We start from the raw sequence: 54,583 nt of genomic DNA, 5'->3' as shown, positions 1-54,583 counted from the left end.
CCGCCGGCCGCCACCTCGGTGACCGCCGCCGTGAACTCCTCGATCTGGCCGATCCGGTCCTTCAGCAGGTAGCCGACCCCGGAGCCGTCGCCCGAGTCCAGCAGTTCCGCCGCGTACGAGCGCTGCACGTACTGGCTGAGCACCAGGACCGGCAGGCCCGGGCGCCGCTCGCGCAGCTCGACGGCCGCGCGCAGCCCCTCGTCGGTCTGGCCGGGCGGCATCCGGACGTCGGTGACGACGAGGTCCGGCGCGTGCTCCCCGGCCGCCGTGCGCAGCGCTCCGGCGTCGCCGACCGCGGCCACCACCCGGTGCCCGAACCGGGCCAGCAGGCCGGCCAGCCCCTCGCGGAGCAGCACGCCGTCCTCCGCGAGCACGATCCTCAGGCTCATCGTTCCGCTCCTGCGCCGGACGGGGCGCAGGGGATCTCCACCCGCACCAGGGTCGGTCCGCCGGGCGGACTGCTCACCGTCAGGGTGCCGTCCACGACGGCGACCCGGTCGGCCAGCCCGGTCAGGCCGGTGCCGCGCCCCGGGTCGGCGCCGCCGCGGCCGTCGTCGGCCACCTCGATCGTCAACCGCCCGTCCGCGTACCGCCCTTCGACGCTCGCCGTGCGCGCGCCGCTGTGCTTGGCGATGTTCGCGAGGGCCTCGGTGACGGCGAAGTAGCCGGCCGACTCGACCGCTGCCGGGAGCCGGGCGGGCAGCGCGAAGCGGGTGGCGACCGGGACGGGCGAGCGGTCGGCGGCGTCCACGCAGGCCTCCGGCAGGCCGCGGTCGGTGAGCACCTGGGGGTGGATGCCGTTGATCAGCTCCCGCAGCCCGGCCAGGACGTCACCCGCCTCGCGGTGCGCCGCGGCGAGCCGGGCGGCCAGCGGGCCGTCCGGCGGCGCGTCCAGCCGGGCCAGGCCGAGCGTCATCCGCAGGGCCACCAGCCGCTGCTGGGCGCCGTCGTGCAGATCGCGCTCGATCCGGCGCCGCTCCGCCTCGAAGGCGTCCACCAGCCGGGCCCGGGAGCGGACCAGCTCACCGATCCGCCGCTCCTGCCGGCCGGGCCCGAGCAGCAGCCGGACGAGGGCCGCCCGGGCCGCCACCGCCAGCACCAGCGGGTGGCCGAGCAGCGGCAGCAGGACGAGGCCGGCCAGCCCGCACAGAGCGGCCGTCCCCAGCGAGTGGACCTGCCAGACCTTGAGGACGTTGACCTGCTCGCCGTCCAGCAGGAGCAGCGGGACGGCGGCCAGCAGGCAGCCGGGGAGGGCCAGGGCGCAGCCGGCCACGGCCAGGTCGACCGGCCAGAGCACGAACGCGGCGAGCGCGGTGAAGCCCAGTTCGCGCCAGGTCGCCCGCTCGCGGTAGCGCAGCCGCAGCCAGGCCGCGAGGCCGGGGCGGTCGGGGACGCGGTGCGGGTCCGGCACCCGGCCGCCGTCCAGGAACCGGGCCAGCCGGCGCTCCCAGGCCGCGACCGGCAGCCCGGCCAGGGCGAGCGCGGCCAGCAGCGGCAGCCCGACCAGCAGGACCGCCAGCACCCCGGCGGCCGTCACGGACAGCAGCAGGCCGGCGCAGAGCAGCAGCCCGGTCAGGCCGGTCGCCAGCAGGTACCCGGCCGCCCGCCACGGGGCCGCCGAACGCAGCAGGCCCGGCCGCAGCAGCTTGTCCATCGTGTCCCTCCCCGGTCGTGCCCACCCTAGGGCGCTGCCGGCGGCGCGTCGGTAGGGCCTGCCCTACCGTCCGGAGTGGCCCCCGGCCTGCTGCGGTGCCCCCTGCCGCGGCGGTTCGCTGGGTGCCATGAGAATGCTGCGGATCGCACTCCGGTCCCTGAAGGCCCGCCGGGTCTCCCTGCTCGGCGCCTTCCTCGCGCTCGCCCTCGGCGTCGCGATGACCGCCGTCATGCTGCTCGGCCTCGCCTCCGCCGCCGGCGCACCCGGCGGGGAGGACCTGGTGTCGTTGGTCGCCGCACTCGGCACCGCGGGCGGGGTGAGCGCGTTCGTCTCGGCGTTCGTCGTCGCCTCCACCTACTCCTACGCCGTCGCCCAGCGCCGCCGTGAGCTCGGCCTGCTCCGCCTCGCCGGCGCCACGCGTGCGCAGGTCCGCCGCACGGTGCTCGCCGAGGCGCTGCTGCTCGGCACGGCCGCCTCCGCCACGGGCTGCCTGCTCGGCCGGCTCGGCGCCCCGGCGTTCGTCGGGCGGCTGGCCGACCTCGGCATGGCGCCGCCCGGCTTCGCCCTCGCCCCGGCCGGCTGGCCGCTGCCCACCGCCTTCGCCACCGGACTGCTGGTCGCGCTCGCCGGTGTCGCCGTGGCCGCGCGCCGGGCCGGGCGGGCCGGGCCGCTGGACGCCCTGCGTGCGGCCGACCTCGACACGGGGGTGCTGACGGCCGGGCGGCTGCTCACCGGTCTCGGCCTGCTGCTCACGGCCGCCGTCCTGGCCGGCTCCGCGCTCGCCACCGACCCCGCCGACCTGCTGCACCGCAAGACGTACACCACCCAGCCGATGTGGCTGATCTGCGCGGCCGGTCTGCTCTCCCCGCTACTCGCCCCGCCGCTCGTCCGCCTCCTCGGCCGCGCCCTCCCGGTGCGGTTCACCGGGTACGCGGGCCGCCTGGTGCCCGCGGGCGCCGCCGCCGCGCTGCGCCGGACGGGCGCGGTCGCCGCACCGGTGCTGGTCGCGGTCGCGCTGACCGGCTCGCTGGCGGGCGCGCCGGCCACGGCGAGCGCCGCCCGGACCGCCGAGGCGCGCGCCCGCACCACCGCCGACCTGGTCGTCCTCCCGGCTCCCGGCAGCGACGGCCCGCTGGTCTCCGTGCTGCGCGCCGTCCCGGGCGTGGCGGCCCTCCTCCCCACCGCGCCGACCGCCCTCGGCCTCGTCGAACCGGACGGCGTGACGGTCCGCTCCGAGGCCCGGGCGACCGCCGATCCGGCCGCACTGGCCACGCTCACCCGGCTGCCGCTGCTGGCCGGATCGACGGCCGGCCTGGACGACCACTCGCTCGTCCTGCCCGCCGGGTGGGGGCACCGGACGGTCGGCGAGCCGGTCCCGGTGGTGCGCGCCGACGGCAGCCGGACGACCCTGCGGGTGGCGGCCGTGCTGCGGGACGGACTCGGCGACAACGGCCTGTACGTCACCGCCGCCCATGCCCCGGGCGCCCGGGTCGACCGGATCGAGGTCCGCCTCGGGCCCGCAGCCCGGGTGGCCGAGGTCCGCGCCGCCGCCCTGCCGTACGGCGCCACCGTGCTGACCCGGGAGGAGTGGCTCGCCGCCGGGGCGCCCGCCCGGATCACCTGGCTGCGGATGGCCCTCGTCCTCGGCCTGGCCCTCGTCTACACCGGCATCGCGCTCGCCAACACCCTGCTCATGGCCACCGCCGACCGCCGCCGTGAGCTCGCCCTGCTCCGCCTCGCCGGGGCGACCCGCGGTCAGGTGGTACGGCTGGTGACCGCCGAATCGGTGCTGGTGACGGCGGTCGGCGCGGTGCTCGGCTGCGCGGTCGCGGCCGTCCAGCTCGGTTCCCTGTACGCCGCGCTGGCCGTGCTCCGGGTGCCCGCGCCGCTCGTCCTCCCTTGGCGCCCGGTCGCCGCGGTGAGCGCCGGCGCGCTGCTGCTCGCCGCGCTCTGCGCCGCCCCGGCCGCCGCCTGGGCACTGCGCTCCCGTCCGGTCACCGCCGTCGCGCGCTGAGTCCCGGCTCCATGTCCTTCCCTTACCGCCGGCCGCCCCACGGCTCGTCGGTCGAGACGATCTCCCGCCCCAGCGGCATCAGCGACACCGGGATCAGCTTGAGGTTCGCCCACCCGAACGGAATTCCGATGACCGACAGGAACAGCGGAATGCTGGTGATCAGATGCATCAGCGCCAGCCACCACCCGGCGAAGACCAGCCAGATCACATTTCCGATGCACGACGGCGCCCCGGCGTCCGGCCGCTCGACCGCCGTCCGCCCGAACGGCCAGATCACGAACCCGGCCAGGCGGAACGACGCGATACCGAAGGGGATCGTGATGATCAGAACGCAGCAGATGATGCCGGCGATCACATAGCCGACCGCCATCCAGAATCCGCAGAAAACCAGCCAGAGCACATTCAGTACGAACCCGATCACCTTCATGCCCGGCACCCTCTCACGTGCGAACCTTGCCCTACGACCACCGATGCCCGCCGACCTGCGGATCCACGCCCCCGGACGGCAACCTCAGGGATCCCTCCGGGTAGCAGCACTCCTCAGGGAGGAGAACGCCCCGGGCCGGACGTCCGGTCGACCCGCTCCGGCGCCCGCTCCGGGGCCCGCTCCCTGGCCCGGAGCAGCCGAGGATCAGCGGTCCGGTGCGCGAGCCGCACGGTCAGGGCCCAGAGGCCGTAGAGAAGCGCGGTGCCGGTCCCGATGAGCAGCAGAACGATGACGATCGTGCCGAGAACGTCCCCCTGCGCCAGTACGGCGAATCCCAGGGCGTAGCCCATGAAGAGGAGGACGAAAAAGAAGAGCAGCCGGACCAGCGACCCCGCCGGGGAACGCAGCGGCAGCCACAGCAGGACGACCCTGAAGCGGTCCAGGAACGAAAGAGCGTCCAGGTGGTCGTCGCCCTGCGGAGCCCGCAGGACCCGGAGCTGACTCTGCAGGTGGTCGACCGCCCACGCCCGCACCGGAGCGATGTCCGTCCCCGGGGCGACCGCCTCGTAGGTGCTGAACCACTCGGTGAGGAAGCCCAGGTGCGCCCGCGCCTCGTCCAGCTCCCGCCGGCGCCTCGCCTCGGCACTGCGGCGCGCGTTCCATTCGCGGAACCACAGCCCGGCCGCACCGACCAGCGAGGCCACCAGGGCCGTGACCGCCGCCACCAGCGCACTGTTCCCGATGCTCGTCGAACCCGCTGCGGCCATGCCCTCACCTCTTGCGGCCTGCCCCGGTCCCGGGCCCGGCGCCCTGCTCACCGAGCATGCGGCAGTCCGGCCGGCAGCGCTCGGGATGCTGCGCCGTCCGGTGCGCGGGTCACAGCGGCGTGACGGCCTTGAGGACGAGCAGGAGCGCGACGGCGGCGTTGAGGGCGGACAGGGCGGAGGCGGCGGTGCCGAGGGCGGCGACCAGGGCCGCGAGGCCGGCGGGGGTGTGGGCGGGGGGCCAGTTGCGGGTGCTGGGGACGGGGCCGAGGAGGGCGGCGACGCGCCGGGGGACGGGCCCCGGGGCGGCGAAGGCGGGGAAGGCGGCGTACGCGTCGGGCGGGCGGTGGGAGGCGAGAGCGGCACGGGCGACGGCGCGGGCGGTGACCCGGCGGTCGCCGACGGCCTGCGCGGACTCCTCGTCGGCCCAGCGTTCCGCGCTGTAGGCGACGGCGCGCTCCAGCGGGCGCAGGAACGGGTTGACGCAGCCGGCCAGTTGGGTGGCCAGCAGGTGGCGGTGGTGCCGGTGGGCCAGGTGGGCGCGTTCGTGGGCGAGCAGCGCGGCGCGCTCGTCCTCGGCGAGGCCCGCCAGCATGCCGGTGGAGACGACGACCCGGCCGGGCGAGCGCGGCGAGCCGGGGAGCGCGTAGGCGTACGGGGCCGGGTCGGGGAGCAGGGCGACGTCGGAGGAGGCGGGCAGGGCCCGGCCGAGGGCCCGCCGGGCGCGGGCCCGGATCCGCAGGTGGCGGACGAGCGTGCGGCCGACGGCCGCGAGGACGACGGCGAGGACGAGCAGCGCCGCGGTGCCCACCGTCTCGTGGTACGGCAGGGCGGCCCGCACCTCGGGGTCGGACCAGCTGTCGGGCAGCGGGTTGCCGGGGATCTGCGCGGTGCCGACGACGCCGATCAGGGCCAGGCAGAGCGCGCTGCAGAGGGCCATCACGATGCTGATCGCGGTGAGCAGCCGGGCGGCGCCGCGCGGGTGGAGGTGCTGCTCGGTGAGGCGGGCGATGGGCAGCGCCGTCAGCGGCAGGACGAGGGGGAGGAAGACGAAGACACCCACGGCGAGGACGTCAGCCTTCGCGGTCGGGGGCCGGGCCGGAGGCGCTGTCGAGCAGGGTGCGCAGCAGCTCCTCGTCGTGCGGGAGGAGCGCGGTGACGAAGCTGGCGAGCACGGCGTCCCGGTCGGGTTCGCCGTCGAGGACGCGGCGCATCCGCAGGGCGGCGAGGCCGGCCGCGTCCGAGGACGCCTGCCAGAGGTAGGAGCGGCCGGAGCGGGTGCGGGTGACGGCGCCCTTGGCGTGGAGCCGGGAGAGGATGGTCATCACGGTGGTGTAGGCGAGGCCGCCGTCGAGGCGTTCCTGCACCCAGCCGGCGGTGACGGGGACGGGTGCCCGCTGGAGCACGGCCAGCACCTGCGCCTCCAGCTCGCCCTGGCCGCGCCGCCGGGCCCGCGGGTCGCCGGCCACCGGGGTGGGGGTGTCCTCTGCCATGCCGGTCATCCTAACGAGAAGGTAAAGGACCGGGAATCAGGCTCGTGGGGCACGGGCGGGCTGCTGCCGGTCGGGCGCGGTGATCCCGGGGTGGTGGAGGTCGAAGGCGGGCGACTCGGAGCGGACCCGGGGCAGGGTGACGAAGTTGTGCCGGGGCGGCGGGCAGGAGGTGGCCCACTCCAGCGAGCGCCCGTAGCCCCACGGGTCGTCGACGGTGACCTTCTCCCCGTACCGGGCGGTGTGCCAGACGTTGTGGAGGAACGGCAGGGTGGAGATCCCGAGCAGGAAGGAGCCGATGCTGGAGACCGTGTTGAGCGCGGTGAAGCCGTCGGAGGCCAGGTAGTCGGCGTACCGGCGGGGCATGCCCTCGGCGCCGAGCCAGTGCTGCACCAGGAACGTGGTGTGGAACCCCACGAAGAGGGTCCAGAAGTGGATCCGGCCGAGCCGTTCGTCGAGCATCCGGCCGGTGAACTTGGGCCACCAGAAGTGGAAGCCGGCGAACATGGCGAAGACGACCGTCCCGAACACCACGTAGTGGAAGTGCGCGACGACGAAGTACGAGTCGGAGACGTGGAAGTCGATCGGCGGCGCGGCCAGCAGCACGCCGGTGAGGCCGCCGAACAGGAAGGTGACCAGGAAGCCGACGGACCACAGCATCGGTGTCTCGAAGCTGAGCGAGCCCCGCCACATGGTGCCGATCCAGTTGAAGAACTTCACCCCGGTGGGCACCGCGATCAGCATCGTCATGATCGAGAAGAACGGCAGCAGCACCTGCCCGGTGACGAACATGTGGTGCGCCCAGACGGTGATCGACAGGCCGGTGATGGCGATGGTCGCGCCGATCAGCCCGGTGTAGCCGAAGATCGGCTTGCGGCTGAACACCGGCAGGATCTCGGTGATGATGCCGAAGAACGGCAGCGCGATGATGTAGACCTCCGGGTGCCCGAAGAACCAGAACAGGTGCTGCCAGAGCAGCGCCCCGCCGTTGGCCGCGTCGAAGACGTGGGTGTGGAAGCGCCGGTCGGCCTCCAGGCAGAGCAGCGCGGCCGCCAGCACCGGGAAGGCGAACAGCACCAGGACGGCGGTCAGCAGGACGTTCCAGACGAAGATCGGCATCCGGAACAGCGTCATTCCCGGCGCCCGGAAGCAGACGATCGTGGTGATGAAGTTGACCGAGCCGAGGATCGTGCCGAAGCCGGAGAGGGCCAGGCCCATGATCCACAGGTCGGCGCCGAGGCCCGGGGAGTGCTTCAGGCCGTTCAGCGGCGCGTAGGCGAACCAGCCGAAGTCGGCCGCGCCGTCCGGGGTGAGGAAGCCGTAGACGACGATCAGCGAGCCGAACAGGTACAGCCAGTAGGCGATCGCGTTCAGCCGGGGGAAGGCGACGTCGGGGGCGCCGAGCTGCAGCGGCATGATCCAGTTGGCGAACCCGGCGAACAGCGGGGTCGCGAACATCAGCAGCATGATCGTGCCATGCATGGTGAAGAGCTGGTTGAACTGCTCGGGCGAGAGCAGTTGCAGCCCGGGGCGGGCCAGCTCGATCCGCATCAGCATCGCCATCAGCCCTCCGAACAGGAAGAACAGGAAGGAGGTGGTGATGTAGAGGGTGCCGATCCGCTTGTGGTCGGTGGTGGTGAGCCAGCCGACCAGGGCCCGGCCGCGCCGACGGCGGGCGGCGCGGCGGCGTTCCGGCCGGGACGGGCGCGACGGGTGCGGGGGCTGCTGCTCCGCGGTGTCCTGCGGCGAGAGGGTCACGCGCTGCGCCTTCCGGGTCCGGGGCAGGGGTCGGACCACCAGTACCGGGCGGCCGGCCGCACCGGGCGGGGACGCGCGGGGAGGGTCACCCGAACGGGCGCGGCTCGGTTGCCCGGCACCGGCCGGGGCCGGACGGTCGAAGTCCGCACGTCTCTCCGCCCACCTGTCCGGGAGGGCCTGCCCGGCCCCGGTGCCCGGTCCTGGAGGAACCCATGAGCAGCACGTCGTCGACTCCCCCGCCGGAGGAGCCCCCGCCCTGGCGCCACGGCACCGGTCAGCCTGCGCCGCCGCCCTCGCACCACCGGTTCCGTGAGTGGGCGCCCGGCTTCGTGGTGTTCGCCGGTGTCCTGATGCTCATCAACGGCATCATGGAGGTGCTGCGCGGGATCATGGCGGTGCACGAGGACGAGGTCTTCCTGACCACCAACCGCTACGTCTTCCGCTTCGACCTCACCGGCTGGGGCTGGATCCACATCGTCGTCGGTGCGCTGGTCGCGGTCGTCGGCGCCTTCCTCCTCAAGGGCGCTCCCTGGGCGCGGTACGCCGGTATCGTCCTCACCGCGGTGAGCGCCGTCGACGGCTTCCTGGCGATGCCGTACTACCCGGGCTGGTCCATCGTGGCGATCGCCCTGGACGTCTTCATCATCTGGGCGCTGTGCGTCTACCGGCCCGCGGAGGCCGGTCACTGATCCCCGGCCGCCGCCGTGCCCGGCCCCGCCCCCGGCGCGGGACCGGGCACGGCGGCGTCAGGCGCGGGCCCGCTGGGTGAGCGCGATGCAGAGCAGCACCACCACCGCCGTCACGGGCGCGGCGGCCGGCAGTTCCTCGCCGAGCAGCAGCACCGACCAGACGAGCGTGATCAGCGGCTGGGCCAGCTGGAGCTGGCTCGCCCTCGGGACGCCGATCAGCGCCATCCCCCGGTACCAGACCACGAATCCGCCGAACTGCGAGACCGCCGCCGTGTAGAGCAGCCCGGCCACGGCCTTCGCGCCGGGGCCGCCGGACGGCAGCGGCTCGGTGGGCAGCGCCAGGGCCGTGGTCAGCGCGGTGACCGGCAGCGCGGCGACCACCGCCCAGCCGATCACCTGCCAGCCGGGCAGCTCCCGGGAGATCCGCCCGCCCTCCGCGTACCCGGCCGCACAGACCAGCAGCGCCGCGAACAGGAGGAGGTCGGCGAGTCCGGGCCGCCCGTGGCTCTGCACCAGGGTGAACCCGAGCACCGCGACGGCCCCGGCCAGCGCCGCACCCCAGAACAGCCGGGACGGACGGCGGCCGTCCCGGCGGGCGCGCACGGCGGCGAACGCGGCGGTGGCGGGCGGCAGCAGGCCGATGACGACCGCGGAGTGGGCGGTCGAGGAGGTGCGCAGCGCCAGCGTGGTGAGCAGCGGGAAGCCGAGCACGCAGCCGGCCGCGACCACCAGCAGGCCGGGCCAGTGCCGGCGCGCGGGCAGCGGGACGCGGGCGGCCGCGAGGCAGAGCGCGGCGAGCAGGCCGGCCAGCAGACCGCGCAGCCCGGTGGCCGTCCAGGGGCCGAAGCCGGTCAGGGCCCAGGCGGTGGCGGGGAAGCTGAAGGAGAAGGAGAGGACGCCCAGGGCGGCCAGTGCCGTGCCGGTGGCCCCCGCCGCGGCGGGGGCCGCGGCCGTCGCCGCCGTAGCGGGCCGGGCCGCTACCGTCGGGGAGGTGGTAGCGCTATCGTGTGCTCTCATGAACGAGCGTAGCAGTGTGGCCGAGCTCGCCGACAGTCTGCGCCGGGAGGTCGAGCGCTACCCGGAGGGGCGGAAGCTGCCGTCGAGCCGGGTGCTGATGGAGCGCCACCAGGTCAGCCCGGGGACGGTCTCCCGCGCCATCGCCGTCCTGGCCGCCGAGGGGCTGGTGGTCTCGCGGCCGGGCGCTGGGGTGTTCCGGGCAGCCGCCTTCGCGGGCGGTCCGGGCGCGGGGGTGCCCACCGCCGCCCGCCCGGGCGACCTCTCCTGGCAGGAGATCGCGCTCAGCACCGACACCGGCCCGCGCGACCTGCTGGCCGCCCCGGTCTTCGCCACCCTGCGCGTTCCGCCGCCCGGCGTCGTGGACCTCAACAGCGGCTACCCGCACGCCTCGCTGCTGCCCGAACGGCTGCTCGCCGCCGCCCTCGGCCGGGCCGGACGGCGGCCGGGCGCCTGGGAGCGCCCGCCCACCGACGGTCTCACCGAGCTGCGCGGCTGGTTCGCCCGCGACATCGGCGGCCACGGCGGGCCGATCGCCACCGGGGACGTCCTGATCACCTCCGGCGGGCAGGGCGGGCTCACCGTGGCGATGCGCTCGCTCGCCGCCCCCGGCGCGCCGGTCCTGGTGGAGTCGCCGACGTACTCCGGGATCCTCGCGGTCGTCCGGGCCGCCGGACTGCGGCCGGTCCCGGTGCCGGTCGACGCCGACGGGGTGCGCACCGACCTGCTGGCCGACGCCTTCGCGGCCACCCGGGCGCGGGTCTTCGTCTGCCAGCCGCTGTTCCAGAACCCGACCGGCGCGGTGCTCTCCCCCGGGCGCCGGGCCGAGGTGCTGCGGATCGCCCGGGCGGCGGGCGCGTTCGTCGTCGAGGACGACTTCTCCCGGCTGCTGGTCCACGCGGACGCCCCCGCGCTGCCGCGTCCGCTCGCCGCCGAGGACCGCGACGGGGTGGTGGTGCACCTGCGCTCGCTGACCAAGGCCGCCTCGCCCAACCTGCGGGTCGGAGCGCTCACCGCGCGGGGGCCGGCGCTCGCCCGGCTGCGGGCCACCCAGGTGGTGGACAGCTTCTTCGTGCCCCGGCCCCTGCAGGAGGCGACGCTGGAGCTGGTCGCCGATCCCGGCTGGGCCCGCCATCTGCGCGCCCTCGGCACCGAGCTGCGCGACCGCCGCACCGCCGCCGTCGCCGCCCTGCACCGCGAGCTGCCGGGCCTGCTCGGCACGTACCGGCCCGGCGGCTACCACCTGTGGCTGCGGCTGCCGGACGGCGTCGACGACGGCGCCCTCACCGCCGCCGCACTGCGGGCCGGCGTCCAGGTGACCCCCGGGCGCCCGTACCACGCCGCCGAACCCCCGGCCCCGCACCTGCGGCTGAGCTACGCGGCCGCCGAGAGCTCCGGCCAGGTGGTGGAGGGCGTGCACCGGCTGCGGCGGGCCTTCGAGGAGCTCACGGGCTGACGGGCCCCGGCCGCGCGCGGGCTACCGCCCGTAGCCGGCCATCCGCTCCAGCCGGGCGATCCGCTCGGCCATCGGCGGGTGGGTGGAGAACAGCTTCGCCCCGGCCTCGCCCGGCCGGAACGGGCTGGCGATCATCATGTGGCTGGCGGTCTGGATCTGCGGCTCAGGCGGCAGCGGCAGCTGCCGGGTGCCGGCGTCCAGCTTGCGCAGCGCGCTCGCCAGGGCGAGCGGGTCACCGGTGATCCGGGCGCCGTCGGCGTCGGCCTGGTACTCGCGGGAGCGGCTGACGGCCAGCTGGATCAGCGAGGCCGCGACCGGGCCGAGGATCATGATCGCGAGCATGCCGAACAGGCCCGGGCCGTCGTCGTCCTCGCTGCGGCCGAACGGGACCAGCCAGGCGAAGTTCACCAGGAACATCACCACCGAGGCGAGCGCCCCGGCCACCGAGGAGATCAGGATGTCGCGGTTGTAGACGTGGCTCAGCTCGTGGCCGAGGACGCCGCGCAGCTCCCGCTCGTCGAGCAGCTGCAGGATGCCGTCGGTGCAGCAGACCGCCGCGTTGCGCGGGTTGCGGCCGGTGGCGAAGGCGTTCGGGGCCGGGGTCGGCGAGATGTAGAGGCGGGGCATCGGCTGGCGGGCCGCGGTGGAGAGCTCGCGGACGATCCGGTACAGCTGCGGGGCCTCGATCTCGCTCACCGGGCGGGCGCGCATGGCGCGCAGGGCGAGCTTGTCGCTGTTCCAGTAGGCGTAGGCATTGGTGCCGAGGGCGACCAGCAGGGCGATCAGGAAGCCCGTGCGGCCGAAGAAGCTGCCGATCACCAGGATCAGCGCCGAGAGGCCGCCCAGCAGGGCGGCGGTCCTCAGTCCGTTGTGCCGGCGGTGCACGGCTGGCCCTCCAATGGTGCGTGGGGAAGCCCTTTCTGCCTCGTCCCTCCTGCCCGCTCAACGGGCGGGGACGGGGGCCTTGTTCCCTTGTGACCGGCGTGACACCCGGCCGGGTGACCGGGCCCGCACCGCCCGTCACCTCGGCACACGCCCCGCGGAGGGTCAGAACAGCGAGCCGCTGACCACCTGGAGGACCAGCTGCGGGGCCACCGAGAGCACCACCGCCGCCGAGGCGGTGAGCCCCAGGGTGGCGGTCAGCGACACCGGCAGGCGCCGCTCGGCGGCGGGGGCCGCGGCGGCCCCCTCCTGCGCCGGGGCGAAGAGCCGGGCGGTCCAGAGCAGGTAGTAGTACAGGGCGACGACCACATTGACGGCCATCACCACGGCCAGCCAGCCCAGACCGGCGTCGACGGCGGCGCGGAAGACCACCACCTTGCCGAACAGGCCGATCACGCCCGGGGGCAGTCCGGCCAGGCAGAGCAGGAAGAAGGCCAGCGCCAGCGCCGTCCAGCGGCTGCGCCCGAACAGGCCGCGGAAGTCGTCCACGCTGGTCCCGGCCCGGCGGCCGACCGCCGCCACCACGCCGAAGGCGCCGAGGTTGACCACGCCGTAGATCAGCGCGTACGCGGCGGTCGCGCCCAGCGGGTCCGTCCCGGTGGGCGCGTAGCCGGCCGCGGCCAGCGGCACCAGCAGGTAGCCGGCCTGGCCCACCGAGGACCAGGCGAGCAGCCGGACGGCGCTGAAGCGGGTGTCGAAGCGCTGGCGCAGCGCGCCCGCGTTGCCCACCGTCATGGTGACGGCGGCCAGCACCGCGAGCGCCAGGCCCCAGGTGTGCGCGTACGGGCGGAAGGCGATCGTGGTGGCCAGCGCCAGGCCGGCCAGACCGGCCGCCTTGCCGACCACCGAGAGGTAGCCGGCCACCGGCAGCGGGGCACCGGTGTAGGTGTCCGGCACCCAGAAGTGGAAGGGGACGGCGGCCACCTTGAAGGCGAAGCCGGCCAGGGTGAGCACGGCGCCCGCCTCGGCCAGCGGCTTCAGCTGCCCGGGCGCGTGCTCCAGGCCGGTGGCGACGGCGCCCAGGTGCAGGCTGCCGCTCGCCGCGTAGACGAAGCCGACGCCGAGCAGCATCACGGCGGTCGCGGTGACGGAGGAGAGGAAGAACTTCAGCGCGGCCTCGGCGCCCCGGCCGTCCCGGCGCAGCGCGACCAGGGCGAAGGCGGGCAGCGAGGCCACCTCCAGGGCGATCACCAGGGTGGCGAGGTCGCGGGAGGCGGGCAGCAGGGCGGCGCCGGTGGCGCTGGCGAGCAGCAGGAACCAGTACTCGCCGCGGGGCAGCTCCTCCTCGTCCACCGTGTGCGCGGACAGCAGCGCGGCGATCAGCGCGCCGCCGAGCGCGAGCAGCTGGAAGACCAGCGCGAAGTGGTCGGCGACGTAGGAGCAGCCGGCCGCGGCAGGGCCGCCGATCGCCGGAGTGTCAGTGGCCCCTGTTACGGTCTGCGCACAGAAGGTGGCGCGGGGTGATCCACCGGTGAGCGGGAGGAGCGAGATGAGCGCGAGGGCGAGTCCGGCGGCGGTGAGCCGGCCCAGCCACTTCTTGTGCTGCGCGGGCAGGAAGAGGTCGGTGACCAGCACGGCCAGGGCGGCCACGGCGGCGATCAGCGGGGGCGCGATCGCCACCCAGTCCACGGACTGGATCAGGCTGCCCGGGTTGGCGACGGCGAGGGAGGTCACAGTGGTCTGCCCCGTGGAGTGAGGTCCGAGTGCGGTGCCGAGCATGATCAGCCACCCCCGAGGAGGTGTTTGACGGCGGGGTCGGAGAGGCCGAGCAGCAGCGCGGGCCAGAGACCGGCGAGCAGGGTGAGGGCGGCCAGCGGCGTCCAGCTGACGGCCTCGTAGGGGCGCAGGTCGGCGAGCTCGGCCACCGGGGCGGGCTGCTTCGGGTCGCCCATGCAGACGCGCTTGACCACGATCAGCAGGTACGCGGCGGTGAGGAGGGTACCGAGGCCGGCCAGGACCATGTAGGTGACGAACGCGGGGCGCGACAGGCCGTCGGCCGGGTCGAACGCGCCGAACATCGCGAGCAGCTCGCCCCAGAAGCCGGCCAGTCCGGGCAGGCCGAGGCTGGCGACGGCGGCGAAGGCGAGCAGCGCGCCGAGCCGGGGTGCCCGTCCGTAGAGGGCGGCACCGGTGGCGCCGGAGAGGGTGTCGAGGTCCGCCGTGCCGTAGCGGTCCTTGAGCGCCCCGACGACGAAGAACAGCAGGCCGGTGATCAGGCCGTGGGCGATGTTGGCGAACAGCGCCCCGTTGACGCCGACCGGAGTGAGGGAGGCGATGCCCAGCAGGACGAAGCCCATGTGGCCGACGGAGGAGTAGGCGATCAGGCGCTTGAGGTCGCCCTTGGCGCCGCGCCGCGCGAGCGCGAGGCAGGCCAGCGAGCCGTAGACGATGCCGACCGCGGCGAACGCACCCAGGTAGGGGGCGAGCGTGGTGGTGCCGTCGGGCACGACCGGGAGGAGGACGCGGACCAGGCCGTAGGTCCCCATCTTCAGCAGCACGCCGGCGAGCAGCACGGAGCCGACCGTCGGGGCCGCCGTGTGCGCGTCCGGGAGCCAGCTGTGCAGCGGCCAGGCGGGGGCCTTGACCGCGAGCCCGATCATGATCGCCAGGGCGGCGGTCACCTGGGTGGTGTGGCTCAGGCCGGAGCCGTGGGCGGCGGCGAGGGCCTGCATGTCGAAGGTGCCCGCCCGGACGCCGACCAGCAGGAAGCCGAGCAGCATCACGGCCGAGCCGAGCAGCGTGTAGAGGATGAACCGGTTGGCGGCCGGTACCTTCGCCCCGCTGCCCCAGCGGGCGATCAGGAAGTACATCGGGATCAGCACGATCTCGAAGGCCAGGAAGAAGAGCAGGAGGTCCAGCACCGCGAAGGTGGCGAGCATGCCGACGTCGAGGAGGAGGAACAGCCCGGCGAAGGCCCGGGCCGAGGGCACCCCCTCGCCGGACGGCAGCCGCCGCTCGGAGTACAGCGCGCAGAGGAAGGTGAGCAGCGAGGTCAGGACGATCAGCGGCAGCGAGACGCCGTCCACGCCGAGGTGGAGGCGCACGCCGATCGCCGGGATCCAGGACACATCGGTGGTGGCCTGCATCCGGGCGGGCTCGTCGTGGTCGAAGCCGGCGGCCAGGACGACGGTGAGCACCAGGACGGCGCCGGTCACCACGGTGCTGAAGCGCAGCGCGCGGCGGTCGGCGGCGGCCGGGTCCGCGCCGAACACCGGCGCCAGGGTGAGCGCGGCGCCGAGCAGCGGCAGCACCAGGAGGGCGATGAGGACCGCGTTCATCGGGGGCTCCTGACGACCAGGGCGGCGGACGGGGAAGGGAGGTACGGCATCGGCTACACCGCCACCAGGACGGCCAGCAGGACGACGCCGGCGAGCAGCGCGCTGAGGTAGGTCTGCGCGTTGCCGGTCTGGGCGAGCCGCACGGCGCGGCCGAGCAGGCCCGCCCCGGCTCCGGCGCCGCGCACGTACGTCTCCACGACCTCGCGGTCGAGGAAGCGGACGAGCCGGGCGGCGGCCTCGACCGGGCGGACGAACAGCGCGCCGTAGAGCCGGTCGACGCCGAAGCCGTGCCGGGCCGGGCCGAACAGCGGGCCGAGCAGGGCGCGGCCGGGGTCGGCGACGACGGTCCCGTCGGCCGGGGCTCCGACCTGCCCGGGCACCCGGGCGGTGGCCGAGCGCCAGGCGCCGTAGGCCAGCAGCGCGCCGACCACGGCGAGGCCGGTCCCGATGACGGCGGTGACCGCGGAGGGCCGCAGCGAGCCGCCGTCCAGCAGCGCGGGCAGCCAGTCCGAGCGCAGGCCGGCGACGCCGAACCCGATGGTCGGCACCGCCAGCACCCACAGCGGCCAGCGCATCGCGGGCGGCTCGGCGACGGCCGGGTCGGCCTCGTCCAGCTCGGGCGAGTACGGGGCGCCGGCCTCGTGGTCGCCGACGACCGTGCCCCGGTCCGCGGCGGGCAGCACCGCGGGCGCCGCCGCGGCCGCGCCCGCCGGGCTGTGGAAGGCCACCAGGAACAGCCGGGCCGCGTACGCCGCCGTGAGCAGCGCGGTGAGGCCGGCCGAGATCAGCACGATCCAGCCGGCCGCCTGCGGCACGGCCGAGGCGGGGCCGAGGCCGTTGGTCAGCGCCTCGCCGTTGGCGGCGTGCTCGGCGGCGGTCAGCACCGCCTCCTTGCTGAAGAAGCCGGAGAACGGCGGCAGGCCGACCAGGGCGACCAGCGCGATGCCCATCGTCCAGTAGGCGTCCGGGACGCGCTTGCGCAGCCCGGGGATCCGGGACATCGCGGAGATCGAGTTGGTGTGCGCGGCGTGGATCACCACACCGGCCGCGAGGAACAGCAGCGCCTTGAACGCGCCGTGGCTGACCAGGTGGAAGACCGAGGCCTGGCGGTCGCCGGCGGCCAGCGCGCCGGCCATGTAGCCGAGCTGGCCGACGGTCGAGTAGGCCAGCACCCGTTTGAGGTCGTCCTGGGCGAGTGCGCAGAGCGCCGAGCCGATCATCGTCACGGCGGCCATCACCGCCAGCACGACCAGCGCCGCCCCGGAGAGCAGGAAGACCGGCAGCAGCCGGGCCACCAGGTAGATGCCGGCCGCGACCATGGTGGCGGCGTGGATCAGCGCGGAGACCGGCGTCGGACCGGCCATCGCGTCGGGGAGCCAGGTGTGCAGCGGGAACTGCGCGCTCTTGCCGGCCACACCGGCCAGCAGCAGCAGCGCGACCAGCGTCGGGTGGCCGAGCCGCCCCTCGGCGGCGGCCCGCAGCACGTCCTCGATCCGGAAGCTCCCGGCGTCGGCGCCGAGCAGGAAGATCCCGAACAGGAACGGCACGTCGCCGAGCTTGGTGACCAGGAAGGCCTTCAGCGAGGCGGAGCGGGCGTCCTCGGTCTCCCAGTGGTGGCCGATCAGGAAGTACGAGCAGATGCCCATGACCTCCCAGCCGACCAGCAGCACGACCAGGTCGCCGGAGTAGACGACCAGGAACATCGCCGCCGTGAACAGCGAGACCAGCGCCGCGTACGAGGGGTAGCGCGGGTCGTCCTTGAGGTACGCGGTCGAGTAGACCTGCACACAGGTGGCGACCAGGCCGACCAGCACCGAGATCAGCGAGCTGAAGCCGTCCAGGTGGACGGCGAGCGCGATGTCCGGACCGCCGGTCGGGGTGAGCCGGGTGGCGGCGTCCAGGGCCTGGCCGCTGCCCAGCTGGATCGCGACGACCAGGGCGAGCACCGCCGAGACGGCGACCGGCACGATCGCCAGCGGCCGGGCGAGGCCGGGCGCGCGCTTGCCGGCGGCCAGGGTGGCCGCCGCGCCGAGCGCGGGCAGCGCGGGGACGAGGGCGGGCAGGGCGAGGTTCATGCGGTGGCCCGGCCCTTCAGCGCCTCGGCTCCGGCCGGCGCCGGCTCGGTGCCGGCGGTCGGCTCGGCCGGATCGCCGAGCGCGGTGACCCGGTCGATGTCCGCGGTGCCCCGGGCCCGGAACAGCAGCAGGACGATGGCGAGTCCGAGGCCGATCTCGGCGGCGGCGACGGTGATGGTGAACAGGGTCAGCGCCTGCCCGGCGTGCAGCGAGTCGCGCAGCCAGGCGTCGAAGGCGACGAGGTTGAGGTTGACGGCGTTGAGCATCAGCTCGACGGACATCAGCACCAGGATGACGTTGCGCCGGGCGAGCACGCCGTAGACGCCGACGCTGAACAGCAGCGCGGCGAGGACGACGGGGTAGGCGAGGTGCATCAGCCCTCCTGCTCGGTGGTGGTCGGAGCAGTCGCGGGCCCGGCCCCGGACGCGGTGACGGGCGCGGGCGGCGCGCTCTGCGCGACCGTCCCGTTGGAGCCCACCGGCCGTCCGGCCCGGATCCGTCCGGCCCGCGGCGCCGGGACCTTCCGCCGGTCGCCGCGCGAGAGCACGATCGCGCCGACCAGCGCGGCCAGCAGCAGCACCGAGAGCGCCTCGAAGGGCAGCACCCAGGTCCGGAACAGGCTCGCGCCGGTCACCGAGGCGGAGCCGCCGCCCGCGCCGAGGTCGATCCAGGACGTCCGGAAGGCGTCCACGACCAGCGTCACCAGCGTGCCGGCCGAGGCCAGCGCGACCACCAGGGCGACCCAGCGGTTCTTGGAGTCGGCGTCCGGCGAGCGCCCGATCGGCGCCTTGGTGAGCATCAGCCCGAACAGCACCAGGACGACCACCGAGCCGAGGTAGATCAGCACCTGCACCCAGGCGATGAACTCGGCGGTGAGCAGCAGGAACTCCACCGCCAGCCCGCCGAGCGCGACGACCAGCCAGAGCGCGGCGTGCACCAGCTGCTTGGTGGTGACGGCGACCAGGGCCGAGCCGAGCACGGCGATGCCGACCAGCAGGAAGACGATCTCCACCCCGGTCGGGGAGAGGAACGAGCGCGCGGCCGGGTCCAGCGACCCGGTCGCGGCGAGCAGGGTGGCTGCGCCCTTCACGCGTCACCACCGTCCTCGGCCGCGTCCGGTGCCTCCGGTGCCTGCGGTGCCCCGGCAGCTTCGGCGGCCTCGGCGGCCGCCTTGGCCGCGGCGGCCACCAGCTTGTCGGCGGCCTTGCGCGCGGTGGCGATCTCCTTGGGCTCCTCGGCCGCCGGATCCAGCGCCGGCGGCACCGGCACCGTCCACATCCACTCCCGCAGCCGGTCCCGCTCGTGGGTCAGCTCCAGGATGTCGGTCTCCGCGTACTCGAACTCGGGCGACCAGAACAGCGCGTCGAACGGGCACACCTCGATGCAGATCCCGCAGTACATGCAGAGCGAGAAGTCGATGGCGAACCGGTCCAGCACATTGCGGGTGCGGGCACGCGCGTTCGGGTCGGCGGCCGGCAACGTCTCCTTGTGGGAGTCGATGTAGATGCACCAGTCCGGGCACTCACGGGCGCAGAGCATGCAGACCGTGCAGTTCTCCTCCAGCAGCGCGATCACACCGCGCGACCGCGGCGGAAGGCTCGGCTGGACGTCGGGGTACTGCGCGGTGACGCTCTTCCTCGTCATCGTCCGCAGGGTGACGGCCAGGCCCTTGGCCAGGCCCGCTCCGGGGAAACTCATGAGATCGCCACCTTGATGATGCCGGTGAGGGCCAGCTGGACGAGGGCGAGCGGGATCAGCACCGTCCACGCGAAGCGCATCAGCTGGTCCTCGCGCAGCCGGGGGTAGGTCACCCGGAGCCAGATCACCACGAAGGCCAGCGCGAAGGTCTTCAGCAGGGTCCACAGCCAGCCGAGCTGGTCCGGCAGCGGGCCGTGCCAGCCGCCGAGGAACAGCACCGCGGTCAGCGCGGAGACCACCAGGATGCCCGCGTACTCGGAGAGCAGGAACAGCGCGAAGCGCAGACCGGTGTACTCGGTGTACGCGCCGAAGATGATCTCGGAGTCGGCGACCGGCATGTCGAACGGCGGGCGCTGCAGCTCGGCCAGGCCGGCCGTGAAGAACACGAAGCCGCCGATCAGCTGCCACGGGATCCAGTACCACTCCCAGGCGTCCATGATCCCGGGCAGCGAGAGCGTCCCGGCGGCCATCGCCACGGAGGCGGCGGCGAGCACCATCGGCAGCTCGTAGGACATCAGCTGCGCGGCCGTCCGCAGGCCGCCGAGCAGCGAGAACTTGTTGGCCGAGGCCCAGCCGGCCATCAGCTTGCCGATCACGCCGACGCCCATGACGGCCAGGACGAAGAACAGGCCGGCGTCCACCGCCTGCCCGACGAAACCGCCCGGTCCGACCGGGACGGCCAGCAGCACCAGCAGGTACGGCAGCAGCGAGACGGCGGGCGCCAGCTGGAAGATCCGCCGGTCGGCGCCGGCCGGGACGATGTCCTCCTTCTGCGCGAACTTCACGCCGTCCGCGATCAGCTGCGCCCAGCCGTGGAAGCCACCGGCGTACATCGGGCCCAGCCGGCCCTGCATGTGCGCCATCACCTTGTGCTCGGTCTGGCCGATGACCAGCGGGAGGACGAGGAAGACGACCAGTGTGGCGACGCAGCGCAGCACCGTGTCGAACAGGTTCACGCGCCGTCTCCGTCCTGGCCGGCCGACTCGGCCGGCGGCGTCTCGCTCGTCTTCTCCTCGGCGGCCGGCTTCTCCGCGGCCGGTTCCTCGGCGGCCGGCTTCCCGGGCTCGTCGTGCGCCGGCACCGGGTGGTGCCACGGCGCGTCGGAGGACTGCGTCCGGGCCGGGGCCGGAGCCGGGGCGGCCTCGCCGGACGCCTGGCTCACCGATCCCTCGGAGACCGAACGCGTCCGCCGCGGCCGGTCCGCCCGCACCGCGGGCCTCTCCTCCGCGGCGGGCGCCGCCGCGGGCACCTCACCGGCCGCCTGACCGGCCGCCTCGCCGGATGCCTGGCTCGCCGACCCCTCGGAGACCGAACGCGTCCGCCGCGGCCGGTCCGCCCGCACCGCGGCGGCACCCTCGGCCCCGGCGGCACCCGCCGCGCCCGCGGCGGCCGCCCGCGGCGTCCGGGCCGCACCGGCGGCCCGGGCCCCGCGGGCCGGCCGCTCGGCGACCGGCGGCAGGGTGCCCTTCAGCGGTCCCCACTCGTTCGGGTCCGGCACACCGGCCGGCTGCATCTTGCGCCGCGCCGGCCCGTCGCCGTGGTCGGACTCGCCCGGCTCCTTGGCTCCCGGCCAGGCCTTGGCGACCCGCGCCGCGAGCACGAACTCCTTGCGCAGCGGGTGCCCCTCGAAGCCGTCCGGCAGCAGCAGGGTGACCAGGTGGGGGTGCCCGGGGAAGTCGATGCCGAACATCTCGTGCGTCTCGCGCTCGTGCCAGGCGGCCCCGGCGTACACCGTGACGGCGCTCGGCAGCGCGGCCGCGTCGCGCGGCACCCGGGTGCGCAGCGCCAGGTGGCGCACGCCCGGGGCGTCGACGGCGGCGAGGTGGGCGACCACCGAGAAGCCGTCGGCGAGCTCGTCGACGGCGCTGAGCCAGTCGAAGAAGGCGAGGCCCAGGGTGTCCCGGGCGGCGGTGAGCGCCTCGGTCCAGTGCTCCGCCGGCACGTCGACGGTGATCAGCCCGTACGCCTCGGCGCCGGTCGCCCACTCCCCGACCGACGCCGCGTACTGCTCGGCGGTGGTCACGAGACCCCTCCCTCAACGGAACCGGAACCGGCGGCACCGGCGGCACCGGGCCCGGCCACCGGCGGGCGCCGCAGCGCCGCGGCGGGCGCGGTGTAGCGGCCCGGCAGCGACTCGGCGGCGATCTTCTCCTGGAGCTTGAGGATGCCCTGGAGCAGTGCCTCCGGGCGCGGCGGGCACCCGGGCACGTAGACGTCGACCGGGATGATCTGGTCGACGCCCTTGGTCACCGAGTAGGAGTCCCAGTAGGGCCCGCCCGAGTTCGAGCAGGCGCCGAAGGAGATGACGTACTTCGGCTCGGGCATCTGCTCGTAGAGCCGCTTGACGGCGGGCGCCATCTTGTCGGTCACCGTCCCCGAGACGATCATCAGATCGGCCTGCCGGGGACCCGGCGCGAACGGGATCACGCCCATCCGGATGAAGTCGTGTTTGGCCATCGAGGCCGCGATGAACTCGATCGCGCAGCAGGCCAGGCCGAAGTTGAAGCACCAGAGGCTGTAGCGCCGTCCCCAGTTGAGGACGACCTTCACCGGGTCCGGGGCCAGCCGGGCCAGCGGGCCGATGCTCCGCCGCTCGACGGCGGCACCGGGGCGCGACGGGTCCGGCACGCCCAGCGGAACCGGACCGCCGGAGGCGCCGTGCCCGTGCGAGTGGGTGTGCGTCACGTCCATTCCAGAACGCCCTTCTTCCAGGCGTAGAGCAGTCCGACCGCGAGGAAGCCGATGAAGACGAACATCTCGACCAGCGTCCCGGCGCCGTACCCGGCGGAGGCGAAGACGGTCGCCCACGGGAACAGGTAGATCGCGTCGACCGCGAAGATCACGTACAGGAAGGCGTAGACGTAGTAGCGGATCTGGGTGTGGGCCCAGTCCTCCCCCACCGGGTCCACGCCGCACTCGTAGGCGAGGAGCTTCTCCGGCGAGTACACCACCGGCCGCAGCAGGCGGTTCGCGGTGAACGCCACCGTCACGAAGAGCACGCCGACGACGGCGAGCAGGCCCATCGCGGCGTACGCGTCGAAGTAGCCGCTGCCGGCCGCCGGGTCGGCCGCGGCCGAAGCCGCCCGCTGCCCCACCATGCCCTCGCCTCCACATCGGCCGCGGAACCCGCCCTCGGGCCGGTTCTACGACGTTCCTTTACATGCTCAATACCATCGCCAGTGCGTGAGTCTAAGTGCACGGCATGGGTACCCCGCATCCTGCCCGGTCCGCAAGACACCCGGTGGACAGCCGGTGGACACCGCACGCCCCGCCGGAGGCACCGCAGCCGGGGTGGGGATAACCCCCGCCCGGGGAGACGTATCACCCCCATGGCCCCGCCCGCCCCCGACCGGCCAAGCTAGGGGCACAGCCCGACCGGAGAAGGACGGTAGACCGAGATGAAGCGAACGGACGGCACGGCCGAGGGCGCCGGCCAGGAGCCGGCGACGGCCGCCGGGGCCACCCCGCTGTACGGCGCCCGGATGTGGCGGCAGGTCGGGCGGCTGCTGCTGAACCTGCCGCTCGGGATCGCCGGCTTCCTCTTCACGATCACGACGCTGTCGGTCGGCCTCGCCCTGTCGGTCACCGTGATCGGCCTGCCGCTGCTCGCCGCCGGGCTGGCGGGCTGCCGGTCGATGGGCGGCTTCGCCCGCGGCCGGGCCCGGGCGCTGTACGGCTCCGAGGTGCACGAGCCGGAGCCGGTGCAGCGCCGCCGGCCGGGCATCACCGGCTACGCGATCGCCCACCTGACCGACGCGCTGTCCTGGCGCTCGGCCCTCTACCACGTGCTGATGCTGCCCTGGGGCGTGCTGAGCTTCGCGCTGTCCCTGGTCTTCGTGCTGGTCGGCTGGCCGCTCCTGCCGTGGGCGGTCCGCGCCCAGTCGGCGGTGGACCGGATGCTGGTGGAGACCCTGCTGTACCCGGGCGCCCTGTCCGAGCGGGTCCGCGAGCTGGAGGACGACCGCGGCACCGTGGTCGACACCGCCGCCGCCGACCTGCGCCGGATCGAGCGCGACCTGCACGACGGCGCCCAGGCCCGGCTGGTGGCGCTGGCGATGGACCTCGGCATGGCCAAGGAGCGGTTGCAGGAGACCGAGACCCCGGAGGACGTGGCGGTCGCCGCGAAGATGGTCGACAACGCCCACGGCGAGGTGAAGCTGGCCCTCCAGGAGCTGCGCGACCTGGCCCGGGGCATCCACCCGGCGGTGCTCACCGACCGCGGCCTGGACGCGGCGCTCTCCTCGGTGGCGGCGCGCTGCACGGTGCCGGAGGGGGTCAAGGTGCACGTCGACCTGAAGGCCCGGGACGGCAGCACCGAGCGGCCGGACTCGGCGGTGGAGGGCATCGCCTACTTCACGGTCAGCGAGCTGCTGACCAACATCTCCAAGCACTCCGGCGCCCGCTCCGCCACGGTGGACGTCTGGCGGGCCGACGAGCAGCTGATGCTGCTGGTCCAGGACAACGGCAAGGGCGGCGCGGCCCCCTACCCGGGCAGCGGCCTGGCCGGGCTGGCCGAGCGGATCCGCGCGGTGGACGGGGTGTTCCTGGTGGAGAGCCCGCACGGCGGACCGACCACGGTGACCATCGAGCTCCCCTGGCGCACCCGCGCCGCCCGCCGCTGAGGCCGGCGCCACCGCCGGGTCGGCGACCCCCCTGGCCCGGACGGCGGGCGGCCCCGCGGAACCCTTGCGCGGTTGTGCGGGCCGCCCGCCGTCCGGGGGCTGGTGGGGTCAGGGCGTCTCCAGGGTGCCGAGGGTGACGTCGGCGCTGCTGCTCCGGCCGTCCCGGGTGTAGGTGACGGTCACCTTGCTGCCCGGCGCGAGCGAGGCCAGCGCGGTGGTGAGCGAGTTCAGCGAGTCGACCGCGGTGTCACCGATCCTGGTGATCACGTCCCCGGCCTGGAGGCCCGCCGAGCCGGCCGGGCCGTCCGGCGCGACGGCCACCACCACGGCGCCGGCCGGGCGGAAGTTCTGGTCGAAGTAGGTCCGGGCGGTGATCCCGAGGGCGGCCCGGCCGGAGTTGGTGACCTTGCCCTCCTTGATCAGCTGGTCGGCGATGCTGGTCACGGTGGACGCCGGGATGGCGAAGCCGATGCCCGGGGCGGCGGCGCCGTTGGACTCCGGCTCGGTGGCGGCCAGCGTGTTGATGCCGATCACCTGGCTGTCCAGGTTGACCAGCGCGCCGCCGCTGTTGCCGGGGTTGATCGCGGCCGAGGTCTGCACCATGTTGCCGATCACGGCGCCCGGCGAGCCCTGGGTGCCCGGTTCCGAGACGGTCCGGCCGGTGGCCGACACGATGCCCTGGGTGACGCTGCTGGAGAGCCCGAGCGGGCTGCCCATGGCGAGGGTGATCTGGCCGAGCTCGACCTTGGTGGAGTCCCCGAAGGCGGCGGGCTTGAGGCCGTCCGGCGGGCTGCTCAGCTTGATCACCGCGAGGTCGGAGTCCGGGTAGCTGGCGACCAGGGTGGCGTCCAGCGGCTTGGTGCTGCCGGCCAGGGTGACGGTGAAGGCGGTGGCGGTGCCGACCACGTGGGCGTTGGTGACGATGTCGCCCTTGTCGTCGTAGACGATCCCGGAGCCGAGGCCGCTGCCGGTGGTGATCTGCACCACGGAGGGCAGCACGTCCCTGATCACCCGCTGGTAGTCGGACTGGAGCTGGTTGGCCCCGCCCGGCTGGGCGGAGCCGCCGGTGGCCGCGGCGGTGACGGCCGGGGAGCCGCTCTGCGGTGAGGAGGAGTCCGAGGACGATCCGCTGCTGCACCCGGCCAGCGCGAGTGCGGTCAGCACGGCGAGGGTCCCCGGCGCGACCAGCCGCGCGCCGGACGTCCCGGGCCCGGTCGGGCGCGGTCCGGCCGGGATCGGACGGGTGGGCTCCTTCGTGCGGTTCACCGTGACGGCCTCCGGGTTCCTCAGCGCGCGGCCGCGGAGGGCCGCCCGAACGCGACGCAGAGATATTTGTCAGCATTTCACCGAAATGTCCGGGTCTCCGGCTCCGACGCGCCCACGGCACCGGCGCGAAATCCCCACGCCCTAGGATTCGGCCATGACTTGGTTGATCACCGGCGGTGCCGGATACATCGGCGGGCACGTCGTGCAGCAGCTCCTCGACGCGGGCGAGCGCGTGGCCGTCCTGGACGACCTGAGCACCGGCGACCGGACCCGGCTGCCCGAGGGGGTCGCCCTGGTCGAGGGGTCGACCCTGGACCGCGCCGCGCTGGACGCGGCCATCCGCGAGCACCGGGTGGAGGGCGTCCTCCACTTCGCCGCCAAGAAGCAGGTGGGCGAGTCGGTCGAGCAGCCCTTCCTGTACTACCGCGAGAACATGATCGGCCTCCAGACCGTCCTGGAGGCCGCGGCCGAGGGCGGCGTGAAGCGCTTCCTCTTCTCCTCCTCCGCCGCCGTCTACGGCATGCCCGACGTCGACCTGGTCACCGAGTCGACCCCGTGCGCCCCGATGAGCCCGTACGGCGAGACCAAGCTGGCCGGCGAGTGGCTGGTGGCCGCGGCCGGCCGGGCCCACGGGATGTCCACCGTCGCACTGCGCTACTTCAACGTGGCCGGCGCCGCCTCGCCGGAGCTCTCCGACGCCGGGGTGTTCAACCTGATCCCGATGGTCTTCGAGCGGCTCACCGCCGGCCGGGCCCCGCGGGTCTTCGGCGACGACTACCCCACCCCGGACGGCACCTGCGTCCGTGACTTCATCCACGTCTCCGACATCGCCTCCGCCCACGTGGCCGCGGCGAAGCGGCTGGCGGCCGACCCGGCCGGGGAGACCTCGCTGGTCCTCAACATCGGCCGCGGCGAGGGCGTCAGCGTCCGCGAGATGCTGGACGTGATCGGCAAGGTCACCGGGTACGACACCACCCCCGAGATCACCCCGCGCCGGGCCGGCGACCCGGCCCGGGTGGTCGCCTCGGCCGAGCTGATCCACCGCGAGCTGGGCTGGACCGCCCGGCACGGCGTGGAGTCCATGGTCGCCTCGGCCTGGGAGGGCTGGTGCAGCCGCCACCCGGAGGCCCGGAAGTAGCGCGCCCGCGGCGGGAGCCCCGGGCTCCCGCCGCCCGCCCCCCGGGTCAGTGCGAGGGCACCGCCGTGCCGTAGAAGGCGTCCAGCGCGTAGACGCAGCGGTCCTTGCTGCCGACGAAGACCTTCCCGCCGACCGCCACCGGTGAGCCGGTCAGCTCACCCTTGGTGCCCAGCTCCCAGCGCAGCTGACCGCTGGCCAGGTCCACGGTGTGCAGCGAGTGGTCCCGGCTGCCGAGGTGGACCAGCCCGTCCGCGACCGCCGGGGAGCCGACGATCTCGCCGCGCGCGGTGTACCGCCAGCGCTCCCGGCCGCTGCCCGCCTCGAACGCGTACAGCACCTCGCCGCTGCCGACCAGCACCATGCCGTCCCCGACCACCACCGGCTCGGCGCCCTGCCGGGTGCCGGTGACCGCGCGCCAGCGGTCCCGGCCGGTGGCCGCGTCCAGCGCGTACACGGTGCCGAGGTAGTCGGCGACGTAGACCGCGTCGCCGTCCAGCGCCGGCGGGGTGAAGAGCACCACCGGGGCCTCGAAGCGCCAGCGCTCGGCCCCGCTCGCCGCGTCCAGCGCGTACACCCGGGTGCCGGCCGTCACGTACAGCACGCCGGAGCGCTCGACCGGGCGGGAGGGCACGTCCTCGCCCACCAGGACCGACCAGCGCAGGCCCGCGCCGCGCGGGTCCACGCAGCGCAGCCGCCGTCCGCCGTAGTAGTACGCCGAGCCGCCCACCAGGGCGGGGCCGGACTGCGGGTTCTCGAAGTCCTGCTGGGCGTCGTCGGCGCGCCACAGCTCGGCCCCGGTGGCCGCCGAGCGCAGCTGGACGCCGCCGCCCCGGACGCCGCAGCAGAGCACGCCCTCGGCCGCGTCCAGCGAGTACACCCAGCCGTCCAGCGAGTGCCGCCAGCGCTCGGTGCCGTCCGCGACGTCCACCGTGTACAGGTGCGGGCCGTCGGCCGCGTGCACCCGGCCGGCGTCCACCGCGAGGGCCCAGGCGACGTCCCGGGTCTTGTAGCGGCGCTGCCCGGAGGCGATGTCCAGGGCGTGCACCTCGAAGCTGGAGACGAACAGGGTGCCGTCGGCGACCACCGGGGTGCCCCAGACCTCGTTGGACATCCGGAACCGCCAGGGGCGCCAGCGGGCGGCCCGGGCCGGGGGCGGGGTGATCCGCCGGACCCAGTCGGTCTCGGCGGGCGGCGCGCCGGGGCCGGCCTGCTCCGCGCGCGGCCCCGGCCCTATCCGGACCGAGGCGCCGGGCAGCCGCACCTCGTCGCCCTCCCCGGCGGCCGGCCGGCGGTGCCGGCTGGGGGCGGCCAGCTTCTCGGTGGCGGCCTCGGTGTCCGGTCCGGGGGCCCGGGTGTGCACCGGGCCGGCGGGCGGGGCGTGCCCGGCGACCGCCCGGGTGCGCGGGTCGTCCTGGACCGGGTGCGGCTGCGGAGCGGGCTGCGGTGCCGGCTGCGGCGGGACGGCCGGCGGCGGCTGGCGGCGGCCCCGCTTGTGCTCGATGAGGGCGAGCGCGTCGGGCGGCAGCCAGTCCCCGGCCTCGCCCGAGGCGTCGTCCCGGGAGAACAGGTGCGGGGCCAGCTCGGCCTGGATCTGCTCCGGGGTCGGCCGGTGCTCGGGCGCCGGCCGCATGCAGGCGCGCACCAGGTCGACCAGCTCCACCGGCAGGCCGGACAGGTCGGGCTGGTCGCGCAGCAGCTGGAAGACCGTCTCCACCGGGTTGGCGCCCCGGTACGGCGGGTGGCCGGTGGCACAGAAGACCAGCAGCGAGCCGAGCGAGAAGACGTCGCTGGCGCCGGTCACGCCCCGGCTGTCCCGGGCCTGCTCCGGCGACATGTACGCCGGGGTGCCGACCGCGACGTTGGTCATGGTGAGCCGGGTGCTGGAGACCCCGGCGGCGATGCCGAAGTCGATCACCCGGGGGCCGTCCTCGACCACCAGCACGTTGGACGGCTTGAGGTCGCGGTGGACCAGCCCGGCGGCGTGGATGGACTGCAGGGCCTCGGCGATGCCGGCCACCAGCCAGCGCACCGCCCCGACCGGCAGCGGCCCGCACTCGGTGACCAGGTCCTCCAGGGACGGCGCCGGGACGTACGCGGTGGCCAGCCAGGGCACCCGGGCGTCCGGGTCGGCGTCGACCACGGCCGCCGTGTAGAAGCCGCCGACCGTCTTGGCGGCCGCGATCTCCCGCGCGAAGCGGACCCGGAACAGCTCGTCCTCGGCCAGTTCCCCCCGGACCGTCTTGATCGCCACCCGCCGGCCGGCGGGCGATCGCGCCAGGTAGACCAGGCCCATGCCGCCCGCCCCGAGCCGCCCCAGCACCTCGAAGGGCCCGATCCGCCTCGGATCGTGCGCCGTCAGCTGGTCCACCCGCTGCCACCTCCCCGTCTTGAGCACCGCCCGCGGGTGCCGGACACCCGCCGCGTGGTGCCGGACCCGATTCTCCAATGCCGCCCGGTGCATCTCCAACCTCCCCCGCCCAGAGCGGTGTCCGCCCGGCGGGAGGCTCCACCGCCCGGTCAGCGGCTCCGGAACGGCCGGATTCTGACGTCCGATCCGGCTCCGGCTTGCGCCCGACACGCCCGGGAGTCCTGGGAGGGGCAGGTCACACCGCCGATCGCGTCGTCACGCTCCGTTACTCGATAACCCCTCAGCGAAGGGTTCGTCACCCTGTGGGGTCGGCGGTGCACGGGGGGGCGTCAAGGGGGGCCGCGAGGGCCGAATGAATATCCCTCGGAAGCGTCCCGGACGGCTATACCAACCCCCGGGCGGAGTAATTGTCACATCACCGAATCGCGCCAAGATCGGGCCACGGTAAGCTGACGGCATGACAGGACAAGTTCGCACCGTCGACGGTCGCGTCGCCGGGCGACGCGGACAGGAGACGCGGCAGAAGCTGCTCGACTGCCTCCGCGAGATGCTCAGCACGTCGCCCTATCGGGACGTCAAGGTCATCGACGTCGCCCGTATGGCGGGTACCTCCCCCGCGACCTTCTACCAGTACTTCCCGGATGTCGAGGGCGCCGTCCTCGAAATCGCCGAGGAAATGGCCAAGGACGCCGACACGCTCAAAGAGCTGGTGGCCGGAAAGTCCTGGGCAGGGAAGTCCGGCACGGCCACTTCGGAAGAACTGGTCGACGGATTCCTCGCCTTCTGGCGCAAGAACGACGCCATTCTCCGCGTGGTCACGCTCGGTGCCGCCGAAGGGGACAAGCGGTTCTTCAAGATCCGCATGACCGTCCTCAACGCGGTCGCCAAGCCGCTCACGGAGGCCGTCAAGGAACTCCAGGCGAAGGGCCAGGCCGACAAGTCGCTGGATCCGGCCGCCGTCGCCGGGTCGCTGGTCTCGCTGCTCGCCTCGGCGGCCGAGCACCAGAAGGCCTTCACCTCCTGGGGCGTCAAGGTCAAGGACCTCAAGCCCAACCTCGCTCCCCTGGTGTACCTGGGCGTCACCGGCAAGAAGGCGCCCAAGTAGACCGATCCGCTCCGACCCACCTTCCGCTTCGCGTGCGCCCCGGCCTCCTGTCCGGGGTACGACGGACGGCGGCCGTGTCCTCGGGGGAGGTCCGCCGGCGGTCCGCAGCACGCCATGACACGCCTGTGGGCGGTCACCCTCGTCGGGTGACCGCCCACAGGCACGGCGGGGGGGCGGAAGGGCGGCCGGGGCCGCCCCCGGGGGCCCCAGGAGCCCCGGGAGCCTCAGGGGCAGCGGACGACCTGCCCGGCGTAGGCCAGGCCGCCGCCGAAGCCGAACAGCAGCACCGGGTCGCCGGGCGACAGCTCGCCGCGCTCGACCAGCTTGGAGAAGGCCAGCGGCACGGAGGCCGCCGAGGTGTTGCCGGACTCCACGACGTCCCGGGCCACCACGGCGTCGGTGACCCCGAGCCTGGTCGCGATGGCGTCGATGATCCGCAGATTGGCCTGGTGCGGCACGAAGCCCTTCAGCTCGGAGGGGTCGATCCCGGCCCGCTCGCAGGCCTGGCGGGCCAGCGGGGCGATCTGGGTGGTCGCCCAGCGGAACACCGACTGGCCCTGCTGGCTGATCACCGGATCCCATCCGGTGATGACCACGGCATCGCCCTTCTCCGGCTCCGAGCCCCAGACCACCGGGCCGATCCCCGGCTCGGCGCCCTCCTCCTGGGCCTCGACCAGCGCCGCGCCGGCGCCGTCGCCGAAGATCACGCAGGTCGAGCGGTCGGTCCAGTCGAGGGTGTCCGACATCCGTTCGGCGCCGATCACCAGGGCCGTGCGGGCCGCCCCGGCGCGGATCGCGTGGTCCGCGGTGGCCAGCGCGTACGAGAAGCCCGAGCAGACCGTGTTGATGTCGTAGGCGGCCGGCGCGCGCACCCCGAGCCGGGCGGCGACGGCGGCGGCCGTGTTGGGGCTGCGTTCCACCGCGGTGCAGGTGGCGACCACGACCAGGTCGACCTCGGACGCCGGCCGGCCGCTGTTGGCCAGCGCCTTCTGCGCCGCCTCGGCGGCGAGGTCGACGACGGTCTCGCCCTCCGCGATGTGCCGCGTCCGGATGCCCACCCGGCTGCGGATCCACTCGTCGTCGGTGTCGACCAGCTTCGCCAGGTCGTCGTTGGTGAGGACCTTGGGGGGCTGGTAGTGGCCGAGTGCCACGATGCGCGAACCGCTCATACTGCCAACTCAACCCGGTTACCCGCTGGTCAGCGGGTCGCGACCGGCTACAGGATCCACGCCGGGATGCTGTAGGAGGCCGACAAGGGGCGTTGCGGCAGACGGGTCGCCGACCGGCGCGCGGATGCGACGCGGACGGACGATTCCGCCCCCGCGGGGCCGGTCAGGCCGCCAGCGAGGCCGCGTCGCCCATCACGATCACCGGGTGGGCGGCCGGGTCGAGGGTGCGGATCAGCTGCGCCATCTTCTCCTCCGGGATGGAGACGCAGCCGTGCGTCGGGCCGCCGTGGTCGACGTGGATCCAGATCCCGCCGCCCTTGGTCGAGCCGTTCGGGCGGCGCGGGTCGAGCGGGGAGTTGCCGGGCACCCGGTTGTAGTTGATCGCGACGACGTAGTCGAAGGAACCGGCCAGCTGTTCGCCGGCGAAGCCCGTCCCGGAGACCACGAAACCGGCGTCCTTGTCGTAGGGCAGCCGGCTGCCCGGGTCCGCCTTGCGGCCTCCGGCGTCGGTGAGCGAGAAGACGCCGATCGGGCTGCGCAGGTCGCCCTCGTTGTGGTCGGTCGTCCAGCCCTTGAACGCGTTGTGGCCCTGCCAGGTCTCGCCGGCCAGCCAGCGGCCGTCGGCGGTGCGGGTCCACAGCGTGACACCGGTCCGGTTGGTGTCCTTGCCCTCGCCGGTGGCCACCACGACCTGGGTGGTGTCGGCGGGTATCCGCCCGGTGAACGCGGCGCCGAGGCCGGGGATCGCCTCGACCGAGCCGTCGGCGCGGGCCTCGCTGCGGCCGGCGGCGGGGGTCTCGGCCTGCCGGGCGTCGGCGGCCCGGGCGGCCGGGGCGGCGGTCGGCGAGGCCTGGCCGGCCGCCGGCTGCGCGGCGGGAAGGTCCGGGGTGGCGACGCCGTCGGGGCCGGGACCGTCGGCGGTGGTCACACCGGGCTTGGCGGTGTCCTGGCCGACGGTGTACCAGCCGGCGGCGGCCGCCAGCAGCAGCGCGGTGCCGGCGACGGCGGCGCGGCCGGTGCGCTTCTTCTTGGGCTTGCGCCGGTGGCCGCGGGCGGCGGCGCGTCCGCCCGCCGGGGCGGCGGCCGGGGCCGGGGCGGCGGCGCTCCGCTGCCGGGGCAGCGGAACCGGGGGCGGCTCGGGCCGGAACTCCGGCTCGGCGCGGTGCTCCTGGAACGGCCGGTCGTAGACGTCGTGCCCGGCCGGGTCCCGGAAGCCGTGGTCCTGGAAGCCGTGGTCCTGGAAGCCGTGGCCCTCGTGCGGCCCCTCGTACAGCGGGACGTCGTACTCCTGGTGGCCGCCGTACGGCTGCTGCGGCGCCTCGTACACCGGCTCGTACGACGGGTACGGAGAGGTGTGACGGTAACCGGACATGTGGCCGATCCTGCCAAACGGAGGCCGGGTTGCGAAAGCCGGGGCCCTGTGCGGGCCCCGTGAAGAAGCCGCCGTCCCCGGCCGCTCGGGCCCGGGACGGCGGCTCCTGCGGCCGGGGGCCGTGGTCAGAGGCGCATCGCCTGCGGGGTCTCCCGGCGCGTCAGGTCGGGGCCCTCGTACTCGCGGATGACCTCGTAGCGGGTGTTGCGCTCCACCGGGCGGAAGCCGGCGTCCCGGATCAGGCCGAGCAGGTCCTCGCGGCTCAGCTTGTTCGGGGTGCCGAAGTTGTCCGCGTCATGGGTGATCTTGTACTCGACCACCGAGCCGTCCATGTCGTCCGCGCCGTGGCTGAGCGCCAGCTGGGCGGTGGTGACGCCGTGCATCACCCAGAAGACCTTGACGTGCGGCACGTTGTCGAACAGCAGCCGGGAGACCGCGAAGGTCTTCAGCGCCTCCGCGCCGGTGGCCATCTCGGTGCGCGCCATCAGCTTGTTGCGCACCACACCGTCCTTGGAGTCGTGGAAGTCGTGCTGGTAGCGCAGCGGGATGAAGACCTGGAAGCCGCCGGTCTCGTCCTGCAGCTCGCGCAGCCGCAGCACGTGGTCCACCCGGTGGCGGGGCTCCTCGATGTGGCCGTAGAGCATGGTGGCCGGCGTCTTGAGGCCCTTGCTGTGGGCGAGCCGGTGGATCCGCGACCAGTCCTCCCAGTGGGTGTCGTGGTCGACGATGTGCTGGCGGACCTCCCAGTCGAAGATCTCGGCGCCGCCGCCGGTCAGCGACTCCAGACCGGCGTCGATCAGCTCGTCGAGGATCTCGTCGGCGGGCAGGCCGCTGATCCGCTCGAACCAGTGGATCTCGGTGGCGGTGAAGGCCTTGAGCGAGACGCTCGGCAGCGCGGCCTTCAGCTCCCGCAGCGAGCGCGGGTAGTAGCGCCACGGCAGGGTGGGGTGCAGCCCGTTGACGATGTGCAGCTCGGTGAGGGAGTCGACCTCCATCGCCTTGGCGAGGCGGACGGCCTCCTCGATGCGCATCGTGTAGGCGTCCTTCTCGCCCGGCTTGCGCTGGAACGAGCAGTACGCGCAGGACGCGTTGCACACATTGGTCATGTTGAGGTGGCGGTTGACGTTGAAGTGGACGACGTCGCCGTTCTTCCGCGTCCGCACGTGGTGGGCGAGCCCGCCCAGCCAGGCCAGGTCGTCGCTCTCGTAGAGCGCGATCCCGTCCTCCCGGGTCAGCCGCTCACCCGCGTAGACCTTCGCCTCCAGCTCGCGCTTGAGCCCTGCGTCCATGCGGTGCCCCGCCTCCTCCGACTTCGAATCGTTGCCGGAACGAGCGTACGCCCCCGTCCGTGGCGGTTCGCGGGCAGCCGCCCCGAGCGGGTCAGCCGGCGAGCAGCTCCGCCAGCAGCGACGGCTCGATGTTGCCGCCGCTCACCACGGCCGCCACGGCCTGCCCGCCGAGCTCGGCGGCCCGGTGGAAGTAGGCCGCCGGGGCGACCGCGCCGGACGGCTCGGCGACGATCCGCCCGCGCCGGGCCAGCAGCGCCACCGTGGCGCGGATCTCGTCCTCGGTGACCGTGACGATGTCGTCCACGTAGGCGGTGAGGTGCTCGTACGGCAGCACCCCGACCGAAGGCGTGCGCAGGCCGTCGGCGATCGTCCGGTAGGTGTCGGCGACCGGCCAGCCGATCCGCCGCCCGGCCCGCAGGCTGGCCTGCGCGTCGGCGGCCAGCTCCGGTTCGACGCCGACCACCCGGATGCCCGGGCGGGTCAGCTTGAGCGCGGCCGCGGTGCCGCCGATCAGCCCGCCGCCGCTGACCGGCACGAGCACGGTGTCCAGCTCCGCCGGGGCGTCCTCGGCGATCTCCAGGCCGACCGTGCCCTGGCCCGCGATGATGAACGGGTCGTCGTACGGCGGCACCCAGACGTAGCCGTGCCGCTCGGCCAGCTCGCCGGGCACGGAGTCCCGCTCCTCCGGCGTGACCAGCAGCACCTCGGCGCCGAACGACCGGGTGGCCTCGACCTTGACCGCCGGCGAGGTGTCCGGCATCACGATCACGGCCTTGATGCCGAGCAGCTGCGCGGCGTACGCCACCGCCTGTGCGTGGTTGCCGCTGGACTGCGCGACCACGCCCCGGGCGCGCTCCGCCCCGCTCAGCGCGGCGAGCCGGTTGTACGCCCCGCGGGTCTTGAACGCTCCGGTCGGCTGGAGGTTCTCCGGCTTGAGCCAGAGCCGGCGCCCGCCGTCCGCCGCCCAGGGGGCGGGGACCAGCGGAGTGCGCACCGCGACGCCCGCGATCCGCTCCCGGGCCGCGTGCAGTTCCTCCAGACCGACCAGTGCCATGACCGTCACTTCCCCCGTGCGTCCGTCGCGCGTCCGTGTGCTACTCGGCCTCGGCGAGCGGCAGCTCGCTGACCCGGCTCTCCCACTTCGTGGAGAGTACGACGGTCGTCCGGGTGCGGGCCACGCCCTTCGTGCCCGAGATCCGCTTCACCACCGACTCCAGGCCCTCGACGTCCGGCACCCGGACCTTGAGCATGTACGAGTCGTCACCGGCGATGAACCAGCAGTCCTCGACCTCGCCGAGGTCCTTCAGCCGGAACGCGACGTCCTCGTGGTCCGCCGCGTCGGTCAGCTGGAGGCCGATCAGGGCGGTGACCCCGAACCCGAGCGAGGCCGGGTTGACCGTCGCCCGGTAGCCGGTGATGACCCCGGCCTGCTCCAGCCGGTTGATGCGGTCCGTGACGCTCGGGCCGGAGAGGCCGACCAGCCGGCCCAGCTCGGCGTACGAGGCGCGGCCGTTCTCCCGCAGCGCCTGGATGAGCTGTCTGTCCACCGTGTCCATATACCGTCGCGTCCTTCCGAACCTCGCCAGACCCACAGATCATTATCCGGATTCAAAGGCGCCGTACGCGGACCAACCCGGATATCGCAGAGAACATACTCTCCCGTCCTACGGGATCTCACTCCCCCTCAGGCCGGGCGCCCGGTTGCGCGCGCCGCCGCGCCCAACTCGCCCTCCCAGCGGCGGTACAGCGTGTGCGGCACGCCGACGGCGTCCAGCACCCGTCCGGCGACGAAACCGACCAGCTCGCCGACGGTGGAGCCGCCGGCGTAGAAGCCGGGCGAGGCGGGGAGCACGACGGCGCCCTGCGCGTCCAGTTCCACCAAGTGCTTCAACGTCACCCCGTTGAGTGGTGTCTCGCGGACGCACACGACCAGCGGACGCCGCTCCTTGAGGGTGACGCTGGCCGTCCGCTGGAGCAGGTCCTTGCTGAGGCCGAGCGCGATCCCGGCCACCGCACCGGTGGTGGCGGGCACCACCAGCATCCCCTTCGCGGGGTACGAGCCGCTGGACGGGCCCGCCGCGAAGTCGCCCGCCGGCCAGTACCGGACGTCCTCCAGCTCCTCCGCCCCGGCGCCCAGCCAGGCGGCCAGGTCGGCGCGCCAGTGCGCGTCCCGGAAGGCGATGCCGGTCTCGTCGAGGATCGTCAGCCGGGCGGCCCGGCTGACCACCAGGTCGACCGGTTCGCCCGCGGCGAGGAGGGCGCGGATCACCGCAGCGGCGTACGGGGTGCCGGACGCGCCGGAGACCCCCACGACCCAGGGACGGCGGACTGGCTGCTCAGGCTTTTCCATAGTGGTTACTTTCTATCCCCACGGCGCCCCTCACTCCGCCCCGGCCCGCCCTGGGAGGATGGCGGCATGGCCACGACCCTCGTCGACCTCACCCACCAGGTGACCACCGCGATGCCGGTCCACCCCGGCGATCCGGCCGTCCTCCTGGAGCCCGCCCTCACCACCTCCACCGCCGGGGTGAACGTGCTCGCCCTGCACCTCGGCTCGCAGTCCGGCACCCACGTGGACGCCCCGTACCACGTCGACGTCACCTGGCCGACGCTGGACGGCCTGCCGCTGGAGCGGTTCACCGGGCCGGCCGTCGTCGCCGACCTGCGCGGGCTGGAGCCGCGCGCCGCGATCACCGCCGAGCTGCTCGCCCCCGCGCTGGAGCGGTCCGGCGAGGGCACCGTCCTGCTGCTCGCCACCGGCTGGGCCCGGCACTGGGGCACCGACGCCTACCTCGCCCACCCGAGCCTGACCGCGCGGGCCGCCGAGGCGATCGTCGCCGCCGGGGTGCGCACGGTCGGGGTGGACGCGCTCAGCGTCGACCCGACGCCCGACCCCGGCCCGGGCGACCCGGCGGTCGCCGCCCTGCTCGCCGACCTCACCGACGAGCACGACCAGCCGGCCGCCGAGGAGCCGACGCTGGCGGCGCACCGGGTGCTGCTCGGGGCGCCGGGCGGCGGGGTGATCGCGGAGAACCTGACCGATCTGCGGCCACTGCTGGCGGCGCAGGAGGCGGGCCGGCCGGTCGAGGTGTCGCTCTTCCCGCTGCGGCTGGTGGCGGCGGACGGGGCCCCGGTGCGGGCGGTCGCCCGGCTGGGGTGAGCGGGCGCAGCGCGGCCGGGCGGGAACACCTGGCCGGGGCCCGGCACTTGGTCTAGACCAACATTGGCGCACGGCGGTACGCTGTCCGGCCATGGCAGAGATCATCGGAGTCATCGAGCAGCTCTGGCGCTACCCCGTGAAGTCCACCGGCGGCGAGCGGCTCGACTCCGTCGAGGTGGACGACCGCGGGCTCGCGGGCGACCGCCTCTACGCCGTGCGCGACGGCAACGGCAAGCTCGGCTCCGGCAAGAACACCCGCCGGTTCCGGCGGATGGACGGCCTGCTGCGCCTCTCCGCCCGGCTCGGCCGCCGGCTCGACGGCCCCGAGCTGTTCGACCCGCTCGGCCGGCCGGTCCTCGACCCGACCGCGTTCCTGCGCGCCTACCTGCAGCGCGACGACGTCGAGCTCGCCCGCGAGGACGCCGTCTCGCACTTCGACCAGCTCCCGGTCAGCGTGCTCACCACCGCCACCCTGGACTGGGTCGCCGAGGCCGCGCCGTCCGCCGTGGTGGACGTCCGCCGGTTCCGCCCGAACGTCCTGCTGCGCACCCCGCCGGGCACTCCGCCGTTCACCGAGGACGCCTGGTTCGGGCGCGAGGCGCACGGCTCCGCGCGCTCCGCCGCCCGGCTCGCCTTCGTCCGCTCCAGCGAGCGCTGTGTGATGACCACCGCCGCCCAGCCCGGGCTGCCGCACGCCCCGGAGATCCTCAAGGCCCTCGCGGCATACCACGACTCCCGCCTCGACGCCCTCGCCGAGGTCGCCGCCCCGGGCCGGCTCGCGGTCGGCGACACCCTCACGCTGGCCTGAACGACGCCCTGGGGCAGCCCGGACCGCCCCGCCGGTCACCGCGCGGGCCGGTCCCGGGGACCGTCGCCGTGCCGCTCAGTGGCGGGCCGGGAGGAGGCAGACGGGGTGGCCGGCCGGATCGGCGTAGATGCGCCAGCGGCCGGCGTCGTGGAGGAGGGTGGCGCCGAGGGCGAGCACGGCGGGCTCGGCGGTGGCCAGGTCGGGGACGTGGACGTCGAGGTGGATCTGCTGGGGGCTCGCGGGATCGCCCCAGCGGGGCGGGCGGTGGTCGGCGACGCGGTGGAAGCAGAGCACCTGGCCGGACGGGGTGTGCAGGGTGGACCAGTCGGCGTGCAGCGACCAGCGCGGGTCCGGCCGGTCCACCTCACCGCCGAGCAGCCCCGCGTAGAACCGGGCCAGCACGGCCGGGTCCGGGCAGTCCAGGACGATGCACTCCAACTGGCCGATCATCGGGGCTCCTTCGGGAGGTGGTCCGGCTCGGAGAGCGCCGCCTCGATCTGGTGGCGGGTCGCGCGGGCGATCCGGGGGTGGGTGGCGGCGTAGTGGGTGTACGCGTTGAGGCCGGTGGTGAGGGCCCAGCCGCGGCCGCGCAGCCAGGCGGCGTCGTCGACGCCGAGGGCCGCACGGAAGGCGGCCCGGGCGGGGGCGTCCAGCAGGGTCCAGGCGACGACCAGGTCGCAGGCCGGGTCGCCGACGCCGAGACCGCCGAAGTCGATGACGGCGGTGAGCCGTCCGTCGACGGCGAGCAGGTTCCCGGTGTGCAGGTCGCCGTGGAACCAGAGCGGTGGGCCGCAGTGGACGGGGGCGCGCACCGCGGCGTCCCAGAGCGCGGTGAGCGCGCGGGCGTCGAACGCGCCCCCGACCGCGGCGATCCGGGCCCGCGTTCCGGCGTCACGGCCGGCCAGCGGGGCGCCCAGATGGTCGTTGTGCGCCCCCGGAGCGAGGCCGGGGACCGTCGGAAGCGCCCGGAGCGCGGCCAGGAACCCGGCGAGGCGGACGGCGTCGGCGGGCAGGTCGGTGAGCCCGGCGGGGCCGGCGGGCGTCCCGCCGGGCAGCCAGCGGGCGACCGACCAGTGCCACGGGTAGCCGTGCGCGGGCTCGCCGACGGCCAGCGGCGCCGGCACCGCCAGCGGCAGGTGCGGCGCGAGCCGGGGCAGCAGGCGCGCCTCCTTGCGCGCCTGCCCGGCCGCCCACGCTCCGCGCGGCAACCGGACGGCCAGCGCGTCCCCGAGCCGGTGGATCACGTGGTCCGAGCCCCCGGGCTCCACCCGCCGCAGCGGCAGCCGCGCCCACTGCGGGAACTGCTCCACGAGCAGCCGCCGCACCAACGCGGTGTCGATCGCCGGGGTCCGGGGCGTCATGTCCCCAGTCCAGCGCGCCCGGGCCCCGCTGTCGAAGGGTTTTCCGCCCGACGGGAGGCCGGTCCGCACCGGGGCCGGCGCACCGGCCGCGCCGCGGGCCCGGGGTTCGGCGCCGCCGTCACCGGGCAGGAACCCCCGCATGACGATCCCTCACCGCTCGGTCGGCGCCGGCCCCCACAAGGTCCTGGTGCTGCACGACTGGTTCGGCACCAGCGCGGGCTGGGGCCCGTTCCCGGACTACCTGGACGGCTCCGCCTTCACCTACGCCTTCCTCGACTACCGGGGCTACGGCGACCGCAAGGACGTCAGCGGCGCCTACACCCTGGCCGAGATCGCGGACGACGCGCTCGCGCTGGCCGACCAGCTCGGCTGGTCGCAGTTCTCGCTGGTCGGGCACTCGATGGGCGGCAAGGCCGCCCAGCAGGTGCTCGCCCAGGCGCCGGAGCGGGTGCGGCGGCTGGCCGGGCTGGCGCCCGTCCCGGCGGGGCCGTACCCGATGGACGCGGACGGTGAGGCCCTGTTCTACGGCGCGGCCGGGGACCGGGCGAAGCGGTACGAGATCCTGGACCGGGTGACCGGACGGCGGGCCGGGCGGGTCTGGCTCGACCGGATGGTGGACCGCTCGCTGGAGCTCTCCACCCGCGAGGCCTTCGGCGGCTACGTGCGGGACTGGACCACCGCCGACCTGGTGGACCGGATCGCCGGGAACCCCGTGCCGGTGCGGGTGTTCGCGGGCGAGCACGACCTGCTGCTGACCACCGAGGCGATGCGCGCCACCTTCCTCGTCCACTACCCCAACGCCGAGGTGGAGCAGCTTCCCGCCTCCGGCCACTACCCGATGCACGAGACCCCGGTCGCCCTCGCCGCGGCGCTGGAGTCCTTCCTCGGTGCCTAGCTAGAGCTCCTTGATCCGCTCCCGCACGGCGGGCGAGGCCTTCGCCCAACTGCCGCTGTCGAAGGGGGGCCTGGGGTCGTACTCGGCGTGCAGCTGGATCGCCCGGGCGGTGGTCTCGTCGATGAGCAGGGCGGCCAGGAGGAGCGCCATGTCGATGCCGGCGGAGATGCCGGCCGCCGTGACGATCCGGCCCCGGTGCACCACCCGCTCGGGGGTGTACGCGGCGCCGTACGCCGCCAGTTCGCCGGCCGCCGCCCAGTGGGTGGTGGCGGCGAGGCCGTCGAGCAGCCCGGCGGCCCCGAGCAGCAGCGCGCCGGTGCACACGGAGGCGGTGTACCGGGTGGTCGTGTGCGTCCGGCGCAGCCAGTCGAGGAAGGGCTCGTCGTCCATCAGCGGCCGGGTGCCGTGGCCGCCCGGCACGAGCAGCACGTCGCACCCCTCGACGTCCGCGTACCGGATGGGCACGTCCAGCCGCATCCCCCCGATGCTGTCGGCCACCGGCCCGCGCTCCCCCGCCGCCACGAACCGCACGGTGGCCCCCGGCAGATAGCCGAGCACCTGGTACGGGCCGATCGCGTCGAGCGGCTCGAAGTCCTCGAAGAGCGGGATGACGATGTCCATGTCCCGCAGCGTAAGCGGGAGTTGGCCGCCCGTCCCGCTCCTGGTCAGCGGATTCACGAGATCGAGTGGTCTGCACCACCGGCCTTTACCCCAGCGCATCCAGCTCCGCGCCGATGGCGGCCCGGAGCGGGTCCTGGGCGGGGGCGAGGGCGTGGGCGGGGTCGGTCCAGCGGTCGCGGGGGTAGAGCCAGACGGGGAGGCGGACAAGGTCGGCGGGCTCCCAGTCGTAGCGGGGCCAGACGTGGGCGTGCAGCATCGGGTCGGTGTTGCCGAGGATCTCCAGGTTGACCCGGCGGAAGGCCGGATCGGCCGCCCGGCAGGCGCGTTCGACGGCCTCGCCGAGGCGGTCGAGGTCCTCCAGGTAGGCGAGCCGGCGGGGGCGGGGCAGGTCGGAGAGCCGTTGCACCCCGGGCTCGTCGGTCAGCAGGATCGCGTACCCGGGCAGGAACTGCACGTCCCCGATCACGGCGAACCCGGCCGCCAGCCGACGGAGGACGGTGGGGTTCTCGCCGCGCAGGGCACTGCCGACGCGGTCGGACCTCCAGTCACTGTGCTGTTCGGTCATGCGCCGATGCTAGTGACCGGCCGCCACCGGATGGTCCCCGACGACCAGTCCGGCCGCGCGGGCCGGATCGCCGCCCGCCCGGGCCAGCAGGGCCGCGACGTCGTAGCCGGGGGCGTCCGGGCCGCCGCCGACGCCGAGGGTGAGGCCGGGCTCGCAGCGCGTCGCCCACAGCGCGGGCGCCAGGTCGGGCCGCAGCCGGTCCAGCGCGCACGCCAGGCCCCAGGCCTCGTCCTCCAGCCGGGCCCGCAGGGCCGGGTCGCAGGCCGCGAGGGCCTCGGCCACCCCGTGGTCCTCCGGGTCGTAGTCCTCCAGCAGCGGCAGCAGTGCGGGGGCGGCCAGGATCTCCGCCGCCTCGAAGGTGAGGACGGCCGCGCCGTCCGGGTCCGCCAGCAGGTCGAGCATCAGCGGCACGGCCCGTGGGTCGCGGCGCCGGGCCAGGCCGCGGACGCCCTCCTCGCGGGCATCCCGGTACTCGTCGCCGGTCCGCTCCCAGAGTGCCGCCCGCACCTCCGGGCCGTCGGCCGCGCACTGGAAGCCGAGCGTGAACGTCGCCCAGTCGCGGACCTCCGGTTCCGGGTCCCGGGTCAGCGCGAGGAGCGCGCGGACACCGGGGGCGTGCGGCGGGCCGGTGACCACCTCGTCGAGGGAGAGCGCGGAGGCCACCTGCCGGCGCACCTCCGCCTCGGGGTGACCGGCGAGGGTGACCAGGACCGGCACCGCCCGCCCGTCGTCGGTCCGCCCCAGGGCCCCTGCCAGGCGGGCGAGGACGCGGCCGTCCCGCTCCCGCTCCGCGAGCGCGAGCAGCACGCCCGCCGCCTCGGCCCTGAGGTCCTCGTCGCGGTCGGCCGCCTCGCCGACCAGATCGCAGCCCGCCGCCCGCTCGGCCGCCTCCGCCGAGCCGAGCAGGTCCGTGCCGCGGGCGAGGGCCGCCGGAGTGTTCATCACCATCGGGCCAGTCTCGCGCACGGCCCCGTGCGCGCGGAACGCCCGGCCGGGAGGGTCCGGCCGGGCGCGTGGATCCGTCGCGGGTCAGAACCGGGTGGTGACCGTGACGCCGCTGAAGTCGGTGGCGGCGTACAGGCTCAGGTAGCGGTAGCCCGCCGTGGGGTTGGTGACGGTGAGGGACTGGGTGGTGCCGGCGGCCGTCGAGGCGGCGGTGTAGGCCTTCGGCGAGGCCCAGGTGTCGGCGTTGTAGTACAGGTACGCGACACCGGTGCCGCCGAGGGTGCTGACCTTCAGCGTGGTGGTCCCGGCCGGCAGGTAGACGTACAGGTGGTCGGTGTTGCCGGCGGTTGCGGCGCGGCCCGGCCGGGCGCAGTCGCGGGCCATCGCGTCGGTGCGCTGCTCGGTGCAGGCCGGCAGGCCGAGCGCGGTCGTGGTGACCGCGCTCGCGGTGGTGGCGGTCCGGCCGGTGTCGTCGGTGGTGGTCAGCGCGACGGTGTACGGGCCGGGCACGCCGTAGGTGTGGCTCGGGCTGCGCTCCTCCGAGGAGGTGCCGTCGCCGAAGTCCCAGTGCCAGCCGGTGATCCGGCCCGGACCGGTCTGCACGGAGCGCTCCTTCACGCTGACGGTCGCGCCGTTCACCGTGGTGTCGAACAGCGAGGTCGGACCGGTCGCGTAGCAGCCGCCGGCGGCGCAGGCGTCGAGCCAGGCGTCGAAGTCGGCGTCGTAGGCGGTGCCGAGGTTGTTGTAGACCGCGTAGCCGCCGGGGTAGTCACCGACGCGGAAGCGCTCCAGCATCGCCCGGACGTCGGCCGGGTGCTTCTCCACCATGTACCGGACGGACAGGTAGCCCCACGGGTAGGTGCGGGTCGAGTCCGAGTTCGCGTAGGTGTTCTGGAAGAGCGTGCTGAGCTTGTAGGTGTGCTGGGCCGCCTGGTTCATCGCGTCGACGTCGGTGGCGCCGCGGTGGGTGTACGAGACGTACTCGGCGAGGCCCTCGACCCACCACTTGTCCGGGACGGACGACTGGGTGTCGTAGGTGCCCTTCAGGTTGTGGATGCCGTCGAGGTAGTGGGTGTACTCGTGGTTGAGGTTCCACACCCGGGCGGGGTCGTTGACGTTCCAGGCCTTCTGGTACATCACGGTCACGGCCCGCGCGTTCGGGTCGGTCGCGTCCATGACGGTCTGGCCGCCGTTGTCGGTGCTGTTGCCGTAGATCGCCCACGAGTAGGTCGTGTAGTCGGCCTTGGTGGCGAAGATCCCGAAGGTGACGGTCTTGGCGTACTGGTCCGGGATGGGCCCGCTGTCCTTGGACACACGGTGGAAGAGCGCGTCCTGCCTGCGCAGGCTCTCGCAGACGGTGGCCAGTTCGGCGGCCGACAGGGACTGGGCCTGGAGGATCCGGTTGTCGCAGACCAGCTGGTTCGGCAGGATCACCGAGATGAGCTTGTCGCGCAGGTCGCAGATGCCGTAGTACGAGCACTGGCCGTGGTCGAAGTACTCGGCCTGGCGGGCCGTGTACAGGTACAGCGACCCGAAGGGCGAGAGCAGTGGCGCCGCGTCCAGCACCTTCTTGACCAGCGGCCTGGCCACGGCCTCGGCGGCGGGGCCGGTCCCGGCGAACTTGGCCAGGTCGTTGCCCGCGTTGGTGTCGAGGACGGAGTGGGGCCCGCTCAGCAGGTCGCGGTGGTCGATCGCGAAGTCGGCGAGCGAGGTGATCAGCGCCGGGTCCGCCGCGAGCGCCCGGACGAAGTCCGCGTTCCGGTAGCCGAACCAGAGCGGGTAGTACAGCACGGAGTTGACCGCGCTGCGCATCTGCGGGAACTGGTTGTAGGTGTTGTCGTACCCGTCGAGGATCCGCTTGTAGGCGCCGAGGTAGTGGGCCTGGACGTTGGCGCTGTCGGTGAGCCACACCACCTCCTTGAGGATGCGGCCGTTGTTCTCGCTGACGTCGCGCCAGCGGGTGCCCGCGAAGAGGGTGTCCAGGGCGGACGTGAGGGCGGTGGTGAGCTCGGCGGTGTACGGGCCGGTCGCGGCGGGGTGGTAGAACTGGATGTAGTAGCCGACTTGCAGGTACTTCACCAGTTGCGCGATGCCGGTCGTGTTGTCGCCGGAGTAGTTCGCGGCCACGTCCTTGAGGGCGGCCGCGACGGACAGCATCCGGGCCTGGTTGAAGATGCCCGGGTCGGCGCCGGCGCTCTGGTACAGCGAGTTGACGCACTCCGGGGTCGAGCCCTTGATGAAGGCGACCAGGTCCGCCCCGGTGAGGGCCGCGAAGTCGGCCGGGGTGCAGCTCGGCCCGGCGAGGGACTTGAACGGGGCAGGGCCGCTCGCCCCGGCCGGCTCCTCCAGCAGGCGCGTCGCGCCCAGGAGCGCCGGGGACTGCGACGCGGCGGGCTCGGCGGGCTCCTCGGACCCCGTCGTCGTGGCCGGGGCCTTCGGGGCGGCGGGGCCGACCGGACCGGCGGGGGCGGCGGGGGCGGCGGGGGCCGGACCGGCGGTGACGGCGGGGGGCGCCGCGAAGGCCTGGGCCGGAAGCACGGCGGTGGCCGTGGCGCAACAGGCGACGACGCCTGCCGCGAGCATGGAGAGTCTGGTGCGCAGGAGCACGCCGAATCCTTCGGGAGTGGGGGCAGCCCGACGCGGGGCCGGGCTGGAGGAAGGAGATGTGGCGTGGATCCTGTCATCGACCGAGGATCAGAACAATGTCACAGGTTATATTGCACGCGACTTCCAGCCATCCCGCCGCCCGGAACCCCCTCGGGCGGCCGGCCTGCGGCGTTTCCGGCCGGGTCGGCCCGGCGCGCGGGAACCGAAGGGACATCGGGCCGCGATCCGGGCGACCGCGCCGGGTGACGGACCGCCCGGACTGGCCGGTCCGCGCCCAGTACCCACGGCGGGGCGAGTCCGCCGCACCGCCCGGTGACGCGGATCACAACCGGTGCTCCGATGAGTTTCCGCGCCGGCTCCGGTCCTATGGGCATGACGAACACGCTGACGGCGCCGACCGCCACCGCCACCGCCCGCCCGTTGCTGACCGCCGGCGCGGTCGGCGGGCCGCTCTTCCTCGCCGTCGGCCTCGCCGGCGGACTGACCCGGGAGGGCTTCGACTTCACCCGCAACGCGCTCAGCCAGCTCAGCCTCGGCGAGCTCGGCTGGATCCAGCAGGCCGCGTTCCTGCTGACCGGCGCCCTGCTGGTCGCGGGCGCCGCCGGGGTGCGGCGGGCGCTGCCCGGGAGCGTCTGGGCGCCGCGGCTGATCGGGGTGTTCGGGGCGTCCTTCGTCCTGGACGGGTTCTTCGCCGCCGACCCCGGCGCGGGCTTCCCAGTGGGAGCGCCCGAGGGCCGGGTGACGGAGCTCAGCGGGCACGGCATGGTGCACATGTTCGGCGGCACGGTCGGCTTCCTCGCCCTGTGCGCGGCCTTCCTCGCCCTCGCCCGGCACCTGGACCGGCCCTGGGCCCTCGCCTCGCGCGTCGTCGCGGCCGTCGTGCTCCTCGGTTCCGCCGCCTCCGGCGCCACCGTGCTGGCGTTCACCCTCGCCGCCGCGCTCGGGCTGGGCTGGCTGAGCACTGTCGCGATCAAGCTCCATGCGTGAAGATCACCATCAGAAGATCATCCGGAACCCGAGGAGAGTGACCCCATGAGCGAGACCCCCGCCGTCAAGGGCCCCGCCAGCTACTTCCCGTCGATCGAGCAGAAGTACGGGCAGCCGATCGCGCACTGGAAGGAGCTGATCCGCTCCTCCCCGCTGACGAAGCACATGGAGCTGGTCGCCTGGCTCAAGGCCGAGCACGGGCTCGGCCACGGGCACGCGAACGCCCTCGTCAAGCACACGCTCGACGAGGGCGGGAAGTAGGGCCCGCGCGGGGCGCGGCCTCAGACGCCGAGGCCGCGCACCACCAGGTCCACCAGCGCGAAGAAGAACAGCGAGATGCCGACGAAGCCGTTCGTCTGGAAGAACGCCCGGTTCAGCCGGGACAGGTCGTTCGGCTTGACGATGGTGTGCTCGTAGACGAAGGCGCCGGCCACCACCAGCAGGCCGATCCAGAACGCGACGCCCGCGTCGGTGAGCACCGCGTACCAGCCGAGCAGCAGCGTGGTGACGGCGTGGCAGCCCCGGGCCCCGCGGATCGCGGCCGGGACGCCGAACCGGGCCGGGACGGAGCGCACGCCGCCCTCCCGGTCGGAGGCGACGTCCTGGCAGGCGTAGATCAGGTCGAAGCCGCCGATCCAGATGCCGACCGCCGCGCCGAGCACGACCGCGTCCCAGGACCAGGTGCCGGTGACGGCCAGCCAGGCGCCGACCGGGCCCATCGCCTGGGCCAGGCCCAGGATCGCCTGCGGGAAGTCGGTGAACCGCTTGCCGTAGGGGTAGACCACCATCGGCACCACGGCCACCGGCGCGAGCGCCAGGCAGAGCGGATTGAGCAGGGCCGCGGCGCCGAGGAAGACCACCAGGGCGATCGCCGAGCCGATGTACGCGGTCTTCAGCGAGACGGCGCCGGTGACGAGTTCGCGGCCCGCCGTGCGCGGGTTGCGGGCGTCGATCTCCCGGTCGATGATCCGGTTGGCCGCCATGGCGAAGGTCCGCAGGCCCACCATGCAGACCGTGACGATGAACAGCTCGCCCCAGTGCACCCGCCCGTCGGCCAGGAACATCGCCGTGAGCGCCGCGATGTAGGCGAACGGCAGGGCGAAGACCGAGTGCTCGATCATCACCAGCCGCAGGAAGGCCTTGACCTTGCCCGGCGGCACCTCGGGGAGCGCGGCGGCGGTGCTCACAGCCCGTACTCCTTCCAGCGCCGGTCCACCAGGGCGGCGGTCGCCGGGTCGGAGGTGACCATCTCGGGCCAGCCGCCGTCCCGGGTGTAGCCCTCCCCGGGCAGCTTGCGGGTCGCGTCGATGCCCGCCTTGCCGCCCCAGAACTGCTGGTAGGAGGCATGGTCGAGATGGTCGACGGGGCCCTCCACCACGGTGAGGTCGCGGCTGTAGTCGACGTTGCCGAAGGCCCGCCAGGCGACCTCCTGGTAGTCGTGGACGTCGCAGTCGGCGTCCACCACGATGATCAGCTTGGTCAGTGACATCATGTGCGCGCCCCAGATGGCGTGCATGGTCTTCTGCGCGTGCTTCGGGTACTTCTTGTCGATCGAGACGATCACGCAGTTGTGGAAGCCGCCGGCCTCGGGCAGGTCGTAGTCGACGATGTCCGGGATGATGATCTTCAACAGCGGCAGGAAGAAGCGCTCGGTGAACTTGCCCAGCGGGCCGTCCTCCGTCGGCGGGCGGCCGACCACGATGGACTGCAGGATCGGCCGGCGGCGCATCGTCACGCAGTCGATCGTCAGTGCCGGGAACGGCTCCTGCGGCGTGTAGAAGCCGGTGTGGTCGCCGAACGGCCCCTCGGGCAGCAGCTCGCCCGGCTCCAGCCAGCCCTCCAGGACCACCTCGGCGTCCGCCGGGACCTGCAGCGGGACGGTCTTGCAGTCGACCATCCTCACCCGCTCGCCCGCGACGAACCCGGCGAACAGGTACTCGTCGATGTCGCCCGGCAGCGGCGCGGTGGCCGCGTAGGTGACGGCCGGCGGGCAGCCGAAGGCGATCGCGACCGGCAGCCTCTCGCCCCGCCCGGCGGCCACCGCGGCGTGGTTGCGGCTGTCCTTGTGAATCTGCCAGTGCATGCCGATGGTGCGGCGGTCGTGCCGCTGCAGCCGGTACAGGCCGAGGTTGCGGATGCCGGTGTCCGGGTCCTTGGTGTGGGTGAGGCCCAGGTTGAAGAAGGAGCCGCCGTCCAGCGGCCAGGTGAACAGCGCCGGCAGCTCGTCCAGGTTGACGTCCTCGCCGGTGAGGACCACCTCGTGCACCGGCGCGTCGCCGGACCTGACGTGCTTCGGCGGCACGTGGGCCATCGAGGCGAGCTTGCCGAAGGCGTCCCGGAAGCCGGTGAAGCCCTGCGGCAGCTCCGGCTTCAGCAGGCCGGAGATCTTGTCGCCGATCTCCTCCGGGCCCTTGAGGCCGAGCGCCTTGGCGAGTCGGCGCTCGGTGCCGAAGACGTTCATCGCCAGCGGCATCGTGGAGCCCTTGACGTTCTCGAACAGCAGGGCCGGCCCCTTGGCCTTCTGCACGCGGTCGACGATCTCGCCGATCTCCAGATAGGGGTCCACCTCCGCCTTGATGCGCTTGAGGTCGCCTTCGCGGTCGAGGGCCCGCAGGAACGAGCGGAGATCGTCGTATGCCATGCCAGCCAGTATCCGCCACCCGATAGCCTGGCCTGTGTCAAGGGCCCCCTTGAAGCGGCGCACCGCCAGCGGCCGCCGCTGCGAGGGGCCCGACCGCCACCGACGCCGCCCGGGGGAGATCGCCGCCGTGCTGAGGATCCTGACCTTCGTGCTCCCGCTCGCCCTGTGGGTGTGGGCCTTCATCGACTGCCTGACCACCCCCGAGGACGAGGTGAAGCACCTCCCCAAGGTGGTCTGGGTGATCATCGTGCTGCTCTTCCCGCTGGTCGGCTCGATCGCCTGGCTGGTGGCCGGCAAGCAGCGCGGGGTGCGCACCGCCCCGGCCGGCGGCCACGGCGCGAGCGGCCCGGCGTACGACCGCCGGCGCGACGGCCGCCCGCTCGCCCCGGACGACGACCCCGAGTTCCTCGCCTCGCTGAACAGGCGCGACGACGGCCACGAGGACATGCTCAAGCAGTGGGAGGCGGATCTGCGCCGCCGCGAGGACGAGCTGCGCGGCAAGGAGGACCCGGACGAGGGACGACGGGCCTGACCCCGGTCGCTCGGACAGCCCACCCGGCATCCACCGGGTGGGCTGCGGTGTTTTTGGCGCATCCCTACGACTGGCAGGCCCCCGGCCACGCAGCGGCACGGCCTTCGCCGGTCTCCCGGGCGTCCCTCGGACAGCCCCGGCCCGCAGCCGGAAGGCCTCCGCCGGGACAGCGCTGACCTGCACGTTTCCTCATGTCCAGCTCACCCGGCAGCCATCCGGACGACAGCTCGGGGTAATCGAACAGCTACCGTACGGAGAGGCTGAATCGCTTCTGTTTCTGTGCAGCCCTCACATCTAAACGGACGCGACCTTGTACGGAATCGACGCCGAAACCAGCGTGCGGCCCCTCGTACAGTCATAAGTGAAGAAGTGATTCGCAGCCGGGGGCATCGCAGACGTTGGCTGTCGGACAGTTCCCTCACCTTTGGAGTGGTTCGAGATGACGGTTGTGCACCAGGCGCCGGTCGACGACGACGCCCCCGAAGTCCCCGCGGACGTACGGGGCAAGGTCGCGGAGCTGCACGAACTGCGCGAGCAGGTCCGGCGCGGGCCGAGCGAGAAGGCGACCGAGGCCCAGCACGCCAAGGGCAAGCTGACCGCCCGCGAGCGCATCGACCTGCTGCTCGACGAGGGCTCGTTCCACGAGGTCGAGCCGCTGCGCCGGCACCGCGCCCAGGGCTTCGGCCTGGAGGCGAAGAAGCCGCACACCGACGGCGTCGTCGTCGGCTGGGGCACCGTGCACGGCCGGACGGTCTTCACCTACGCCCACGACTTCCGGATCTTCGGCGGCGCACTGGGCGAGGCCCACGCCCAGAAGATCCACAAGATCATGGACATGGCCATCGCGGCCGGTGCCCCGCTGGTCTCCCTGAACGACGGCGCCGGCGCCCGCATCCAGGAGGGCGTCACCGCGCTCGCCGGCTACGGCGGCATCTTCCAGCGCAACACCCGGGCCTCCGGTGTCATCCCGCAGATCTCCGTGATGCTCGGCCCGTGCGCCGGCGGCGCGGCCTACTCGCCGGCCCTCACCGACTTCGTCTTCATGGTCCGCGAGACCTCGCAGATGTTCATCACCGGCCCGGACGTCGTCCAGGCCGTCACCGGCGAGAAGATCAGCCAGAACGGGCTCGGCGGCGCCGACGTGCACGCCGGGGTCTCCGGCGTCTCGCACTTCGTCTACGACGACGAGCAGTCCTGCATCGAGGAGGTCCGCTACCTCCTCTCGCTGCTGCCGCAGAACAACCGCGAGATGCCGCCGTCGGCCGTCAACGACGACCCGGTGGACCGCCGCAACGAGTCGCTGCTCGACCTGGTGCCCGCCGACGGCAACCGGCCGTACGACATGCGCAAGGTCATCGAGGAGATCGTCGACCACGGCGAGTACCTGGAGGTCCACGAGCGCTGGGCCACCAACGTGCTCTGCGTGCTCGCCCGGATCGACGGCCACGTCACCGGCATCATCGCCAACCAGCCGCAGTCGCTGGCCGGCGTCCTGGACATCAACGCCAGCGAGAAGGCCGCGCGCTTCGTCCAGATGTGCGACGCCTTCAACATCCCCCTGGTCACCATGCTCGACGTCCCCGGCTTCCTGCCCGGCGTCGACCAGGAACACGACGGCATCATCCGGCACGGCGCCAAGCTGCTCTACGCCTACTGCAACGCGACCGTGCCGCGGATCCAGCTGATCCTGCGCAAGGCCTACGGCGGTGCCTACATCGTCATGGACTCGCGCTCGATCGGCGCCGACCTCTCCTTCGCCTGGCCGACCAACGAGATCGCCGTCATGGGCGCCGAGGGCGCGGCCAACGTCATCTTCCGCCGGGACATCAACGCCGCCGACGACCCGGACGCGATGCGCAACCAGAAGATCAAGGAATACAAGAGCGAACTGATGCACCCGTACTACGCGGCCGAGCGCGGCCTCGTGGACGACGTCATCGACCCCGCCGAGACCCGTCAGGTCCTGGCGTCCTCGCTGGCCATGCTCCGCACCAAGCACGCGGACCTGCCGAGCCGCAAGCACGGCAACCCGCCGATGTAGCGGCAGTGCCGCCCGGCCGCACCGCACCGCCGGGCACGCCGACGCCGACGCCGACCGACCCACCACCATCCGCCGGGAGAGAACCGGACCATGACCGCTTCCGCCGAACCACTCGTCCGCATCGTCCGCGGCTCGCTCACCGACGAGGAGCTCGCCGCCCTCACCGCCGTGCTGATGGCCCGCGCCGCGGCCGCCCAGCAGGCGGCGGCCGCCGTCTCGCCGGTCGAGCCGATCGCCAACTGGCAGCGCCTGGAGCGCCGCCCGGCGTACTACTCGCCGGTCAGCTGGCAGTGGGCCGCCTGACGGCTCGAACGAGGCCCCGGACACCCGTCCGACCGCCGGCCGGCCCCCCGCACCCGGGGTGGCCGGCCGGCGGCGTTCCCGCCCGGGGCGAGCGCGCGACCGGCGTGCACCGGCGCCCGGAACGGCTCGAAAGGATCGCTACCGCACGGTACGGGGGCCAGTGCCCGGTCCGCCGCCGTAGGATCCAGCCGCTGCCGACGACAGAGAGCAGGGAGGCTGCGATGGCCAGGCAGGCCCGGGCGCTGGCGACCCGCCAGACGGTGCTGCACGCCGCGGCCGAGGTGTTCGACGAACGCGGCTACGCGGGCGCCACCATGGCCGAGATCCTGGAACGGGCCGGCGTGACCAAGGGCGCGCTCTACTTCCACTTCCCGTCCAAGGAGGAGCTGGCGCTCGCCGTGATCGAGGGTCAGAGCGCCTGGCTGGCCACCTGGCAGCCCGCCACCGACAGCCCGATGCAGACCGTCATCGACCTCGGCTACGCCTTCGCGCACTCGCTGCTGGACGACCCGCTGCTGCGCGGCGCGATCCGGCTGACCATCGAGCACGGCACCTTCACCCAGCCGCAGGTCGGCGCCTACCAGGGCTGGGCGGACGCGGCGCGCGAGCTGCTGGAGCGCGCGCTGGAGGTCGGCGAACTCCGCCCGGGAGTGCGGCCGGCGGCCGCCGCCGGGGTGATCACCGGCGCGGTGGCCGGCATCCAGCTCAACTCGCAGGTGCTGACGGACCGCAGGGACCTGCTGCAGCGGATGGCCGACCTCTGGGCGCTGCTGCTGCCCGGCCTGGTCGAACCCGGCGCCCTGGCCCGCCTCGACACCGTCGACCGGACCACCGCCCGCCCGGCCGGCTAGGTCGGTGGCGGCGGGCCCGGGGGCGTCCTAGAAACGGTAGTCCGTCAGGCGGTCGGCCGGGACGAGGGACGGGAGGGCGGCCGACCAGAGGCCGCTGATCGCGGCGGGGGCGAGCCGGCCGGTGGCCTCGGCGGCGAACAGGACCAGTCCGGCCGCCAGGGTGGCCAGCAGCCCGGCCGCCTGCTCCCGGTCGAGCCCGGGGCGCAGTTCGCCGGCCGCCGAGGCCCGGTCGAGCAGGGCGCGGAAGACGGCGGTCAGACGCCGCCAGGCGTCCGCCGAGGGCTCCGGCGGCGAGCCGGCCGGGGCCACCACCGCGCCGGTGGCACAGCCCGCCGGACGGCCGCCGAGGCCGAGCAGCACGCCCGCCCTGACCACCACGTCCTCCCGCAGCAGCCGGGCCAGTTCGTGGGTGAGGTCGACGAGGTCCTGGACGGCCGGCCCGCCGCCGCGCAGCGCCCGCAGCACGGCCAGGCCGATGGTGTCGGCGGCCTCGGCGCGGACGCCGTCCGCGAGGGCCTGCTTGGAGACGAAGTGGAAGTAGAGGGCGCCCTTGCTGACGCCCGCCCGGCGGCTGATGTCGACCAGGCTGGCCGACTCGAAACCCGCGTCGGCGAAGGTGTCCGCCGCGGCGAGCAGCACGGCCTGCCTGGTTCGCCCCGCCCGTTCCTGCTTAGCCACTCGGCCCCTCCGGCCCCGGCCGCGGCGGGCTGCGGCCCGCCCGGTTGCTGTCCCGGCGCCGCCCTCGGTTCCGCGGCGCCCCGTCTGCGGACCGTCGGTGGCGCGCCGCGACCGCCCGAAACCGCATGGTTGGTATCTAATCTAGCCCCTGTCCGGCCCCCGCCGTCCAGAGGGGACGAGCCCCCCGGCCGGGGGGCCGGACCGGGCCGGCCGGACGTTGCCGCAGGCCGGCGCCCGGGTACGGTGAAGGCGGCGGAGCGCACGGAAGTGACGACCCCGCAGGGGGACCAGAAACCGGGTGGCCTGTATGTTTTTTCCAGGGCCGCCCGCACGGCCGGCCGACCGACACCCGGGAGTGGGGCCAGTCATGCCAGTGTTCACCGCGACGGACGGCGACACCCCGTATCCCCACCCCGGCCCCGTCCCCACGGGCCCCGGGCGCTACGGCTTCCACGAGCGCACCGTCTCGCGCCACCTGGTGCGCCGCTCCTCGGTCGCCGAGGTGCTCATCACCGGCTGGCAGGCCACCGGCCCCTACGACTTCCTGCTCGGCGCCCAGTGGCCGCGGCTGCACGGCTTCTACCGGCTGCCCGGCGACCGGCACCACGACCCGGTGCTGATGGCCGAGACGGTCCGCCAGGCGGCCCTGCTGGTGGGCCACGCGGGCTTCGGCGTGCCGCACGACCACCACGCGGTGCTCGACGAGCTCGGCTACACCCTCGGCCCGGCCGGACTGGACGGTCTCGCGGTCACCGCCGCCCCCACCGAGCTGATGCTCCGGATCACCTGCCACGACGTCCGGATGCGGCACGGCCGGCTGCTCGGGCTGCGGGTGCAGGCCGAGGTCGAGCGCGACGGCCGCCCGGTCGCCCGCGGCTTCGGCGGGCTGCGGATCCTCTCCCCCGCCGCCTACGACCGGCTGCGCGGCCCGGGACCGGCCGCCGCCCCCACGAGGCTGCCGGGCCAGGCCACCGCGCCGGAGCTGGTGGGCCGCCAGCAGGCCGCCGACGTCGTGCTCGGCCCGGCCCTGCTGCCCGGCAGCTGGCTGCTGCACGCGGACACCCGCCACCCGGTGCTGTTCGACCCGATGGACCCGGCGCCCGGCCATCTGCCCGGGATGCTCGTCCTGGAGGCCGCCCGGCAGGCCGCCCAGCGGCTGCACCACCCGGACCGGGTGGTGCCGCTGGAGCTGGTGACCTCGTTCCACGACCCGATCGCCCCGGACCGCCCCTGTGTGGTGCGGGCGGTCCGGGAGGGCGGTCAGGAGACCGGCGGGGGCAGCGGACGGCGGGCGGCGCTGCGGGTCCTGCTGGTGCAGGAGGGCCGGACGGTGGCCGAGGCCCGGCTGCTCACCGGGCCCGCCGACGGCGGACCGGCCCGGACCGCACCGGCCCCGGCCCGCCGCGGACTGCCGCTCGCCAGCTGAGCCCGGACCGGCCCGCCCGGAGCGGGCCGGGGGTGGGCTCAGGCGGCCACCAGCGCGGACGGCCGCCCGGCGTGCATCACGGAGAGGTTCTCCGCCAGCCGCCCCGGGTCCTGGGCCAGCCACAGCCGCAGCGCGGCGCCCAGCATCGCGCTGGCCGAGCCGATCCGCACCTGCGTCACCTGGGCGATCCGGGCCGCGCCCGGCACCAGCAGGTCGGCCAGCGGCGCCGGCAGCCAGACGGTCAGCGCGCACGGCGCGGGGGCCGCGAGGGCGCCCAGCAGCCGGTAGGCGTCGGCCGGCGAGCTGACCGTGGGGATGATGTCCAGCAGCCCGTCGGCCACCACCTCGGACACGTCGCTGCGGTGTCCCTGGGCGAGCCGGCGGAGCAGCAGGTGCTCGGCGGCGGTGATTCGGACGGTCAGCATGACCTCGTCGCACTCCATTGCGCGATTTCCTCCTCAGTTCCTCCCCGTGCCGGACCGGGCGGCCGGCACGAACTACCCCTGTCGCACCTCGGCCCGGCTTCCTCGTCTGGAGTGCCGGGCCGGTGGGTGGTTTCCGGTCCCGGTCAGAT

At 74.3% G+C, this 54,583-nt stretch carries 54 protein-coding genes (2 of these 54 running past the window's edge); 16 read left to right on the top strand and 38 right to left on the bottom strand.

Annotated features, from left to right (window positions below; all coding sequences use genetic code 11):
* Both ACF1AK_RS15175 and ACF1AK_RS15170 read right to left on the bottom strand, forming a co-directional pair.
* Positions 1-389 carry the 5' portion of a response regulator gene (locus ACF1AK_RS15175; protein WP_391499252.1) on the bottom strand. The gene continues 259 nt to the left of window position 1, outside the view, so only the first 389 of its 648 coding nucleotides appear in the window; it begins with the start codon at positions 387-389; the stop codon falls past the left edge of the window.
* On the bottom strand, positions 386-1,654 hold the full coding sequence (locus ACF1AK_RS15170; protein ID WP_391499251.1) for a sensor domain-containing protein: 1,269 nt from the start codon (positions 1,652-1,654) through the stop codon (positions 386-388). The genes ACF1AK_RS15175 and ACF1AK_RS15170 overlap by 4 nt, the downstream gene beginning before the upstream one ends.
* A 127-nt stretch (positions 1,655-1,781) precedes the next feature.
* Here ACF1AK_RS15170 and ACF1AK_RS15165 point away from each other — a divergent pair, with 127 nt between their 5' ends.
* Positions 1,782-3,668, top strand: a complete 1,887-nt coding sequence (locus ACF1AK_RS15165; RefSeq protein WP_391499250.1) for an FtsX-like permease family protein — start codon at positions 1,782-1,784, stop codon at positions 3,666-3,668.
* Positions 3,669-3,690: 22 nt separating this feature from the next.
* On the opposite strand, the gene ACF1AK_RS15160 is transcribed toward ACF1AK_RS15165, so the two are convergent.
* The 5 genes from ACF1AK_RS15160 to ctaD all read right to left on the bottom strand — a co-directional run bounded on the left by ACF1AK_RS15160 (position 3,691) and on the right by ctaD (position 8,107).
* On the bottom strand, positions 3,691-4,095 hold the full coding sequence (locus tag ACF1AK_RS15160) for a YccF domain-containing protein (RefSeq protein ID WP_391499249.1): 405 nt from the start codon (positions 4,093-4,095) through the stop codon (positions 3,691-3,693).
* Positions 4,096-4,208: 113 nt separating this feature from the next.
* Positions 4,209-4,862 carry a hypothetical protein gene (locus ACF1AK_RS15155; RefSeq protein ID WP_391499248.1) on the bottom strand — a complete coding sequence of 218 codons (654 nt, stop codon included), beginning with the start codon at positions 4,860-4,862 and terminating at the stop codon, positions 4,209-4,211.
* 109 nt (positions 4,863-4,971) lie between these two features.
* Positions 4,972-5,922, bottom strand: a complete 951-nt coding sequence (locus tag ACF1AK_RS15150; RefSeq protein ID WP_391499247.1) for a M48 family metalloprotease — start codon at positions 5,920-5,922, stop codon at positions 4,972-4,974.
* A gap of 10 nt (positions 5,923-5,932) precedes the next feature.
* Positions 5,933-6,352 (bottom strand): BlaI/MecI/CopY family transcriptional regulator, encoded by a 420-nt coding sequence (locus ACF1AK_RS15145; protein ID WP_391499246.1) that lies wholly within the window; start codon positions 6,350-6,352, stop codon positions 5,933-5,935.
* A 36-nt stretch (positions 6,353-6,388) separates the two neighbouring features.
* Entirely contained in the window at positions 6,389-8,107 is a 1,719-nt protein-coding gene (gene ctaD, locus ACF1AK_RS15140; RefSeq protein ID WP_391499245.1) for a cytochrome c oxidase subunit I, read from the bottom strand.
* 212 nt (positions 8,108-8,319) lie between these two features.
* Between ctaD and ACF1AK_RS15135 the strand changes: the two genes are divergently transcribed.
* Positions 8,320-8,796 carry a hypothetical protein gene (locus ACF1AK_RS15135; protein WP_391499244.1) on the top strand — a complete coding sequence of 159 codons (477 nt, stop codon included), beginning with the start codon at positions 8,320-8,322 and terminating at the stop codon, positions 8,794-8,796.
* A 57-nt stretch (positions 8,797-8,853) separates the two neighbouring features.
* Here the strand turns inward: ACF1AK_RS15135 and ACF1AK_RS15130 are convergent, their stop codons facing one another.
* Positions 8,854-9,813 (bottom strand): DMT family transporter, encoded by a 960-nt coding sequence (locus ACF1AK_RS15130; RefSeq protein ID WP_391499243.1) that lies wholly within the window; start codon positions 9,811-9,813, stop codon positions 8,854-8,856.
* On the opposite strand from ACF1AK_RS15130, the gene ACF1AK_RS15125 reads away from it, so the two are divergent.
* Complete coding sequence (locus ACF1AK_RS15125; RefSeq protein ID WP_391499242.1) at positions 9,812-11,266, top strand: PLP-dependent aminotransferase family protein; 1,455 nt, start codon at positions 9,812-9,814, stop codon at positions 11,264-11,266. The two genes, ACF1AK_RS15130 and ACF1AK_RS15125, sit on opposite strands and share 2 nt — an antisense overlap.
* 21 nt (positions 11,267-11,287) lie before the next feature.
* On the opposite strand, the gene htpX is transcribed toward ACF1AK_RS15125, so the two are convergent.
* The 11 genes from htpX to ACF1AK_RS15070 all read right to left on the bottom strand — a co-directional run bounded on the left by htpX (position 11,288) and on the right by ACF1AK_RS15070 (position 22,357).
* Positions 11,288-12,151: a zinc metalloprotease HtpX gene (htpX, locus tag ACF1AK_RS15120; protein ID WP_391499241.1), complete on the bottom strand. Its 864-nt coding sequence runs from the start codon at positions 12,149-12,151 to the stop codon at positions 11,288-11,290.
* Between the two features lie 162 nt (positions 12,152-12,313).
* The gene (locus tag ACF1AK_RS15115) at positions 12,314-13,882 is read right to left on the bottom strand and encodes an NADH-quinone oxidoreductase subunit N (RefSeq protein WP_391499240.1); all 1,569 of its coding nucleotides are present in this window, start codon (positions 13,880-13,882) and stop codon (positions 12,314-12,316) included.
* Positions 13,883-13,929: 47 nt separating this feature from the next.
* Positions 13,930-15,486: a NuoM family protein gene (locus ACF1AK_RS15110; RefSeq protein WP_391499239.1), complete on the bottom strand. Its 1,557-nt coding sequence runs from the start codon at positions 15,484-15,486 to the stop codon at positions 13,930-13,932.
* A 53-nt stretch (positions 15,487-15,539) separates the two neighbouring features.
* The gene (locus ACF1AK_RS15105; protein ID WP_391499238.1) at positions 15,540-17,561 is read right to left on the bottom strand and encodes an NADH-quinone oxidoreductase subunit L; all 2,022 of its coding nucleotides are present in this window, start codon (positions 17,559-17,561) and stop codon (positions 15,540-15,542) included.
* Positions 17,558-17,935: an NADH-quinone oxidoreductase subunit NuoK gene (gene nuoK / locus ACF1AK_RS15100; protein ID WP_391499237.1), complete on the bottom strand. Its 378-nt coding sequence runs from the start codon at positions 17,933-17,935 to the stop codon at positions 17,558-17,560. The genes ACF1AK_RS15105 and nuoK overlap by 4 nt, the downstream gene beginning before the upstream one ends.
* A complete protein-coding gene (locus ACF1AK_RS15095) occupies positions 17,935-18,651 on the bottom strand; it encodes an NADH-quinone oxidoreductase subunit J (protein WP_391499236.1) in 717 nt (238 codons plus the stop codon). The genes nuoK and ACF1AK_RS15095 overlap by 1 nt, the downstream gene beginning before the upstream one ends.
* Positions 18,648-19,259 carry a NuoI/complex I 23 kDa subunit family protein gene (locus ACF1AK_RS15090; RefSeq protein ID WP_391499235.1) on the bottom strand — a complete coding sequence of 204 codons (612 nt, stop codon included), beginning with the start codon at positions 19,257-19,259 and terminating at the stop codon, positions 18,648-18,650. The genes ACF1AK_RS15095 and ACF1AK_RS15090 overlap by 4 nt, the downstream gene beginning before the upstream one ends.
* Positions 19,256-20,215, bottom strand: coding sequence for an NADH-quinone oxidoreductase subunit NuoH (gene nuoH, locus ACF1AK_RS15085; protein WP_391499234.1), 960 nt, complete (start codon positions 20,213-20,215; stop codon positions 19,256-19,258). Before nuoH ends, ACF1AK_RS15090 begins: the two co-directional genes overlap by 4 nt.
* On the bottom strand, positions 20,212-21,282 hold the full coding sequence (locus ACF1AK_RS15080; RefSeq protein WP_391499233.1) for an NADH-quinone oxidoreductase subunit C: 1,071 nt from the start codon (positions 21,280-21,282) through the stop codon (positions 20,212-20,214). The genes nuoH and ACF1AK_RS15080 overlap by 4 nt, the downstream gene beginning before the upstream one ends.
* Positions 21,279-21,950 carry an NADH-quinone oxidoreductase subunit B gene (locus tag ACF1AK_RS15075; protein ID WP_391499232.1) on the bottom strand — a complete coding sequence of 224 codons (672 nt, stop codon included), beginning with the start codon at positions 21,948-21,950 and terminating at the stop codon, positions 21,279-21,281. The genes ACF1AK_RS15080 and ACF1AK_RS15075 overlap by 4 nt, the downstream gene beginning before the upstream one ends.
* The gene (locus ACF1AK_RS15070) at positions 21,941-22,357 is read right to left on the bottom strand and encodes an NADH-quinone oxidoreductase subunit A (RefSeq protein WP_391499231.1); all 417 of its coding nucleotides are present in this window, start codon (positions 22,355-22,357) and stop codon (positions 21,941-21,943) included. The genes ACF1AK_RS15075 and ACF1AK_RS15070 overlap by 10 nt, the downstream gene beginning before the upstream one ends.
* Positions 22,358-22,657: 300 nt before the next feature.
* Between ACF1AK_RS15070 and ACF1AK_RS15065 the strand changes: the two genes are divergently transcribed.
* Positions 22,658-23,881, top strand: coding sequence for a sensor histidine kinase (locus tag ACF1AK_RS15065; protein WP_391499230.1), 1,224 nt, complete (start codon positions 22,658-22,660; stop codon positions 23,879-23,881).
* A 108-nt stretch (positions 23,882-23,989) separates the two neighbouring features.
* On the opposite strand, the gene ACF1AK_RS15060 is transcribed toward ACF1AK_RS15065, so the two are convergent.
* A complete protein-coding gene (locus tag ACF1AK_RS15060) occupies positions 23,990-25,117 on the bottom strand; it encodes a S1C family serine protease (RefSeq protein WP_391499459.1) in 1,128 nt (375 codons plus the stop codon).
* Positions 25,118-25,301: 184 nt separating this feature from the next.
* On the opposite strand from ACF1AK_RS15060, the gene galE reads away from it, so the two are divergent.
* Complete coding sequence (gene galE, locus ACF1AK_RS15055; protein WP_391499229.1) at positions 25,302-26,285, top strand: UDP-glucose 4-epimerase GalE; 984 nt, start codon at positions 25,302-25,304, stop codon at positions 26,283-26,285.
* A 46-nt stretch (positions 26,286-26,331) separates the two neighbouring features.
* Here galE and ACF1AK_RS15050 read toward each other — a convergent pair whose 3' ends face one another.
* Positions 26,332-28,653, bottom strand: coding sequence for a PQQ-binding-like beta-propeller repeat protein (locus tag ACF1AK_RS15050; RefSeq protein WP_391499228.1), 2,322 nt, complete (start codon positions 28,651-28,653; stop codon positions 26,332-26,334).
* A 457-nt stretch (positions 28,654-29,110) separates the two neighbouring features.
* Here ACF1AK_RS15050 and ACF1AK_RS15045 point away from each other — a divergent pair, with 457 nt between their 5' ends.
* Entirely contained in the window at positions 29,111-29,758 is a 648-nt protein-coding gene (locus tag ACF1AK_RS15045) for a TetR family transcriptional regulator (protein WP_266311629.1), read from the top strand.
* A 224-nt stretch (positions 29,759-29,982) separates the two neighbouring features.
* Here ACF1AK_RS15045 and ACF1AK_RS15040 read toward each other — a convergent pair whose 3' ends face one another.
* From ACF1AK_RS15040 to ACF1AK_RS15015, 6 genes are all read right to left on the bottom strand, one after another.
* A complete protein-coding gene (locus ACF1AK_RS15040) occupies positions 29,983-30,927 on the bottom strand; it encodes a beta-ketoacyl-ACP synthase III (RefSeq protein WP_391499227.1) in 945 nt (314 codons plus the stop codon).
* 163 nt (positions 30,928-31,090) lie between these two features.
* Entirely contained in the window at positions 31,091-32,299 is a 1,209-nt protein-coding gene (locus ACF1AK_RS15035; protein ID WP_391499226.1) for a L,D-transpeptidase family protein, read from the bottom strand.
* Positions 32,300-32,424: 125 nt separating this feature from the next.
* Positions 32,425-33,588: an aminofutalosine synthase MqnE gene (mqnE, locus tag ACF1AK_RS15030; protein WP_391499225.1), complete on the bottom strand. Its 1,164-nt coding sequence runs from the start codon at positions 33,586-33,588 to the stop codon at positions 32,425-32,427.
* Between the two features lie 91 nt (positions 33,589-33,679).
* The gene (locus tag ACF1AK_RS15025) at positions 33,680-34,642 is read right to left on the bottom strand and encodes a threonine/serine dehydratase (protein WP_391499224.1); all 963 of its coding nucleotides are present in this window, start codon (positions 34,640-34,642) and stop codon (positions 33,680-33,682) included.
* A 40-nt stretch (positions 34,643-34,682) separates the two neighbouring features.
* Positions 34,683-35,144, bottom strand: a complete 462-nt coding sequence (locus ACF1AK_RS15020; protein ID WP_376086263.1) for an Lrp/AsnC family transcriptional regulator — start codon at positions 35,142-35,144, stop codon at positions 34,683-34,685.
* Positions 35,145-35,272: 128 nt separating this feature from the next.
* Positions 35,273-35,938: a UbiX family flavin prenyltransferase gene (locus tag ACF1AK_RS15015; protein ID WP_391499223.1), complete on the bottom strand. Its 666-nt coding sequence runs from the start codon at positions 35,936-35,938 to the stop codon at positions 35,273-35,275.
* A 66-nt stretch (positions 35,939-36,004) separates the two neighbouring features.
* On the opposite strand from ACF1AK_RS15015, the gene ACF1AK_RS15010 reads away from it, so the two are divergent.
* Positions 36,005-36,748, top strand: a complete 744-nt coding sequence (locus tag ACF1AK_RS15010; RefSeq protein ID WP_391499222.1) for a cyclase family protein — start codon at positions 36,005-36,007, stop codon at positions 36,746-36,748.
* 91 nt (positions 36,749-36,839) lie between these two features.
* Positions 36,840-37,556, top strand: coding sequence for an MOSC domain-containing protein (locus tag ACF1AK_RS15005; protein ID WP_391499221.1), 717 nt, complete (start codon positions 36,840-36,842; stop codon positions 37,554-37,556).
* Positions 37,557-37,631: 75 nt separating this feature from the next.
* Here the strand turns inward: ACF1AK_RS15005 and ACF1AK_RS15000 are convergent, their stop codons facing one another.
* Positions 37,632-38,006, bottom strand: a complete 375-nt coding sequence (locus tag ACF1AK_RS15000) for a VOC family protein (protein ID WP_391499220.1) — start codon at positions 38,004-38,006, stop codon at positions 37,632-37,634.
* Positions 38,003-38,917: an aminoglycoside phosphotransferase family protein gene (locus ACF1AK_RS14995; protein ID WP_391499219.1), complete on the bottom strand. Its 915-nt coding sequence runs from the start codon at positions 38,915-38,917 to the stop codon at positions 38,003-38,005. The genes ACF1AK_RS15000 and ACF1AK_RS14995 overlap by 4 nt, the downstream gene beginning before the upstream one ends.
* 139 nt (positions 38,918-39,056) lie before the next feature.
* Here ACF1AK_RS14995 and ACF1AK_RS14990 point away from each other — a divergent pair, with 139 nt between their 5' ends.
* Positions 39,057-39,812: an alpha/beta fold hydrolase gene (locus ACF1AK_RS14990; RefSeq protein WP_391499218.1), complete on the top strand. Its 756-nt coding sequence runs from the start codon at positions 39,057-39,059 to the stop codon at positions 39,810-39,812.
* Here the strand turns inward: ACF1AK_RS14990 and ACF1AK_RS14985 are convergent, their stop codons facing one another.
* From ACF1AK_RS14985 to ACF1AK_RS14970, 4 genes are all read right to left on the bottom strand, one after another.
* The gene (locus tag ACF1AK_RS14985) at positions 39,813-40,433 is read right to left on the bottom strand and encodes a DJ-1/PfpI family protein (protein ID WP_391499217.1); all 621 of its coding nucleotides are present in this window, start codon (positions 40,431-40,433) and stop codon (positions 39,813-39,815) included.
* Positions 40,434-40,518: 85 nt separating this feature from the next.
* Entirely contained in the window at positions 40,519-40,998 is a 480-nt protein-coding gene (locus ACF1AK_RS14980; protein ID WP_391499216.1) for a diadenosine tetraphosphate hydrolase, read from the bottom strand.
* Positions 40,999-41,007: 9 nt separating this feature from the next.
* Positions 41,008-41,946 (bottom strand): HEAT repeat domain-containing protein, encoded by a 939-nt coding sequence (locus ACF1AK_RS14975; RefSeq protein WP_391499215.1) that lies wholly within the window; start codon positions 41,944-41,946, stop codon positions 41,008-41,010.
* Positions 41,947-42,027: 81 nt separating this feature from the next.
* Positions 42,028-44,550: a collagenase gene (locus ACF1AK_RS14970; RefSeq protein WP_391499214.1), complete on the bottom strand. Its 2,523-nt coding sequence runs from the start codon at positions 44,548-44,550 to the stop codon at positions 42,028-42,030.
* A gap of 372 nt (positions 44,551-44,922) precedes the next feature.
* Here ACF1AK_RS14970 and ACF1AK_RS14965 point away from each other — a divergent pair, with 372 nt between their 5' ends.
* Both ACF1AK_RS14965 and ACF1AK_RS14960 read left to right on the top strand, forming a co-directional pair.
* Complete coding sequence (locus tag ACF1AK_RS14965) at positions 44,923-45,537, top strand: DUF998 domain-containing protein (protein WP_391499213.1); 615 nt, start codon at positions 44,923-44,925, stop codon at positions 45,535-45,537.
* Positions 45,538-45,582: 45 nt separating this feature from the next.
* On the top strand, positions 45,583-45,798 hold the full coding sequence (locus tag ACF1AK_RS14960; protein WP_380627153.1) for a DUF4287 domain-containing protein: 216 nt from the start codon (positions 45,583-45,585) through the stop codon (positions 45,796-45,798).
* Positions 45,799-45,818: 20 nt separating this feature from the next.
* Here the strand turns inward: ACF1AK_RS14960 and mqnP are convergent, their stop codons facing one another.
* Positions 45,819-46,724, bottom strand: a complete 906-nt coding sequence (mqnP, locus tag ACF1AK_RS14955; protein ID WP_391499212.1) for a menaquinone biosynthesis prenyltransferase MqnP — start codon at positions 46,722-46,724, stop codon at positions 45,819-45,821.
* A complete protein-coding gene (locus ACF1AK_RS14950; protein ID WP_391499211.1) occupies positions 46,721-48,178 on the bottom strand; it encodes a menaquinone biosynthesis decarboxylase in 1,458 nt (485 codons plus the stop codon). Before ACF1AK_RS14950 ends, mqnP begins: the two co-directional genes overlap by 4 nt.
* 127 nt (positions 48,179-48,305) lie before the next feature.
* On the opposite strand from ACF1AK_RS14950, the gene ACF1AK_RS14945 reads away from it, so the two are divergent.
* The 4 genes from ACF1AK_RS14945 to ACF1AK_RS14930 all read left to right on the top strand — a co-directional run bounded on the left by ACF1AK_RS14945 (position 48,306) and on the right by ACF1AK_RS14930 (position 51,905).
* A complete protein-coding gene (locus ACF1AK_RS14945; RefSeq protein WP_391499210.1) occupies positions 48,306-48,710 on the top strand; it encodes a PLD nuclease N-terminal domain-containing protein in 405 nt (134 codons plus the stop codon).
* 439 nt (positions 48,711-49,149) lie between these two features.
* On the top strand, positions 49,150-50,751 hold the full coding sequence (locus tag ACF1AK_RS14940) for an acyl-CoA carboxylase subunit beta (protein WP_391499209.1): 1,602 nt from the start codon (positions 49,150-49,152) through the stop codon (positions 50,749-50,751).
* Positions 50,752-50,841: 90 nt separating this feature from the next.
* On the top strand, positions 50,842-51,054 hold the full coding sequence (locus ACF1AK_RS14935; RefSeq protein WP_391499208.1) for an acyl-CoA carboxylase subunit epsilon: 213 nt from the start codon (positions 50,842-50,844) through the stop codon (positions 51,052-51,054).
* Positions 51,055-51,275: 221 nt separating this feature from the next.
* Positions 51,276-51,905 carry a ScbR family autoregulator-binding transcription factor gene (locus ACF1AK_RS14930; protein WP_391499207.1) on the top strand — a complete coding sequence of 210 codons (630 nt, stop codon included), beginning with the start codon at positions 51,276-51,278 and terminating at the stop codon, positions 51,903-51,905.
* 27 nt (positions 51,906-51,932) lie between these two features.
* Here the strand turns inward: ACF1AK_RS14930 and ACF1AK_RS14925 are convergent, their stop codons facing one another.
* Positions 51,933-52,583, bottom strand: coding sequence for a ScbR family autoregulator-binding transcription factor (locus ACF1AK_RS14925; RefSeq protein ID WP_391499206.1), 651 nt, complete (start codon positions 52,581-52,583; stop codon positions 51,933-51,935).
* A gap of 367 nt (positions 52,584-52,950) precedes the next feature.
* Between ACF1AK_RS14925 and ACF1AK_RS14920 the strand changes: the two genes are divergently transcribed.
* The gene (locus tag ACF1AK_RS14920) at positions 52,951-54,009 is read left to right on the top strand and encodes a ScbA/BarX family gamma-butyrolactone biosynthesis protein (protein ID WP_391499205.1); all 1,059 of its coding nucleotides are present in this window, start codon (positions 52,951-52,953) and stop codon (positions 54,007-54,009) included.
* A 38-nt stretch (positions 54,010-54,047) separates the two neighbouring features.
* Here ACF1AK_RS14920 and ACF1AK_RS14915 read toward each other — a convergent pair whose 3' ends face one another.
* Both ACF1AK_RS14915 and ccsB read right to left on the bottom strand, forming a co-directional pair.
* Positions 54,048-54,452, bottom strand: a complete 405-nt coding sequence (locus ACF1AK_RS14915; RefSeq protein WP_380293147.1) for a hypothetical protein — start codon at positions 54,450-54,452, stop codon at positions 54,048-54,050.
* Positions 54,453-54,577: 125 nt separating this feature from the next.
* Positions 54,578-54,583, bottom strand: the end of a protein-coding gene (gene ccsB / locus ACF1AK_RS14910; RefSeq protein ID WP_391499204.1) for a c-type cytochrome biogenesis protein CcsB. The gene runs 1,128 nt beyond the window's last position; 6 of the gene's 1,134 nt are visible here — the last part of the coding sequence; the start codon falls outside the window, past its right edge; its stop codon occupies positions 54,578-54,580.

The organism is Kitasatospora sp. NPDC015120 (assembly GCF_043080305.1).
Taxonomy (GTDB): Bacteria; Actinomycetota; Actinomycetes; order Streptomycetales; family Streptomycetaceae; genus Kitasatospora.
This window is presented reverse-complemented; position numbering and strand designations above follow the sequence as displayed.

Coding starts and splice junctions, on each gene's coding strand:
- ACF1AK_RS15165 (WP_391499250.1), top strand. CDS start 1,782: ATGAGAATGCTGCGGATCGCACTCCGGTCCCTGAAGGCCCGCCGGGTC.
- ACF1AK_RS14950 (WP_391499211.1), bottom strand. CDS start 48,178: ATGGCATACGACGATCTCCGCTCGTTCCTGCGGGCCCTCGACCGCGAA.
- mqnE (WP_391499225.1), bottom strand. CDS start 33,588: ATGGACGCAGGGCTCAAGCGCGAGCTGGAGGCGAAGGTCTACGCGGGT.
- ACF1AK_RS15040 (WP_391499227.1), bottom strand. CDS start 30,927: ATGAGCGGTTCGCGCATCGTGGCACTCGGCCACTACCAGCCCCCCAAG.
- ACF1AK_RS14985 (WP_391499217.1), bottom strand. CDS start 40,433: ATGGACATCGTCATCCCGCTCTTCGAGGACTTCGAGCCGCTCGACGCG.
- ACF1AK_RS14930 (WP_391499207.1), top strand. CDS start 51,276: ATGGCCAGGCAGGCCCGGGCGCTGGCGACCCGCCAGACGGTGCTGCAC.
- ACF1AK_RS14920 (WP_391499205.1), top strand. CDS start 52,951: ATGCCAGTGTTCACCGCGACGGACGGCGACACCCCGTATCCCCACCCC.
- ACF1AK_RS15125 (WP_391499242.1), top strand. CDS start 9,812: ATGAACGAGCGTAGCAGTGTGGCCGAGCTCGCCGACAGTCTGCGCCGG.
- ACF1AK_RS14980 (WP_391499216.1), bottom strand. CDS start 40,998: ATGACCGAACAGCACAGTGACTGGAGGTCCGACCGCGTCGGCAGTGCC.
- ACF1AK_RS15135 (WP_391499244.1), top strand. CDS start 8,320: ATGAGCAGCACGTCGTCGACTCCCCCGCCGGAGGAGCCCCCGCCCTGG.
- ACF1AK_RS14965 (WP_391499213.1), top strand. CDS start 44,923: ATGACGAACACGCTGACGGCGCCGACCGCCACCGCCACCGCCCGCCCG.
- ACF1AK_RS14935 (WP_391499208.1), top strand. CDS start 50,842: ATGACCGCTTCCGCCGAACCACTCGTCCGCATCGTCCGCGGCTCGCTC.
- ACF1AK_RS15035 (WP_391499226.1), bottom strand. CDS start 32,299: ATGTCCGGTTACCGTCACACCTCTCCGTACCCGTCGTACGAGCCGGTG.
- ACF1AK_RS15110 (WP_391499239.1), bottom strand. CDS start 15,486: ATGAACGCGGTCCTCATCGCCCTCCTGGTGCTGCCGCTGCTCGGCGCC.
- ACF1AK_RS15015 (WP_391499223.1), bottom strand. CDS start 35,938: ATGGAAAAGCCTGAGCAGCCAGTCCGCCGTCCCTGGGTCGTGGGGGTC.
- ACF1AK_RS15155 (WP_391499248.1), bottom strand. CDS start 4,862: ATGGCCGCAGCGGGTTCGACGAGCATCGGGAACAGTGCGCTGGTGGCG.
- ACF1AK_RS14975 (WP_391499215.1), bottom strand. CDS start 41,946: ATGGTGATGAACACTCCGGCGGCCCTCGCCCGCGGCACGGACCTGCTC.
- ACF1AK_RS15090 (WP_391499235.1), bottom strand. CDS start 19,259: ATGAGTTTCCCCGGAGCGGGCCTGGCCAAGGGCCTGGCCGTCACCCTG.
- ACF1AK_RS14915 (WP_380293147.1), bottom strand. CDS start 54,452: ATGGAGTGCGACGAGGTCATGCTGACCGTCCGAATCACCGCCGCCGAG.
- ACF1AK_RS15005 (WP_391499221.1), top strand. CDS start 36,840: ATGGCAGAGATCATCGGAGTCATCGAGCAGCTCTGGCGCTACCCCGTG.
- ACF1AK_RS15170 (WP_391499251.1), bottom strand. CDS start 1,654: ATGGACAAGCTGCTGCGGCCGGGCCTGCTGCGTTCGGCGGCCCCGTGG.
- ACF1AK_RS14940 (WP_391499209.1), top strand. CDS start 49,150: ATGACGGTTGTGCACCAGGCGCCGGTCGACGACGACGCCCCCGAAGTC.
- ACF1AK_RS14990 (WP_391499218.1), top strand. CDS start 39,057: ATGACGATCCCTCACCGCTCGGTCGGCGCCGGCCCCCACAAGGTCCTG.
- ACF1AK_RS15070 (WP_391499231.1), bottom strand. CDS start 22,357: ATGGTGGGGCAGCGGGCGGCTTCGGCCGCGGCCGACCCGGCGGCCGGC.
- ACF1AK_RS15010 (WP_391499222.1), top strand. CDS start 36,005: ATGGCCACGACCCTCGTCGACCTCACCCACCAGGTGACCACCGCGATG.
- ACF1AK_RS15065 (WP_391499230.1), top strand. CDS start 22,658: ATGAAGCGAACGGACGGCACGGCCGAGGGCGCCGGCCAGGAGCCGGCG.
- ACF1AK_RS15075 (WP_391499232.1), bottom strand. CDS start 21,950: ATGGACGTGACGCACACCCACTCGCACGGGCACGGCGCCTCCGGCGGT.
- ACF1AK_RS15105 (WP_391499238.1), bottom strand. CDS start 17,561: ATGAACCTCGCCCTGCCCGCCCTCGTCCCCGCGCTGCCCGCGCTCGGC.
- ACF1AK_RS14960 (WP_380627153.1), top strand. CDS start 45,583: ATGAGCGAGACCCCCGCCGTCAAGGGCCCCGCCAGCTACTTCCCGTCG.
- nuoK (WP_391499237.1), bottom strand. CDS start 17,935: ATGCACCTCGCCTACCCCGTCGTCCTCGCCGCGCTGCTGTTCAGCGTC.
- ACF1AK_RS15000 (WP_391499220.1), bottom strand. CDS start 38,006: ATGATCGGCCAGTTGGAGTGCATCGTCCTGGACTGCCCGGACCCGGCC.
- ACF1AK_RS15130 (WP_391499243.1), bottom strand. CDS start 9,813: ATGAGAGCACACGATAGCGCTACCACCTCCCCGACGGTAGCGGCCCGG.
- ACF1AK_RS15145 (WP_391499246.1), bottom strand. CDS start 6,352: ATGGCAGAGGACACCCCCACCCCGGTGGCCGGCGACCCGCGGGCCCGG.
- galE (WP_391499229.1), top strand. CDS start 25,302: ATGACTTGGTTGATCACCGGCGGTGCCGGATACATCGGCGGGCACGTC.
- ACF1AK_RS14995 (WP_391499219.1), bottom strand. CDS start 38,917: ATGACGCCCCGGACCCCGGCGATCGACACCGCGTTGGTGCGGCGGCTG.
- ACF1AK_RS15160 (WP_391499249.1), bottom strand. CDS start 4,095: ATGAAGGTGATCGGGTTCGTACTGAATGTGCTCTGGCTGGTTTTCTGC.
- ACF1AK_RS15045 (WP_266311629.1), top strand. CDS start 29,111: ATGACAGGACAAGTTCGCACCGTCGACGGTCGCGTCGCCGGGCGACGC.
- ACF1AK_RS15025 (WP_391499224.1), bottom strand. CDS start 34,642: ATGGCACTGGTCGGTCTGGAGGAACTGCACGCGGCCCGGGAGCGGATC.
- ACF1AK_RS15020 (WP_376086263.1), bottom strand. CDS start 35,144: ATGGACACGGTGGACAGACAGCTCATCCAGGCGCTGCGGGAGAACGGC.